A 45,165-nucleotide genomic window follows, 5' to 3' on the forward strand; every position below is an offset into this window, starting at 1 on the left:
CCGCCGCAGATTCCTGTGGTGTCGACGCTGACCGGCGGCCTGGTCGACCCCGAGCGGATCACGACCGCCGGCTACTGGGTGGAGCATGTGCGCCGGCCGGTCCGGTTCGCGGATGCCGTCCGCACCCTCGAAGCCCAAGGCGCCACCACCTTCGTCGAGATCGGCCCGGACGCCGTCCTGACCGCCCTGGCCCGGGAAACCTTCGAGGCCGACGCCGAGACCGCCCCCGAGGACACCTACCCACCCACGGTTCTGCCGTTGCTGCGGCGCGGCCGGTCCGAGGCCGGCACGCTCGTCCAGGGGCTCGGCCTGCTGCACGCCCGCGGCACCGCAGTGGACTGGCAAGCGTTCTACGGGGCCACCGGCGCGCGCCGCGTCGAGCTGCCCACGTACGCCTTCCGCAGCGAGCGCTACTGGCTGACCCCGACCGCCGGCGCCGCCGACGCCTCCGGCCTCGGGCTGACCCCGACCGGGCACCCGCTCCTGGGGACGGCGCTCCCGCTCGCGGGCGGCGACGGCTACGTGTTCACCAGCCGGCTGTCGGTGCGTACGCACCCCTGGCTGGAGCAGCACGGCGTGCTCGGCAACACCGTCCTGTCCGCCGCCTCGCTGGTCGAGACGGCCGTACGGGCCGGCGACGAGGCCGGGGCCGGCGTACTGGAGGAGTTGTCCCTGACCGCGCCGCTCGTCCTCTCCGTCCGGGGAGCCGTACAGCTCCAGGTCAGGGTCGGGGCGCCGGACGCCGACGGCGGACGGCCGCTGACCGTCCACGCCCGCCCCGAGGCCGGTGCGGCGCAGGGGGAGGGCCCGTGGGCCGTGTACGCGCACGGACGCCTGGGCGCCGGTGACGGGACCCCGCCGCGGGACCGCGAGGCCGGGGCCCGTACCGCCGGAACCGTCTCCGAGGTCCGGTTGCCCGCCGAACTCGCCGAGGACGCCCACCGGTTCGGGCTGCATCCCGCCCTCCTGGACGCGGTGCTGCTCGGTCACCCCTTCGGCGAGCGGGCGGGCGCGGTGACCGTGCCGGCCGAGTGGCGCGGCGTACGGCTGCACGCCACGGGCGCCACGGCCGTGCGGGCCGTCGTCACCGAGACCGGCGGGAGGACCGTCGCCGTCGAACTGACCGACGAGCACGGCCGGCCGGTCGCGACGGTCGAGGCCGTCACCTACCGGGACGTACCGGAGGAGCAGTTCGCTGCGCCCGCGGGCGGGGCGCAGGACGTCCTGCTGCGGCTGGAGTGGACGGCCGTCGGCGCCGACGGGCCCGCCGCGTTCGGGGAATCCGGAGGATCCGGGGAAGCCGCTGCCTGGGCGGTCTTGGGTGCCGACAGATACGACGACCTGGCCGCCGTCGGCAAGGCCGTCGAGGCCGGGGCGCCGATCGACACGGTGGTCGTGCCCTGGACCTCCCCGGCCGACCGCGACGCCTCCGCCGCCCTGGACGAGGCCACGGGCCGGGCCACGGCCCTGGTCCGGGACTGGCTGGCCGAGGAACGCCTCGCCGCGACCCGGCTCGTGGTGGTGACCCGCGGGGGCGCCCTCACCGGCCGGGCCGGCGCGCCGGGTGCGGCGGAGCCCGTCGACCCGGTGGCCGCGGCGGTCCGCGGGCTGCTGCGCTCCGTGCAGGCGGAGGAGGAGGCGGCCGGCCGCCTCCTCCTCGCGGACGCCGATCCCGTCGCGGCCGCCCCGTCCCCGCACCCGTCCGTCGAGCCCGGGCTCCTCACCGCCCTGCTCGCCTCCGGGGAGCCGGAGGCGGCGGTACGGGAGGGCAGGCTCCTCGTGCCGCGGCTGGTCCGCGTGACCGGTGCGGCCGCCGCGGCGCCCGCACCGGTCCTCGACGCCGAGGGCACCGTGCTCGTGACCGGAGGAACGCTGGGGAGGTTCCTGGCGCGGCACCTGGCCGCCCGGTACGGCGTGCGGCACCTGCTGTTCGTCGACCCGCAGGGCGCGGCCGGTCCCGGCGCGGCGGACCTTGCAGCCGAACTGGCCACGCTGGGTGCCGAGATGGCCTTCGCTGCCTGCGACCCGGCCGACCGCGAGGCGCTCGCCGCGGCCCTCGCCGGGATCGACGCGGAGCATCCGCTGACCGCGGTCGTCCACGCCGCCGGCGCCCACCCCGGCGCGCCGGACTCGGCCGGCCTGCGCCGCATGGCGGACGGGGCCCGGAACCTGCACGACCTCACCCGGGACACCCCGCTCGCCGTGTTCCTCACCTGCGGGTCCGCCGCGGGGACCGTACCGGAGCCGGGCAGCGGCCACCGGGCCGCGGCCGAGGCCTTCATGGACGCCCTGGCGGCGCAGCGCGCGGCCGACGGCCTGCCGGCCCTGTCGCTCGCCTGGGGCCCCTGGGAAGCACCGTCCGTCGAGGACGGAGCCGAAGCCGAAGCCGAAGCCGAAGCCGAAGCCGGAGCCGGAGCCGTAGCCGGGGCCGGGGCCGACGGCCCGGTCCGCGTCCGCGCCCGTGCCGGTTTCCGGCCCCTCGCCTCCGAGCGGGCGGCGCAGGCGTTCGACGCGGCGCTCGCCACGGCCGGGCCGCCGCAGTTGCTGGCCGCCCTGATCAGCCCGTCCGCGCTGCGGCGCGCCGAGGGAGGCGTCCCGCCGCTGCTGAGCGGTCTCGTACGGCACCCGGTGCGGCCCGTCCTGGACGCGGCCGGCCCGGACACCGCCGAGGGGACCGGCGCCGCAGCCGGAGCGCTCGTGCGCCTGCTGGCCGGACTCGACGAGGACGGGCGCCACCGGGCCGTACGCGAGCTGGTCCGCCGGGAGGTGGCGGCCGTCCTCGGCCACGGGGACCCCGCAGCCGTCGCGCTGGAACGTTCCTTCCAGGACGCGGGCTTCGACTCGATGACCGCCGTGGAGCTGCGCAACCGGCTCGGCGCGGCCACCGGGCTGAAACTGCCCGCCACCGTGGTCTTCGACCACCCTTCGCCGGCCGCGCTCATCAGGTTCGTCCTGAACCGCGCCGCCGCGGCGGCCGGTGGTCCGGCGGCGGACTCGGACCGGCCGTCCCTGCTCATCCAGCTGGACCGGCTGGAGGCGGCCGTGGCCGGACTGCGCCCGCAGGAGTCCGACCCGGACCCGGACCTGGACCTGACCGCCGTCGGCGCACGGCTGCGGACGCTCCTCGACCGGCTCGCCCCCGCCGCCGGCGCGCACGAGGCGGCACGCAAGCAGAGCCACGACACCGAGGACACCGCGAGCCGGATCGCCACCGCGTCGGCCGACGAGATCTTCGACTTCATCGACACACAGCTCGGCCGCGGGCCGGGCCGATGACGACCCACCGGAAGGAGAGCGGGCAGCGCATGTCCAAGGGGGAGCAGATGGCCAAGGACGGGGACGACATGTCCAGGGAAGAGAAGCTCGTCGCATACCTGAAGTGGGTCACCGCCGACCTGGAGAAGACCCGCCGGCGCGTCACCGAGCTGGAGGAGGGCGACCGGGAGCCCGTCGCGATCGTCGGCATGTCGTGCCGTTTCCCCGGCGCGGCGAACCCCGACGAACTGTGGCGGCTGGCCGTCGAGGAACGCGACGAGATCTCCGACTTCCCCACGGACCGCGGCTGGGACCTGGACGCCCTCTACGACCCGGACCCGGCCAAGCCCGGCAGCATCTACATACGCCAGGCCGGGTTCATCGAGTCGGCCACCCGCTTCGACGCCGCCTTCTTCGGGATCTCGCCCCGCGAGGCCCTCGCCATGGACCCCCAGCAGCGCGTCCTGCTGGAGACGGCGTGGGAGGCGCTGGAGCACGCGGGCATCGACCCGCTGTCCCTCAAGGGCAGCCGGACCGGCGTCTTCGCCGGCCTGGTGGAGCAGAGCTACCTGGACCTGGACAGCCCCGAGGAGTTCGAGGGCTACCAGATGACCAGCAAGCTCAGCAGCATGGCCTCCGGCCGGATCTCCTACGTCCTCGGCCTGGAGGGCCCGGCGGTGTCGGTCGACACCGCCTGCTCCTCCGCCCTCGTCTCGTTGCACCTGGCGGCCCAGTCGCTGCGCTCGGGCGAATCCACCCTCGCCCTGGCCGGAGCCTCGTACGTCTCCGCTCACCCCGGCGGCTACATCGACGGCTCCCGCCAGCGCGGCCTGGCCGTGGACGGCCGCTGCAAGCCGTTCTCCGCCGACGCCGACGGCATCGGCTGGTCCGAGGGCGCCGGCCTGCTCGTCCTGGAGCGGCTCTCCGACGCCGAGCGCAACGGCCACCGCGTCCTCGCCGTACTGCGGGGCAGCGCCGTCAACCAGGACGGCGCGTCCAACGGGCTGACCGCCCCCAACGGCCCCTCGCAGGAGCGCGTCATCCGACAGGCCCTGGCCAACGCCGGGCTCACCCCGGCGGAGGTGGACGCGGTCGAGGCCCACGGCACGGGCACCCGGCTGGGCGACCCCATCGAGGCACAGGCCCTGCTCGCCACCTACGGCCGGTCCCGGCCCGAGGGTCGGCCGCTGCTCGTCGGCTCCCTGAAGTCCAACATCGGCCACGCCCAGGCCGCCGCGGGCGTCGGCGGACTGGTGAAGACGGTGCAGGCCCTGCGGCACGGACTGCTGCCCCGGACCCTGCACCTGTCCGAGCCCACCCCGTTCGTGGACTGGTCGGAGGGCGACGTTGAACTGCTCACCGAGACCCGGCCGTGGCCGCAGACCGACGGCCCGCGCCGTGCGGCGGTCTCCGCCTTCGGGGCGAGCGGCACCAACGCCCACGTCATCCTGGAGCAGGCCCCGGCCCCGGAGCCCGCCGAGCGCCCCGGGCCGCAGCGGGCGGACGAGCCGTCGACGCCGCGGCCGTGGCTGCTGTCGGCCCGCTCCCTGCAGGCCCTGCGGGCCCAGGCGGCGCGGCTGGTGGACCACCTGCGCTCCGGCGGGCCGTACGCGGACGCCGCCCTGCACACCTCCGCGCACGCGGACGCGGAACCGGGCCCGGGCGCAGACCCGGACCCGGACCCGGAGCGGGCCCTGCTGGACGTCCCGTACTCCCTGGCCACCACCCGCGCCGCGCTGGAGCAGCGCGCCGTGGTCGTCGGCCGTGACCGCGCGGAGGTCCTCGCCGGACTGGACGCGCTGGCCGGCGGCGAGAGCGCCGACCACCTCGTCCAGGGCGTCGCGGGCGAGGCCGGCAAGACCGTGTTCGTCTTCCCGGGCCAGGGCAGCCAGTGGGCCGGCATGGCCGCCGGACTGCTGCAGACCTCGGAGGTCTTCGCAGCGCGCATCGCCGAGTGCGCCCAGGCCCTCGCCCCCTACGTGGACTGGTCGTTGCAGGACGTGCTGCGCGGCGCCGAGGGCGCACCGCCCCTGGACCGGCTGGACGTGGTCCAGCCCGCCCTGTTCGCCGTGCACGTCTCGCTCGCCGCGCTGTGGCGCTCGTACGGGCTCGAACCCGCGGCCGTCGTCGGGCACTCCCAGGGCGAGATCGCCGCGGCCTGCGTCGCGGGCGGGCTGACCCTGGACGACGCGGCCCGCGTGATCGCCCTGCGCAGCCGGATCGCCCTGACCCTCCAGGGGACCGGCGGGATGGGCGCCGTCGGGCTGCCGCGCGAGGAGGTCGAGGCGCGGCTGGAGAAGTGGGGCGGCAGGCTCTCCGTCGCCGTGGAGAACGGCCCCACCTCCGTCCTCGTCGCCGGGGAACGCGACGCCCTCGGGGAGTTCATCGCCGAATGCGCCGCCGACGGCGCCCGCACCAAGCGCTTCCCCACCGACTTCGCCTCCCACTCGCCCCAGGTCGAACGGGTCCGCGAGGAGATGCTGGCGGCGCTGGCCCCGGTACGGCCCCGGGCCGGCTCGGTCCCCTTCTTCTCGACCGTGACCGGCGACTGGATGGACACCGCCCGCCTCGACGCCGCCTACTGGTACGCCAACATGCGCCGCCCCGTGGAGTTCGCCCGGTCCGTACGCGCCCTCGCCGCACAGGACCACGGCACCTTCGTCGAGGTCAGCGCCCACCCGGTGCTCACCTCCTCGCTCCAGGAGAACCTCGGCGACGACGTCGTCGTCACCGGCACCCTGCGCCGCGACGAGGGCGGACTCGACCGCTTCCTCGCCTCCTGGGCGGCCGTGCAGGTGCGCGGAGCACGGATCGACCGGGCCGCCCCCTTCGCCGGCCGCGGCGCCCAGCGGGTCCAGCTGCCCACGTACGCCTTCCAGCACGAGCGCTTCTGGTACGCCTCCGGCTCCCGCGCGCGCGACGCGGCGGGCCTCGGCATGGCGGCGACCGGCCACCCGATGCTGGGCGCCGCCGTCACCCTGGCCGGAGCCGACGAGACCCTGTTCACCAGCCGGCTGTCGGCGCGCACCCACCCGTGGCTCGCCGAACACACCCTCGCCGGGGCCGCCGTGCTGCCGCCGTCGGTGCTGGTCGAGCTCGCGCTGCGGGCCGCCGACGACGTCGGCTGCACCGCCGTGGACGAACTGGACCTCCTCGCGCCGCTGGTCCTTCCCGAGCGGGGCGCGGTGCAGCTCCAGCTGAAGGTGGGACCCGCCGAGGACGGGCTGCGCCGTGCCTTCGCCGTGCACGCCCGCCCCGATGCGGGGGAGGCGGAGTGGACCGCGTACGCCACCGGAATCCTCAGCCTGCGGGGACCGGCGGCCGCCGAACCGCTGCTGCCGTGGCCGCCGGAGGGCGCGGCACCGCTGGACCCGGAGGAGGCGTACGCGGAACTCGCCGCCGCCGGCGCCGGCACGGCGTACGGGCCGCGGCTGCGCGGGCTGTCCGGCCTGTGGACCGCCGGCGGCCGCGCGGTGTACGCCGAGGTCGCGCTCGACGACGAGGCGGCGGGGGACGCGGCCCGCTTCGGCCTGCACCCGGCGCTGCTGGAGGGCGCCGTGCAGGCCGCGCTCCTCACCGGGCTCCCGGCGCTCCCCGAGGACGCCGGGTCCGGGGTCCGCCTCGCGACCCGGTGGGCCGGCATCCAGCTGCACGCCACCGGAGCAACCGCCGTTCGGGCCCGGCTGGTCGCGGCCGAAGACGGGGGGCTGTCGGTGGTGCTCGCCGACCGGACCGGCCGGCCGGTGGCGACCATCCGCTCCCTCACCTTCGCCGCGGTCGGCGCGGAGGCCCTCGAACGGGCCGGCAGCCGGACCGCCGAGGCCCTGTTCCACACCGACTGGACGCCGATCTCCCTCGACGAGCCGGCCGCCCCGCTCCACTGGGCCGCCATGGGCCCCGGCGGGTACGGTGACACCGGCGAGCTGGCCAAGGCCGTGGAGGCGGGCACCGCGGTGGACGCGGTCCGCTACGACGTCGGCGCCGACACCGCGGCCGACGTGGAGGTTGATGTCGAGGTCGAGGTCGGGGCCGATGCCGAGGCCGGAGCCGAAGCGGATGCCACCGGCCCCGCTGCCACAGGACCCGCCGCCGCCGCGCACCGGCGGACCCGGCAGGTGCTGGCCCTGGTGCAGGACTGGCTCGCCGACGAGCGCCTGGCCGGCATCCCCCTGGTCCTCACCACCCGCGGTGCGGTGCCCGCCGGCAGCCGGCCGGTGACCGACCCGGCCGCCACGGCCGTGTGGGGCCAGATCCGCTCCGCGCAGTCGGAGAACCCGGGCCGTTTCGTGCTCGTGGACCTGGACGAGGAGACGCCCTCGCAGTCCCTGGCCGCGCTGGTCCGCTCCGGCGAACCGCAGGCCGCCGTACGGGCCGGTCGCATCCTGCTGCCCCAGCTGCGCAGGCTGCCCACCGCCGCCCCCTCGCACGACCCGGCCCAGACTGCCCCGTCGCAGACAACAGCTCTCTCGGGCGCCACCGTCCCGGCTGCCCCGGCAGCCCGGCCTGCCCCCTCGGGCCGGTTCGCCCCCGGCGGCACCGTGCTCGTCACCGGCGGCACCGGCACGCTCGGCGCGCTGTTCGCCCGTCACCTGGTGACCGCGCACGGGGTGACCGACCTGCTGCTGACCAGCCGCCGCGGCCCCGACGCCCCGGGCGCCGAAGCCCTGGCGGCCGAACTCCGGGCCCTCGGCGCCCGCGTCACCGTGGCCGCGTGCGACGCCGCCGACCGCTCCGCGCTGGCCCGCGTCCTCGCGGCCGTACCCGAGGACCGGCCGCTGACCGGCGTCGTCCACGCGGCGGGCATCCTCGGCGACGGGCTGATCACCACCGTCACCCCGGACCGGCTGGAGGCGGTCCTGCGGCCGAAGATCGACGCCGCCTGGAACCTCCACGAACTGACCGAACCGGCCGAACCGGGCGGCGGCCCCGGCCTGTCGGCGTTCGTCCTGTTCTCCTCCCTCGCCGGTGCCATCGGCGGCGCGGGCCAGTCCAGTTACGCCGCCGCCAACACCTTCCTGGACGGACTCGCCGCCTACCGGGCGGCCCGGGGGCTGCCCGCCACCTCGGTCGCCTGGGGCCTGTGGGCGGACACCGCCACCACCGGCGAGCTGACCGCGGCCGACCTGGAGCGCATCGCGCGCGCCGGATACCCGCCCATAGCCACCGAGCAGGGGCTCGCGATGCTCGACGCCGCGCTCGCCTCCGACCGGCCGGCCGTGGTGGCCGCCCCGCTCGACCTGTCCGCCCTGCGCGACCAGGCCCGCCAGGCACCGGCCGTGATGCGCGCCCTGCTGCGGACGCCGGTCCGCCCCGCCGCCCGCAACTCCGGCGCGTCCGCGGACTCCTTCACCGCCGGCCTGGCCGGCCTACCGCAGGAGGAGCAGTTCGCCCGCGTCCTCGACACCGTGCGCGCCGAGGCCGGAGCGGTCCTCGGGCACGCCGACCCCGCCACCCTTCCCGTCGACCACCGCTTCACCGACCTCGGCTTCGACTCCCTCACGGGAGTGGAGTTCCGCAACCGGCTCGGCGCCCTCACCGGCCTGAGCCTGCCCACCACCCTGGTCTTCGACCACCCCACCCTCAACGCGCTCTCCGGCCACCTCCTGGCCGAGCTGACCGGGACCGGTCCGGGCGCCGGCCGCACGGACGGGCAGCCCTCCGTGGACTTCGCGGCGGAGATCCGGCTGGCCGACGACATCCGGCCCGCCGACGAGGTGTGCCGGGTGGCCGCGGACCCGCAGGAGGTGCTGCTGACCGGCGCCACCGGCTTCCTCGGCGCGTACCTCCTGCGCGACCTGATGCGGCAGACGTCCGCACGGGTCCACTGCCTGGTCCGCGGCCGTGACGCCGCCGACGCGCAGGCCAGGCTGCGGGCCAACCTCGACTGGTACGGCATCGGCGACCAGATCGACCCCGGCCGCCTCGACGTCGTCGTCGGCGACCTCGCCGAGCCTGCCCTCGGCCTGGGCGCCGACCGGTTCGACGGCCTGGCCCGCACCGTCGACGCCGTCTACCACGCCGGCGCCGCGGTCAACTGGGTCCAGCCGTACGCCACCGTACGGGCGGCCAACGTCGGCGGCACCGAGGAGATCCTGCGCCTCGCGGCCCGCCACCGCACCGTCCCCGTGCACTACGTGTCCACCCTCGGCGTCTACGTGGGCCGGGACACCGCAGGGGTGCCCCTGCGCACCACGGACCCCACCGGCCCCGGCGACACGCTGCCCACCGGCTACACCCAGAGCAAGTGGGTGGCCGAACAGCTCATCGGCCTCGCCCGCGACCGCGGCCTGCCCGTCTCCGTCTACCGGGTCGACCTCATCGCCGGCGACGCGGAGACCGGGGCCTGCCAGACGCGCGACTTCGTCTGGCTCAGCCTGAAGGGCATGCTCCAGGCCGGCGCCGTACCGGAGGAGATCCCCGTGGCCTTCCGGCTGATGCCGGTCGGATACACCAGCGCCGCCATCCTGGACATCTCCCGGCAGGACCGGGCCGCCTCGGGCACGTTCCACGTGTGCAGCCACAGCGGCCTGACCCTCGCCGCCATGGTCGAGGAGCTGCGCGGCTTCGGCTACGCCCTGCCCGTACGGGACCGGGACACCTGGCGCGAGCTGGTCACCGGCGACCCCGACAACGCGCTCCTGCCGCTCCTCGACGCCTTCGAGGTCATGGCGGACCGCCCCGACACCTTCTACCCGCCCGTCGACGACAGCGAGACGGCCGCGGCCCTGCAGCACAGCGGCATCACCTGCCCGCCCGCCGACCGCGCACTGTTCCGCAAGCACGTCGAGTTCTTCGTCCGGGCGGGCTGGTTCCCCCGCCCCGACGCGGCGTGACCGCCACGAGACCGCGAAAGGCCCCGCCATGCGTACCGACGCCCCGACCGGCGCTCCGACGAACGCTCCGACGAAAGCCCCGGCCAGCGCCCCGACCGGCGCCTGGATCCGGCGCTTCCACCCGGCCCCCGAGGCCGCGAAGCGGCTGGTCCTGATGCCCCACGCCGGAGGCTCCGCCAGCTTCTTCTTCCCCACCTCCCGGGCCCTCGCGCCCGCGGTCGACGTCCTCGCCGTGCAGTACCCCGGTCGGCAGGACCGCCGCGGCGAAGCCTGCGTCGACGACCTCGACACCCTGGCCGACCTGGTCACCGCCGAACTGCTGCCGTGGACCGACCGGCCGCTCGCCCTCTTCGGGCACAGCCTCGGCGCCGCGCTCGCCTTCGAGGTGGCCCGCAGGCTGGAGGAGCACGGCACCGTACCGCTGACCCTGTTCGTCTCCGGCCGCCGCTCGCCCGGCGACCGGCGCGGGGAGGCGGTGCACCTGCTCGACGACGACGCCCTGCTCGCCGCCGTGAAGGAGCTCGGCGGCACCGAACTCCCCCCACCGGACGAGGAGCTGCTCCGGCTGGCGCTGCCCTCGCTGCGCAGCGACTACAAGGCGGTGGAGACGTACGTACCGCGCCCGGGGCCCCCGCTGCGGACCCCGGTGGTCGCCCTGACCGGTGACAAGGACCCCAAGGTCACCCCCGCGGAGGCCGCCCGCTGGGCGCAGTACACCACCGCCCCCTTCACGGTGCGGGTCTTCGACGGCGGCCACTTCTACCTCGTCCGGCAGCCCGCCCGGGTGCTGGAGGTCCTGCGGGAGACCCTCGCCTGACGCGGCACCGCCCCGACCACCCCAGCCGACCCGCCCCACACATCGCGCCCCACACATCCCACCCCATCCACGCACCGCATCCTGCGAAAGGACCGTCCCGTGTCCGAACTGCTCCAGGCCGTCGTCGCCGGCGCCGCCCCCCAGGAACTGCTCGCCCTCGACCTGCCGTCGAGCTACAGGGCGGCCTACCTGGTCAAGGACGAGGTCGACATGTTCGAGGGCGTGCGCGACAAGGACGTCCGCAAGTCCCTGCACATCGGCGAGATGCCCATGCCCGAGCCGGCCCCCGACGAGTGCATCGTCGCCGTCATGTCGGCCGCCATCAACTTCAACACCGTCTGGTCGGCGATCTTCGAGCCGGTCCCCACCTTCGCCTTTCTGGAGAAGCTGGGCCGGCAGGGCCCCCACGGCGCCCGCCACGACCTGCCGCTGCACCAGCTCGGCTCGGACGCCTCCGGCGTGATCGTGCGCGTCGGCACCGGAGTGAAGAACTGGAAGGTCGGCGACAAGGTGGTGGTCTCGCCGTCCTACGTCGACGAGGAGGACCACACCTCCTACGACGACGGCATGCTGAGCGAGACCCAGCTCGCCTGGGGCTTCGAGACGAACTACGGCGCACTCGGCGAGTACTGCCTGGTCAAGGCCAACCAGCTGATCCGCAAGCCGCGCCACCTCAGCTGGGAGGAGGCCGCCTCCAGCACCCTGTGCGCCGCGACCGCCTACCGCATGCTGGTGGGCAGCCACGGCGCCCGCATGAAGCAGGGCGACGTCGTCCTCGTCTGGGGCGGCACCGGCGGCCTCGGCTCGTACGCCGTCCAGTTCGTCAAGAACGGCGGCGGCATCCCCGTCGCGGTGGTCGGCTCGGAGGAGAAGGCCCGGCTGGTCCGCGCCCAGGGCTGCGAGCACGTCATCAACCGCTCCGAACTGGACCTGCCCGAGGACGGCTTCCGCCACCCCAAGGCCGGCCGCGTCCTCGGCGAGGCCATCCGCTCGCTGGTCGGCGAGGACCCGCAGATCGTCTTCGAGTACCTGGGGGCCGAGACCTTCGGCACGTCCGTGTACGTCGCCAAGCGCGGCGGCCGGATCGTCACCTGCGGATCGTCGACCGGCTACAAGCACCAGTACGACAACCGGTTCCTGTGGATGCGGCTCAAGCAGATCATCGGCTCGCACGGCTTCAACTACCACGAGGCCGTCCAGACCAACCGGCTGATCGGCCTGGGGATGATCCACCCGACCCTGTCGAAGGTCTACCCCCTGGCCGAAGCCGCCGAGGCCACCCGGGCCGTGCAGACCAACCAGCACGTCGGCAAGGTCGCCGTCCTGTGCGCGGCCCCGTCCGAGAACATGGGCGTGGACGACCCCGAACTCCGCGCCCGGATCGGCGAGGAAGGCCTCGGCCTCTACCGCCGCTGGGCGCAGGGCGGGAAGACCGCGTCCTGACGACGCACCGAAGGCCCCGGCCCGGGCCCGCGCCCGGGCCGGGAGCCTCCCAGGTCCCTCACGAAGCACCGCTCGGGCCGCCACCCCGACAGTCCGGAACCAGCCGTTCCCGCGACACCGGGAGTTGGCGCGGACGCAACGCCGGAGCCCTAGGTTCCTCGGCGCTGCCCCCCGCTCCACCCCTGCCCCGGCCCGGTCGGGGCGTCCCCCTCTTCGAGGAGTGACCGTGGAACGACGTACCTTCCTGCGCGGCGCCGTCGTCGGCACCTCCGCCGCCGCCTTCGGCGGCACGCTGATGCGCGGAGCCGCCTACGCCGCCCCCGCCCAGCCCGGCCCCGGCCCGTACGGGGCGCTGGGCGCGGCCGACGCGAACGGCATCATGCTGCCCGCCGGCTTCACCAGCCGCGTGATCGCCCGCTCCGGCCTCACCGTCGCCGGCACCTCGTACACCTGGCACGACGCCCCCGACGGCGGCGCCTGTTTCGCGGACGGCACCGGCTGGATCTACGTCTCCAACTCCGAGATCAACCCCTCGGGCGGCGCCAGCGCGGTCCGCCTGAACTCCTCCGGAACCGTGACCGCCGCGTACCGGATCCTCTCCGGCACGCGCCAGAACTGCGCGGGCGGCAAGACCCCCTGGAACACCTGGCTCTCCTGCGAGGAGGTCAGCCTCGGCTTCGTCTACGAGACCGACCCGTGGGGCATCAACGCGGCCGTGCAGCGGCCCGCGCTCGGCAGGTTCAAGCACGAGGCGGCCGCCGCCGACCCGGTCCGCCAGGCCATCTACCTCACCGAGGACGAGACGAACGGCTGCTTCTACCGCTTCCTGCCCACCACCTGGGGCAACCTCGCCTCCGGCACCCTCCAGGTGATGGTCGCCGGCTCCGGCACCTCCGGATCCTTCAGCTGGCAGAACGTACCCGACCCCGACGGCTCGCCCACCGCCACCCGCAGCCAGGTCTCCGGCGCCAAGCACTTCAACGGCGGCGAGGGCTGCCACTACGCGGCCGACACCGTCTGGTTCACCACCAAGGGCGACAACCGCGTCTGGCAGCTCAACCTCGCGAGCAGCACGTACGAGCTGGCCTACGACGACTCGCTCGTGGTCGGCGGCAGCGCCCCGCTGACGGGCGTGGACAACGTGACCGGCTCCTCCTTCGGCGACCTCTACGTCGCCGAGGACGGCGGCAACATGGAGATCTGCCTGATCACCCCGGACGACGTGGTCGCGCCGTTCCTGCGGATCAACGGGCAGTCCTCCTCCGAGATCACCGGCCCGGCGTTCTCCCCGGCCGGCGACCGGCTGTACTTCTCCAGCCAGCGCGGCACCACCGGCAGCTCCTCGGGCGGCATCACGTACGAGGTGACGGGCCCCTTCCGCATCTGACCCACCGGCGTACGCGGGCCGCGGCGGCCCCGACGGGAGGTGTCCCGCCGGGGCCGCCCGGGCGGCGGGGCCAAAGCCAGGGGAGGTCAGAGCCAGGGGATCTCGTCCGCAGCGTAGCGGTAGGCCCGGAAGACCGAGTTCTGGGCGCCGCGGGAGGACTCCAGCCCGACCCCCGCCCCGAACGAGCCGAACTCGGGTACCACGTACTCCCACACCACATCGCCCCCGGCAGTCACCTCGAACAGCCGGCCGAAGCTGCCCTCGGCTATGAACGTGTTGCCGTTCGGCAGCCGCTGCGCGCTCGACATGTACGGGCTGTAGAAGTTCTGCGGCGGGTTGTCCTCGTACGCCCACACCTCCTTGCCCGTCACCGGCTCGACCTCCACCACCCGCGAGTACGGCACCGAGGTGGTGTCCCGGTAGGTGCCGTTGTCGAAGACGAGGATGTTGCCGTTGCCCAGCTCGTGCGGGTAGTGCTGCTGGGAGTGCACCTCGGGGCCGAGCCGCCAGCGCACCGAGCCGTCGGCGCGGTCCACGGCCACCGTGGTGGAGGCGCTGCGGAAGCCCACCACGACACCGCCGTCCGCGAGTTCGTTGACGGTGTTCGCCATCGGCCAGTGCTCACGGGCGAAATGCGGGTTCAGCGGCACCTCGGCCGGGTCGAGGTGCTCGATGGCGGCCCACCGCCACACCACCTCCCCGTTCCAGGTCAGTTCGTACACCACGTCCCCGTGGATCACGCCGCCCGCCGCCTCCGAGCCCGGGATGCCGCCCTGGATGCGGGCCGCGTCGGAGGGGTCGAGGGGCTCCACGCCGAGCAGCAGCAGGTTGCCGTTGCGCAGCAGGGAGGCGTCGTGGTGGTGGAAGGGGTGGCGGACCTCGCGCAGCACCGTGCCGTCCCGGGCGATCTCCTGGAAAATTCCGCCGTGGTAGACGTCCCAGATCGGGAACAGGGACGGGCCGGAGGTGTCCTTGCCCTGGTAGAAGAGGTTGCCGTTCGGCAGGAGCCGCGCGTGCCGGCCCGGCGGGTGCGGCGAGCTCCAGGAGTGCACGAGGCGGCCCTCGATGTCCACGAGCCGGACCTCGCCGGGCCCGGCGATCGGGGTGTAGAGGGTGTAGCCGCCGTAGCTGCGCTCCGGGTCGTGGGCGCGCAGTCCGACGCCGCGGCGGCGCAGGGTGTTCTGGTCGACGGTGCTCATGGTGATCTCCGTTCGGGGTTCAGTCGAGGGTGACGGCGGCCGGGTCCACGGCCTTCAGGGGAGCGGGGTTCAGGTGCCCGCGCAGGGCCGCGGCATCGGCGGGGCCGGGCAGCTGCTGGGCGGCTTTGGCCCAGCCGGCCACCTCCGCCAGCTGCGCGGTGAGCTCGGGCGTGAGCGAGGCCCCGTAGGCGTAGCGGGGCTGGAAGGCCTCCACGTAGCCGGCCTGGAGCGAGCCGTGGGCCTGCGCGAGGATCGCGCTACGGGCCCCGGCAGGGTCCGCGGCCATGTCGCGCTGGGCGCGCACCAGCGCGCGCAGCACGGCGGTGGTCGCCGCCTCGTCGGCGGACGGCCCGGCGACGAGGAGGGTGTGTGCGGTGTACCCGGTGAAGGGCACCTCGGCGTATCGCTCGCCGAGCGCGCTGCGGGCCGCGTCGTAGAAGCTCGGGAAGGTGACCCCGGCGTCGACGTCCCCTCGGGCCAGGGCCGCGGGCACCTGGCCGGGGGAGAGGTTGACCACGGTGACGTCGGAGGCGCCCAGCCCCGCCGAGCCGAGCATCCGCGACAGCGCGAACTCCACGTTGGTGCCCTGCGGAACGCCCACCTTCCGCCCCTTCAGCGCGGCGAAGCCCGTGACGCCGCGGTCGGTGCGGGTGAGCAGCCGCCAGTCGGAGAACCGGGACAGGTCGGCCACGATGCGGATGCTGCGCCCACCGAGCGCGGCGGTGACCGCGGGCAGGTCGCCCACCACCCCGAGCTGCGCCTGCCCGCCCAGCACGGCGTTCAGCGCGTCCCGCCCGGTGGCCAGGGAGGTCACCTTGGCCTGCAGGCCCTCGGCGGCCCACAGCCCCCGCTCCTGCGCGAGGTGGACGGGGGCGCCCCCCAGGTAGTCGCCGGCGGCGATCCCGACCGGCGCTGCCCGGCCGGCTCCCCCGGCTGCTCCGCCTCCCGTTGCGGAACCGGAGCCGGCGCAGCCGGCGGCGAGGGCGGTCAGCAGGGCCGCCACCAGGGCGACGGCGACCGCGCGGGGTCTGGACATCGTGAAGGATTCCTCTCTAGCCATGGACGGCCTCCGGCTCGGTCAGCCGGGTGGCGATCAGCTCCCGCAGCGCGGGGTCGGGCGGTCCCGCAGGCACCGGGTGGTCGGCCAGGACCCGGCCGGGGGCACCGCCGAGCACCACCACCCGCTCGGCCAGCGCCAGGGCCTCGTCGATGTCGTGGGTGACGAACAGCACGGTCAGCCCGGTACGCCGCCACAGCCGGCGCAGCAGCTCCTGCATCCGGGCCCGGGTCAGCGCGTCCAGCGCCCCGAACGGCTCGTCCAGCAGCAGCACTTCGGGCTCGGCGGCCAGCGCCCGGGCCAGCGCCACCCGCTGCTGCATCCCGCCGGACAGCTGGCCGGGGTACTTCTCGGCGCCGTCCGCCAGACCGACCTCGGCGAGCGCGGCCAGCGCCCGCCGGCGCCGCTCCGCCCGCGGCAGCCCCAGCCGCTTGAGGGCGAACTCGACGTTGCCTCGGGCCGTGCGCCAGGGGAACAGCGCGTAGTGCTGGAAGACCACGCCCCGGTCCGGCCCCGGACCGGTCACCGGCTCCCCGGCCACGGCGACCCGCCCGGCGACCGGCCGCACGAACCCGGCGACCGCACCCAGCAGCGTCGACTTGCCGCACCCGCTCGGCCCCAGCAGCGCCGTGAACGAGCCCGCGCCCAGCTCCAGGTCCACCCCCTCCAGCGCAGGGAACGCCCCGCCCCGCCCCCGCACCCCGGCCCCGCCGTGCGCGACCGTCAGGCCCTCGACCCGCACGCCCCGGCTCACAACTCGCTCCAGTGCGCGAAGCGGCGGCCCGCGGCGGCGAGGACGAGGTCCACGGCCACCCCGAGCAGACCGAGGACCAGCAGCCCCGCGAACATCCGGTCCACCCGCAGGAACTGCCCGTCCACCTGGAGCCGGTACGCCAACCCGCTGTCCGCACCGCCCAGTTCCGCGGCCACCAGCGCCAGCAGCGCCACCGAGGCCCCGTACCGCAGGGCGGCGAGCAGCGCCGGTGCGGCCGCGGGCAGCAGGACCTCGGTGAACCGCCGGTGCAGCGGCGCGCCCAGCGTGCGGGCCGCCCGCAGATGCGTCACCGGTACCCGCGACACCCCGTCATGGACGTACAGCCAGACGGCGAGCAGCACGGCGTACGCGATCAGCAGCCGCTTCGCGGTCTCCCCGATCCCGAACCAGGCCGTGGCCAGCGGGACGAGGGCGATCGCCGGGATCGGCCGCAGGAAGGAGACGACCGGGGTGACGGCGGCGGATAGCCACGGCAGGTACCCGGTGGCGAAGCCCAGCGCCGAGCCGGCCAGCGCCCCCAGGGCGAAGCCCTGCCCTGCCCGGCCCAGGCTGGCGCCGAGGTCCGCGGCGAGGGTTCCGCTGCGCGCCCCGTCGGCCAGGGCCGCCAGGGTCTCGCCCGGCGTGGGCAGCAGTCCGGGCGCCGCGACACCGGCGGGGCCCGCCGCGTACCAGGCGGCGAGCACGGCGGCGGCCGCGACGAGGGCCGGACCGACCCGGCCGAGGGCGGCCCGGCCGGGCGGGGAAGGGATGGCGTGCACGGGGAACTCCTCGTTTCGATAAGTGAGGTCAATAATTGACCACGCTTATGAACGGTGTGTTGCAGCAGTGCGAAAGCTGCAGCGGCCTTCCGGCCCGCCCACCTGCATCGGGTACGTTCACCTCCGTGTCTCGATCCGAACCCACCCCAGAAGCGGTCGAGGTCGGGCGGGTGATCCGCGCCTGCCGCAAGCGCAGCGGTGTCTCCATGCAGGTCCTGGCCTCCCGTTCCGGCCTCTCGCAGCCCTTCCTCAGCCAGCTGGAGCGCGGCCTCACCACCCCGAGCCTGAGCTCCATCTACCGCATCGCCGAGGCCCTCGGTGTCACCCCGGGAACCTTCCTGCGCCCGCCGGGCCGGCCGGGCGCCGTCAGCCACGAGAGCGACCCCCAGGTGATCCGGGTCAGCGAGGCCGCAGGCCAGGTCGCCCACGTCTTGATCCCCGGCGGCAGCAGCGGCCTGATGGAGGCGTACGAGCACCACTTCGAGCCGGGACGGGGAGAGCGGGGCTGGTTCCAGCACCCCGGGGAGGACTTCCTCTACGTGCTGGAGGGCGAGGTCGTCCTCGAGGTGGAGGGGGAGGAGCCCCTGACCTTGCGGGCGGGGCAGAGCGCCCACCACCGGGGCGACCTGCCGCACCGCTGCCGTCTCGCCGGCCCGGCCCCCGCCCGCACCCTGCTGGTCACCGCGAGCGGCTGAGCCGCCGCCGGGCTGTCTGGAACCGGCCCGGCTGGGTAGGCGCTGCTTGCCCTGGACGGGTGGTTCCCCGGAACGGAGGGGACCGGGAAGTCGGGAAGACGGGAGAGGTGAGACCCGTGACGGTCGACATGGCACAGCTGGTGGGATACAAGGTCGAGGCCTCCGACGGATCCATCGGGAAGATCGACAAGCACACCGACTACGTCGGGCGCCAGTACATCGTCGTGGACACCGGCCCGTGGATCTTCGGGCGGCACGTCATGGTCCCGGCGTCCCTGGTGACCGGGGTGGACGAGGAGAGCGAGACCGTCTACCTGGCCGCCACCCGGGAGCAGGTGAAGGACTCACCCGAGTTCGAGAGCGGCCAATACGACGACGTGGCGCTCATCCAGCTCATCGAGAAGCACTACGCGAACCCCCACATGTGAGCCCCACCCGGCCGCTCAGGCGAGGCCGGGGACGCCGGTGAGCCGGGAGGCCCACGCGGCCAGGTCGCCCGCTGCCTCGGCGGACGAGCCCGCCCACGCTATGTAGCCGTCGGGCCGGATCAGGAACAGCCCGCGGCCGTAGCTCTCGTAGGCGCCTATCCGGGCCGTGCGCAGGTGCGGCAGCGGCGGCAGCCGCTCCGGCAGGTCGGTATCGACGGCGAGCAGGGTGAAGTGCGGGCCTCGGAAGAGGTCGAACAGCCGCAGGCCGTCGCGGCGGCCGTCGGGCGCGCGGTCGCCCGCGGCCAGGGCCTCCTCCGGCAGGTCGGACCGGGTCTCGCAGGTGAGCGGCGACTCCCGCAGGTGGATGCCGAGCTGGCGGGTGGCGGCGCCGCGGCGGGCCTCGCCGCGGTGGATCCGCGTCGACAGGCCGAGCATGGCGGCCGCCTGCGGCAGGCGCTCCTCCTCGTACGTGTCGAGCAGGGCCTCCGGTGCACCGTCCCGCAGGACGGCAGCCAGCTTCCAGCCCAGGTTGTAGGCGTCCTGGATGCTGGTGTTGAGCCCCTGCCCGCCGGCCGGCGAGTGGATGTGGGCCGCGTCCCCGGCCAGGAACACCCGGCCCTCGCGGAACCGGTCGGCGAGGGCCGCGCTGACGGTGAAGTCCGAGGCCCAGCGCACCTCCAGGACCTCCTCCGCCGGTATGTGGGTGAGCTCCGCGACCAGCGATCGGACATCCTCCTCCGTCAGCTCGGGACGGGCCTGCGGATACTGGGCGACGAACTGGAACTCCCGGGTCTGCGGCAGCGGGCACGCCGCGGCGAAGCCCCGGCTGCCGTCCTCGGCCGGCGGGAAGATGTGCCAGTGGTCCCGGTCGAGGGAGTCGATGACCACATCGGCCACCACCATCGGCGTGGTGTCGATGCGCTCCCCGGACATCGTGATCCCGGCGAGTCGGCGCACCGTGGACCGGCCGCCGTCGGCCGCCACCGCGTACCGCGCCCGGACCGTCGTGCTCCCCCCGCCGCTCCGCGCGAGCACGGCCTCGACGTACTCCCCGCCCTGCGTGAGGCCGGTCAGCTCACAACCGAACCGCACCCCGCCGCCCAGCTCGCGCAGGCGCGCCAGCAGGATCTCCTGCGTACGCCACTGGGGCAGCATCCACGGTCCCGCGTACGGCTCCTGCTCGGTGGGCTCGGTCTCCTCGAACATCCGGTGCTCGCCCAGCCGGACCCCGTCCTTCCAGGCCATCCCGACCGGGGTGGCGCCGCCGTGGCGCAGGACCTCCTCCAGCACCCCCAGGTCGTCGAGGACCTCCAGGGTCCGCGGCTGGATTCCCTTGCCGCGGGAGCCCGCGAAGAGGCCCGGCGAGCGCTCCACCACCAGCGGCTGCACCCCGCGGCGCGCGAGGTCGCAGGCCAGCGCCAGGCCGGTCGGCCCCGCACCCACGATCAGCACGTCCCACACATCCGGCCCGTCCACCGCAGCCATCCCGGCCGCCGAAGCCGCCCCGTCCACCTCGTGTGCGTTCATCGCGTGCCCGTTCATGTCCGTCCCCAGTTCGTCCGGCGGCCGCCCTCGCGGCGGCGCGCTGCAATCCAGCCCTCCGACCTCTCCTTAACGTTGTTAAGCGAGGCCGTGACAAGAGAGTGCCCTTAACGTTGTTAAGCTGTCAAGCCCATCTGAAAGAATCGGGCGATGACCCCCGAGCCCGCGCCCCGGCCCCAGCCCGGCCGCACCCCGCCCCGTGTCCCGCCGCTCAGCCGTACGACCGTCGCCGAGGCCGCCCTGCGCCTGCTGAACGAGACGGGGCTGGAGAAGCTCACGCTCCGGGCCATCGCGGCCGAGCTGGACGTCAAGGCACCTGCGCTGTACTGGCACTTCAAGAACAAGCAGGAGCTCATCGACGAGATGGCCACCGAGATGTACCGGCGCATGGCGCGGGACGAGCCGCAACAGCCGGCGGGCTGGCGGGAGATGCTGCTCGCCGCGAACCGCGGGCTGCGCCGGGCCCTGCTCTCCTACCGCGACGGCGCCCGCGTCTTCAGCGGCTCCCGCTTCACCGGCGCCGACCACGCCGAACAGCAGGAAGCCCACCTCCGGGCGCTGCTGGAGGCGGGCTTCGAGCTGCCGCAGGCGGTGCGGACCCTCACCACGACCTTCATGTACACCCTCGGCTTCGTCACCGAGGAGCAGGGCGTCCACCCCGTGGCGGGCGAGCGCCGCGAGGGCTACGACGTCTCCGAGCGCAGCGAGCGGCTCGCCGACTACCCGGCCGCCGCGGCCGCCGGATCCCACCTCTTCGAGGACTACGACGCCCACTTCGAGGAGGGCCTCGAACTCATCCTCGCCGGGGTCGCCGCCCGCTACGGCATCAGCTGACCGGACGCAGGACCCGGGACCCAGGACCCAGGCAGGGGCCCGCACCCGGGCCCCTGGACCCGTCCCCCCGGACCGAGGATCCAGGACTCAGGACTCAGTCCCCGCCCTCCGCGTCCGGCAGCTGCTGCTCGGACCAGATGACCTTCCCGTCGGGCGTGTACCGGGCGCCCCACCGCCGGCTGAGCTGGGCCACGAGGAACAGCCCGCGGCCTCCCTCGTCGGTGGTGGCCGCGTAGTGCAGGCGGGGGGAGCTGCTGCTGCCGTCGAAGACCTCGCAGGTCAGCACCCGGTCGCGCAGCAGCCGGACCCGCACCGGCTCGGCACCGTGCCGGATGGCGTTGGTGATGAGCTCGCTGAGCACCAGTTCGGTGCCGAAGCCGAGCTCGGCCAGCCCCCACTCGTCCAGCTTCGCCACCGCCTCGGCCCGCAAGGTGGCGACGGCGCTCGGCTCGAACGGAACGTCCCATTCGGCGATGCAGTCCGCCGGCAGCACGGTGGTCCGGGCGACCAGCAGGGCCACGTCGTCTCGGGCGTGCTCGGGCGGCAGCTCCTCGAGGACGGCCCGCACGGTGTCCCCCGGGCTGCGGTCGGGGTGGGCGACGGCGGAGCGGAGCCGGTCGAGGCCCTCGTCGATGTCGCGGGAGCGGTCCTCGATCAGCCCGTCGGTGTACAGGACCAGCCGGGCGCCCTCGGGGAGGTCCAGCTCTGCCGCCTCGAAGGGGAAGCCGCCCAGCCCCAGCGGCGCCCCGGCGGGCAGTTCGGGGGTCTCCACGCGGCCGTCGGGGTGCACCACCAGCGGTGGGACGTGCCCGGCCCGGGCCACCGTGCACTGCCGGGTCACCGCGTCGTACACGGCGTACAGGCACGTGGCCCCGACGAGGCCGCCCTCGACGCCGCCGCCCTCCCCGCTCTGGTCGGTGTACTGGACGAGGTCGTCGAGGCGGGCGAGGAGCTCGTCGGGCGGCAGGTCGAGCGAGGAGAAGTTGAGGACCGCCGTCCGCAGCCGGCCCATCGCGGCCGCGGCGTGCAGCCCGTGCCCGACGACGTCACCCACGACGAGCGCGACCCGGCCGCCCGGCAGCGGGATCACGTCGAACCAGTCCCCGCCCACCCCGGACGTGGCGGGCAGGTAGAAGTGGGACACCTCCACGGCGCTCTGCTCGGGCAGGTCGCGCGGCAGCAGGCTGTGCTGCAGGGCCACGGCGACGGCGTGCTCGCGCGTGTAGCGGCGGGCGTTGTCGATGCTGACCCCGGCCCGGGCCACGAGCTCCTCGGCCAGGGAGAGGTCCTCCTCGTCGAAGGGCTCCGGCTTCTCGGACCGCCAGAAGTTGACGAGCCCGAGGACGACGCCGCGGGCCTTGAGCGGGGCGGTGATCAGGGAGTGGATCCCGTAGTCGATGACGGCCTGGGCCCGCGGCGGGTCCTGGACGTACCAGCCGGGGGTGTCGGCCAGGTACTCGATCAGCTCGGCCTTGCCGCTGCTGAGGCCGCGGGCCTGCGGGGTGGACGGCACGAAGTCGATCATCCGGCCGCGGGGGTAGAGCGGGATGTCGTCGCGGATGCCGCTCACGCCGGTGCGGCGCAGGTCCGCGACCGCGGCGGTGGGCTCGTCGCCGGCGAGCACGGGCTCCAGCAGGTCCACGGTGGCGAAGTCCGCGAAGCGCGGAACGGCCACGTCCGCGAGCTCCTGCGCCGTCTGCTCCACGTCGAGGGTGGTGCCCACGCCGACGCCGGCGTCGTACAGCAGGCGCAGCCGCCTGCGGGCGGCCTCCGCGCGGGTGGTCAGGACCCGCATCTCGGTGGAGTCCCGGATGGTGACGGCCATCCCCTCGGCCCTGCCGCCGCGCGGCCGGGTGGGCCGCTGGTTGATGACCAGCAGCCGTTCCCCGGCCTCCAGGACCTCGTCGGTGGCCTCGCGGCCGGAGAGCAGGAGGTCGGCCAGGTGCCCGTCGAGTTCCGCCAGCTGCCGGATGTGCCGGCCCTCGGCGTCGGGCGGCAGGTTGAGCAGACGTTTCGCCTCGTCGTTGGCGAGCAGCAGCTGCCCGCCCCCGTCGATGATCAGCACCCCTTCGCGTACGGAGTGCAGCACCGCGTCGTGGTGCTCGTACATCCGGGTCATCTCGAGCGGGCCGAGGCCCCGGGTCTGCCGGCGCAGCCGCCGGCTGATCAACGCGGCGCCGGCCGTGCCCAGGGCCAGGCCCGCCGCGCTGGTGGCGAGGATGACGGGGAGCTGCCGGTAGACCACGCCGGTGACGTTCTTGACCGTGAGGCCGGCCGACACCAGCGCCTCGACCCGCCCGCTGTTGCCGTTGGCGAAGACCGGGACGATGGCCTGGATCTCCTTGCCCAGGGGCCCCTGGACGCTCTCCGTGTGGACCTGGCCGGCCAGTGAGGGCTGGATGTTGCCGACGAAACGCTTGCCGATGCGGTCGGGCAGCGGGTGGGTGTAGCGGATGCCGTTGGTGTCCATCACGACGATGAAGTCGACCCCCGCCTCCTTGCGCGTCTCCTCGGTGAGGGGCTGCAGGATCTTGGAGGGGTCGGGGGCCTTCAGCGCCGCGTGCAGCCCGAGGGAGTGGGCGAAGGTCTCGGCGACCGCCACAGAACGGTTGCGGGCCTCCCGGTCCACGTCGTGGGTCGACTGGAGCACCAGGGCCAGGACCGCGCCGGCCGCGAGCAGCACCACGATCGCCACCTGAAGGACGAATACCTGTCTGGCGACGCTCCGCGGGCGCTTCCCGCTCAGTGACCGCACCGACGTCCCCGGCACGGGCTGCAAGGATGGGTCACGAACCATTTGTAGCACTGTCACCGGCTCTGGGCCGGGAGGGCCGGACGTGCTCTTTCGTGGGCGATTCGCCGGTGTCGGCCGGTTCGGCGCTCCGGGCGGCGGCTCAGCCGGCGGTTGCGGGGCCCGCGCCGTCCGTGCGCTGCGCGCGCCACTGCGCGAGGACCTCTTCGATGTCGAAGGGGGACAGGCGCAGGGGCGGTCCGGGCGGCGGCATGCGCAGCGCCGCCGCGATCTTCTCGTTGACGGCGTCGAGGAGCTCCCGGACACGGCGCTCGGAGCGGGCGGCGCGGACGGCCTCCAGCGTGTCCTCGGCCTCCTTGCGCAGGGCCAGGGAGGGCGGAAGTGCTGCGAACCCCTCGCGGTGCATCTTGTCCTTGATCCACCACATCTCGTCGTACGGCGTGTCGAGCGAGGCCAGCGGCTTGCCGAGCCCCTCCAACTGCTCGAACTCGCCGCGCTCGGCAGCCTCCCTGATCTGCCGGTCGACCCAGGACTCGAAGCTGACGCCCGGCGGCTTGCGCTCGGTCACGGTTCCTCCCCTCGGTGGCCTGTGGCACCAGCGTATCGCCCCCTAAATATCTTGACGTCGAGATTAATCTCCGGCAGGCTACCGCGAAGTATCTCGACGTCGAGATATTTCTACGGGGGAAACTCGGCACTCGGAGGCCTGGGATGGGGCAGCGGCACGCCGCACGGACCGGTACGAGCGCGAACGCCGGCGCGCGTGGCGGCAAGGAGGCCGGCGGCCTGCTGGCCCAGCTGCGGCGGCCGCCCGGCGGGCGGGACGCGCGGATCATGCTGTTCGGCCAGCTCGTGGACCGCACGGGCACGGGCGTCTGGGCCGCCTCCTCGGTCCTGTTCTTCACCTTCGTCGTCGGACTCGACGCCGGCCGTCTCGGCCTGCTGCTGGGCGCGGGCGCCGTGGCCGGCATCGCCGGCTCACCCCTGGCCGGCCACCTGGCCGACCGCTTCGAGCTCCGCCCGCTGCTGATCACCTGCCACCTGCTGCGCCTCGTCGCCCTCTGCGCCCTGCTCGTGCTCACCCGCTTCGAGGTGCTGCTGCTCGTCGTCGCCCTCACCACCCTGGGCGACCGCGCGGCCAAGACCCTGGAGATGCTGTTCGCCACCCGCGTGGCGGGCGAGCGCCGCGCCACCTACCAGGCACTGTCGCGCAGCGCCGCCAACGCGGGCTACGCGCTCGGCGCCGGCATCGCAGCCCTCGGCCTCGCCGTCGGCACCCGCACCGCCTACGAGGCCCTCATCCTGGCCAACGCCCTCTCCTTCCTCGCCGCCGCGGTCCTGGTGGGGCGCACCCGCGAACCGCACGGCCACGGCCGCGTCGCCGCCCACTCCGGCGCCCCGCAGGGCAGCGTCCCCGAGGGCAGCGGCGCGTCGCAGACCGCACCCGGCGCACCGAGCGGGCAGAACCCGTGGCGCGACCGCGGCTACCTCCGCTTCGTCCTCCTCGACATCCCGATGACCCTGGACGACTCCCTCCTCAACGTCGGACTCCCGCTGTGGCTCGTCCACCACACGGACGCCCCGCACGCCGTGGTCCCCGCCTTCCTCGTGATCAACACGGTGCTCGTCGTCGTCCTCCAGCTGACCGTCTCGGCCAGGGTCGAGACGCCCCGCCAGGCCGCGGCCGCCGTCGGCTGGTACGGCCTGGCCATGCTGGCCACCTGCACCCTCCTCGCCCTCACCCCGGCCCACGGCGCCTGGGCCGCCACCGCCGCCCTCCTCGCCGCCGCCGTGCTGGTCACCGCAGCGGAGCTCGTCCGCTCGGTCACCTCCTGGGAACTGGCCGTCTCCCTCGCGCCCCGGGAAGCGCGCGCCTCGTACCTGGGCGTGGCGGGCATCTCCTCCGCCGCGCAGAAGGCCGCCGGGCCGCTGCTGCTGACCGGCGCGGTGATGACCGCCGGGCCCGCCGGCTGGCTCGCGCTGGGAGCCGCGGTCGCCGGACTGGCCGTCGTACAGCGCCGGGCCAGCATGCGGCGGCTGGATGCCGTCCGGCCCGCACCGGCCGGGCCCCACGTCCCGACCGCGTCGGGTGCCGCGCCCGCCGCCTGACCCCGGCCCGGCGCACTTCGGTCCCGGCACCGCTTCCCCGCCCCAGATTCCCCAGTCGACGGGACACGTTCCCCTATCGACGGGGAACGGCGGATACCTAGCCTCGCTCCTGCCAGTCGGCGAAGGGGATCACCGGGGAGCGAGGGGGAAGTGTGATGGGTCGGGAGGTCGGTGTTCTGGCGATCGGTGCGGGTCCGGCGAATTTGGCGCTTGCGGTGGCCATTGAGGAGTCGGGTGCGGACGGGTTGGCGGACGGGACGTTGTTGTTGGAGCAGGGTCCGGACATCAAGTGGCAGCGTGATCTGTTGATGCCGTGGGCGCGGAGTCAGGTGTCGTTTTTGAAGGACCTGGTGACGTTGCGGAATCCGACGAGTCGGTTCTCGTTCCTGAATTTTCTGCATGAGCGGGGCCGGTTGGACGAGTTCGTGAATCTGGGGACGTTTCATCCGTTCCGGTGGGAGTTTTCGGATTATCTGCAGTGGGTGGCGTCTTCGTTGGAGCGGGTGGGGATCCGCTATGGGGCGCGGGTGGTGCGGGTGGATCCGGTGGCGGGTTCGGATGGTGCGGTGGCGGGGTGGGAGGTGCTGCTGTCGGACGGGGATCGGGTGCGGTGTCGGGTTGTGGGGTTGGGGGGTGGCCGTTATGCGCGGGTGCCGGGGGTGTGTGCGGGGCTGGCGTCGGATCGGGTGATTCACAGTGCGCAGTACCGTTCGCGGATTGCGCGGGTGGGTCGGGACGAGGCGTTGCGGGTTGTGGTGGTGGGGGGTGCGCAGAGTGCGGCGGAGATGTTTTTCGCGGTGCACGAGAATTTGCCGAGGAGTCGGGTGACGATGGTGGTGCGGTCGATCGGGCTGCAGAACTACCAGACGTCGAAGTTCGTGAACGAGTTGTTCTTCCCGTCGTTCGTGGATGATTTCTACGGGGCTGCGCCGCAGGTGCGGGCGCAGGTGTTGGACGAGATGCGGTTCACGAATTATGCGGGGTTGGCGCCGCCGTTTTTGGACGAGTTGTACATGATGTTGTATCGGCAGCGGATGCTGGGGGAGGAGCGTTCGGAGGTCCGGGCGATGACCGAGGTGGTCTCGGCGCGGATGGAGGGCGAGGAGGTCGTCCTCGATCTGAGGGACCGTCTGAGCGGGAAGACCGAACCGCTGCGGTGCGACCTGGTCTTGCTCGGGACGGGTTTCGATCCGCGCAAGCCGGAACTGGTGCGTGACCTCGCGGCCCGGCTGGGCCTGGACGAGGAGGTCCAGGTCGGTCGGAACTACCGGGTGGAGCTGGGGGAGTCGGCCTGGGGAGCGGTCTACCTGCAGGGCGTGAACGAGGAGACCCACGGGATCGCGGACTCCCTGATCAGCGTGCTGGCCAACCGCTCGAAGGACATCCTCGACGACCTCCTCGCCCGCCGCGCCACCACCCAAGCCAGGAGCGCCACCACCCAGGCGAACCCCACCACCGAAGCCAGGAGCGCCTGATGGCCAAGACGCTGGTGATCGCACCCGGCCCCACCGCCAACGGCGACCTGCACCTGGGCCACCTCGCCGGCCCCTTCCTCGCCGCCGACGTCTGCGCCCGCTACGCGCGCGCCGCCGGCCAGGACGTCCTCTTCGCCAGCGGAGTGCACTTCACGCAGAACTACATCGTCACCACCGCCCGCAGACTCGGCGCCCAGCCCGAGGAGTTACGCACCCGCTCCGCCGCGCAGGTCGAGGAGACGCTGGCCGCCGTGGGCATCCGCCCCGACGGGTTCGTCCGGTTCGGTGACCGCTACGTCAAAACCGTCCGGCACTTCTTCGAGCGCCTCCACAGCCGGGGCGCCCTGCGCCTCAAGGCCATCGGCTTCCCTTACGCGCCGCGCACCGGCGAGTTCCTCACCGACGCCTACGTCCGCGGCGGCTGCCCCGTCTGCCTCGCCGACGGCTGCGCCGGTCTCTGCGAGAACTGCGGGCACTGGATCGCCTCCGGCGACCTGATAGACCCCCGCTCGACCCTGCACCCCGACGACCCGGTCGAGCTGCGCGAGCAGCAGGTCCTGGTCCTGCCGCTGGAAGAGCACCGCGCCGCGCTCACCGCCTACTTCGCGCGCAAGAGCGCGACCATGCGGCCCCGCCTGGCCCAGATGGTCGAGGAGATCCTCGCCCGCCCGCTCCCGGACTACCCGATCACCCTGCCGATCTCCTGGGGCATCCCCGCCCCCTTCCCCGAGGTCTCCGGCCAGGTGCTCTACGCCGACGCCGAGACCATCGCCTGGAGCATGCACGGCACCGCGCTGGCCGCCGAGCAGCGCGGCGGGGTCCTGGCCGCCGACGACGAACTGTGGTTCGCCGAGGCCCGGCCGCGGGTGGTGTACTTCTTCGGGTCCGACGCCGGCTTCGCCTTCGCGGTCGTCGGGGCCGCCATGCTGGAGGCCCTCGGCGGATACGCCCTGCCCGACCACTTCGTCACGAACGAGTTCTACGAGCTCGACCACGACAAGTTCTCCACCAGCCGCGGCCACGTCGTCACCGGCCGGCAGCTCGCCGCCGAGGTCCCCCGCGACCTCATCCGCTACTACCTCGCCGCGACCGGCCCGGACTTCCAGCGGACCAACTTCACCCGGGAGGCACTGGAACGGGTGACCCGCGAGCGGCTCGTGCAGCCGTGGAACCGGGTCGCCGACAAGGTGGGCGCCTGGGCCGAGCGGGGGCAGGGACCACTGCCCGTCTCCGAACAGTCCAGAGCGGCCGCGGCCCGCATGCTGGAACGATTCGCCGCTGCCTGCGACGTGCGCCGGTTCAGCCTCACTGCGGTCGCCTTCACCCTGACCGAGCAACTCGCCCGCCTCGACGGCCGGGACGTCGCACCGGCCGACGCCGGCGACTTCTGCCACGAGGTCGACGTCTTCCTGCGCTGTGCGGCGCCCGTCCTCATCGACCTCGCCGAGCAGGCCGCCCTGCCCGACCCCGCCATCCCCGCACGGCCGACCGCCACGCAGTTCACCCCCGTACGCCTGCCACGGCTGGCGGAGCGCGGGCAGTGAGCGCGGCGATCGCCACCCGCCGGGTGGTGGTCGTCGGAGCGGGCGTCACCGGACTGCTGACCGCGGTGGAGTGCGCCCTCGCCGGCCACCGCGTCACGGTGCTCGACCGCGGCCCGGTCCCGAATCCGGAATCGAGCTCCTTCGACCAGCACCGGGTCATCCGCAACTTCAGCCCGAACGACCCCGCGGAAACCCGGCGCAGAGCCGCCGCCCACCACCGCTGGCTGGAACTGGAGGCCCTGTTGGGCACCCGGATCCTCCGCCGCGTGGGGGTGGTGACCGCCTGGCCCCGCGAAGAGCTGCCGGCGGTGGCCGCCGCCGCGGCCGAGGCCGGTGTCGCCGTCGAACGGGTGGCCCCCGAACGGCTGCCGCACCTGGAGTTCCCCGCCGACTCCGCGGGCCTGTGGGAGGCCGGCGCCGGCGTCCTGCTCGCGGAACGCGTCCTGCACGCCGCCGCCCGCTGGCTGCACCGGCACCCCGCGGTGACGCTGCGCCCGTACACCCCGGTGACCGGCGTCGAGACGGACTCGGCGAAGGTCGAGCTGGCCGGCGGGGAGACCCTCGGCGGCGACCTGGTGCTCGTCGCGGCCGGCCCGTGGGCGCGCGACCTCGTCGAGCACCCGGTCGTCCTGCACCGCCAGACCGTGATGTACCTGCGGCCGCCCGACAACGCCGCCCGCTGGTGGGACAACGCGCCCGCCGCGGGCGGCCTCGGCCCGGACGGACGCGGCTGGGTGGTACCGCCCGGCGAGGGAACCCTGCTCAAGATCAGCTCTGATGCGGTCTGCCGCACCGTGGCCACCACCGCGGACTGCGAGGACGAGAGCCAACTGCCCTGGTCGGAACTGCTGGCCCAGACGGCCCCCGTGACCCATCTGCACCGCTACACCGTCGAGGCGGTCACCGCGTGCCACTACGCGAGCGACGCCGAGACCGGCGGCGCGCAGCTCGCCCGCGTCGGCCCCGCCGTCTGGTCCCGCCCGGCCTGCGGCGGCTCCGGATTCAGTCAGGCCCCGCTCGTCGCGGGCGTGATCGTCGAGGCCCTGAAGGAGGGACCGGTATGACGAAGGAGAAGGGGAGGCAGAAGGCGGGGGAGGACGCGCCGATCGGCGTGCTGGAGGCGCTCAAGGCCACACCCGCACCGGTCCAGTACCTCCTCGGGGGCGTCCTGGTCAACCAGCTCGGCGCCTTCGTCCAGACCTTCCTCGTGCTGTACCTCACCCACCGCGGCGTGTCGGTGGCCGTGGCCGGCCTGTCGCTCGTCGCCTACAGCATCGGCTCCGTCTTCGGCACCATGCTCGGCGGGGAGATCACCCAGCGGTTCGGCCCGCGCACCGCGATCACGGCCGCCATGGCCGCCTCGGCCCCGCTCGTGGCGGCGGTCTCGTGGCTGAGCGGACTCACGCAGCTCTGGCCGCTGCTCGTGGCGGTCGGCCTCGCGGGCCTGTTCACGCAGGCCTACCGGCCGGCCGCGGCCGTCCTGCTCAGCGACCTGATGCCCGACCGCTACCAGGTCATGGCCTTCTCGATGATGCGGATCGCGCTCAACATCGGCGCCGCACTGGCACCGCTGATCGCCGCCGGACTCATCCTCGTCGACTGGGACCTCCTCTTCTGGGTCGACGGGGCGACCGCACTGCTGTACTCGCTGCTCGCCTTCGCCCTGCTGCCCAAGAAGCTCGGCCAGGACGACACCGAGACGGCCGCGGACACCGGCGACGGCGCCAAGGCCGCCGCCGCATCACCGCCGCCCGCCCCGAGCAGCAGCGCCGCGTACGCCGCGATGGTCCGCGACCGGAAGTACCTCCTGTACCTGGCCGCGGTCCTGCTCGGCTCGCTCACGTATGCACAGGGCCATATCGCGCTGCCCCTCGAACTCGTCGAGGACGGCTACCCGACCGGCTTCTACAGCACGGTGCTCACGGTGTCGTCCGTCGTGCTGATCAGCTGCGAGCTCAAGATCACCGCCTATCTGAGCCGGCTGCCCAAGCACGTCCGCGTCATCACCGGCCACCTGGTCGAGGCCGCCGGGCTCGCCGTCTACGGACTGTCCTCGCGCTCCGGCGCGTTCACCATCGCCGCCGCGGTCCTCGCCGTCTGCGGCATCATGATCGCCGCTCCGAGCATGTTCGCCCACCCGGCGACGTTCCCCGCCACGGTCAAGGCCCGCTACATCGGCACCATGCAGGCCGTGGGCGGCGCGGCCTCTGCGGTCGCCCCGCTGTTCGGCGTCTACGCCTGGACCCGGCTCGGCAGCAGCTTCTGGCTGTTGTGCGGCGTCCTCACCGCCGTCGCCGGATTCCTCGCCCTCGCGGGTGTGAAGGCGCCGCCCGAACCGGAGCCCGCCCCAGCAGCCGAAGATCCCGGCCCGACCACCCAGGGCGAGCCCGAAGCCGTCGGAGGCACCTCATGACCGCAGCACCGGACACCCCCCGGCACACACCGCCGGCCACACCGCCCACCGCACCGCCGCCCGGGCCGGTCCTCGTCGTGGGGTTCGTCGGCGTCACCATGGGCCTCATCGCCGCGTTCCAGCCGGACGACTCCGTGATCTACGTCGAGGAGCCGGACGTCATCCGCAAACGGCGGGTGCACGACCAGATCGACGGCGTCCCGTTCGTGCGCGGCCTGATCGCCTGGGAGTACCACCTCGAGGGCAAGGCCGACGAGTTCCACAACGCCCACCCCGACCTCGCCCCGTCCGCGGTCATCCCGGCCATCGAGTACGCCACCCCCTTCGCCGCCCGGCTCGCCGAACGCTACGGCCTGCCCGGCGCCGGCCTCGGCGCCGCCCGGATCCTGCGCGACAAGGCGCTCCTGAGGCAGGTCGGCGCCGCCGCCGGGATCGCCAATCCGGCCGTGGCCGCCGTCTCGGGCCCGGACGGGGTCCTGGAGTTCCTGCGCGGCCGGTCCGGTCCCGTCGTCCTCAAGCCGGCCAACCGCCAGGCCTCCGTCGGCACCCGGGTCATCCACGGCCCGGCCGAGGTCGCGCAGGCATGGGTCGACTGCCTCGTCCAAGACGAGGGCGTCTTCGTACCCGACCGGCCCATGGACCTCTCCATGCTGGTCGAGCAGTACGTCGACGGCCCCGAGTACAGCGTGGAACTGCTCGTCCGCGACGGCCGCACCCTCTTCGCCAACGTCACCGGCAAAGAGCTCTTCCCCGGGCCCCACCCCGTGGAACGGGCCCACACCGTGCCGGCCGACATCCCCGCACAGCGCGCGGAGCTGCTCGTCGCGCAGACCGAGCACGTCGTGCGGGCCGTGGACTTCCGCACCGGCACGATCCACTGCGAATGGATCGTCTCCGGCGGCGTCCCGTACCTGGTGGAATGCGCGGGCCGGCTCGCCGGCGGCGGCATCCTCGACACCATCCAGCTCGCCTACCCCGTGGAGCTCCTGCGGAGCTACTACGCGCTGATGAAGGGCGAGGAGCCGCCGGGCGAACTGCCCCGGCACGCCAAGGGCGCAGCGGCCGTACGGTTCCTGGCCGCCGGACCGGGACGCGTCACGGCCGTGCACGGCGTAGAGGACGCGCGCGAGGCGGACGGAGTGTTCCTCGCCGCGGTCACCGTCGAACCCGGCGACCTGCTCACGGGCCTGCGGCACTCCTGGGACCGCACCGGCATCGTCATGGCCACCGCGGACAGCCCCGCCGAAGCACGGCGCCGCGCCGAAAGGGCGGCGGAACTCATCCGGATCGACATCGAGGGGGAAGTGTGATGGGTCGGGAGGTCGGTGTTCTGGCGATCGGTGCGGGTCCGGCGAATTTGGCGCTTGCGGTGGCCATTGAGGAGTCGGGTGCGGACGGGTTGGCGGACGGGACGTTGTTGTTGGAGCAGGGTCCGGACATCAAGTGGCAGCGTGATCTGTTGATGCCGTGGGCGCGGAGTCAGGTGTCGTTTTTGAAGGACCTGGTGACGTTGCGGAATCCGACGAGTCGGTTCTCGTTTCTGAATTTTCTGCATGAGCGGGGCCGGTTGGACGAGTTCGTGAATCTGGGGACGTTTCATCCGTTCCGGTGGGAGTTTTCGGATTATCTGCAGTGGGTGGCGTCTTCGTTGGAGCGGGTGGGGATCCGCTATGGGGCGCGGGTGGTGCGGGTGGATCCGGTGGCGGGTTCGGATGGTGCGGTGGCGGGGTGGGAGGTGCTGCTGTCGGACGGGGATCGGGTGCGGTGTCGGGTTCGGGGGGTGGGGGGTGGGCGTGATGCGCGGGTGCCGGGGGTGTTTGCGGGGCTGGCGTCGGATCGGGTGATTCACAGTGCGCAGTACCGTTCGCGGATTGCGCGGGTGGGTCGGGACGAGGCGTTGCGGGTTGTGGTGGTGGGGGGTGCGCAGAGTGCGGCGGAGATGTTTTTCGCGGTGCACGAGAATTTGCCGAGGAGTCGGGTGACGATGGTGGTGCGGTCGATCGGGCTGCAGAACTACCAGACGTCGAAGTTCGTGAACGAGTTGTTCTTCCCGTCGTTCGTGGATGATTTCTACGGGGCTGCGCCGCAGGTGCGGGCGCAGGTGTTGGACGAGATGCGGTTCACGAATTATGCGGGGTTGGCGCCGCCGTTTTTGGACGAGTTGTACATGATGTTGTATCGGCAGCGGATGCTGGGGGAGGAGCGTTCGGAGGTCCGGGCGATGACCGAGGTGGTCTCGGCGCGGATGGAGGGCGAGGAGGTCGTCCTCGATCTGAGGGACCGTCTGAGCGGGAAGACCGAACCGCTGCGGTGCGACCTGGTCTTGCTCGGGACGGGTTTCGATCCGCGCAAGCCGGAACTGGTGCGTGACCTCGCGGCCCGGCTGGGCCTGGACGAGGAGGTCCAGGTCGGTCGGAACTACCGGGTGGAGCTGGGGGAGTCGGCCTGGGGAGCGGTCTACCTGCAGGGCGTGAACGAGGAGACCCACGGGATCGCGGACTCCCTGATCAGCGTGCTGGCCAACCGCTCGAAGGACATTCTCGACGACCTCCTCGCCCGCCGCGCCACCACCCAAGCCAGGAGCGCCCGATGACGCAGGAATCCCGCCCCGGCACGCTGCTCGTCATCGGCAGCGGACTGAAGGTGTACCGCGAGTACCTCATCGCACCGATCCGCCGGCGCGCCCTCGCCGCCGGACTGGAGACGGTGCTGGTCAACAACCTCAAACCCACCTGGCAGCGCGAGTACTTCGACGAGATCGCCGTCGCCAACGTCTTCGACACCGAGGCGCTGAACGCAGCCGCCCGCGAGGTGGCCGCCCGCCGCCGCATCGTCGGCCTCATGTGCTGGGACGAGCCCCTCGTGCTCGACGCCGGCCTGCTCGCCGCCGAGTTCGGCGTGCCGGGGCTGTCCGTGCCCGGCGTACGCGGCTGCCGCGACAAGCAGCGCACCCGCGCGGAGCTCACCGCGGCGGGCCTGCACCAGCCCGGCTTCGCCCTGACCACCACCGTGGCGGAGGCCAAGGCCGCCGCCGCACGCATCGGCTACCCCGTGGTCCTCAAACCCCGGGCCATGGGCGCCAGCATCGGTGTCGTCTTCGCCGCCGACGAGGCCGAACTGGAGACGGCGTTCCGCATCGCCCTGTCCGCGAGCGAGGTCGACCCGGGACCGTACCGCGCGAGCGCCATCGTCGAGGGGTACGCGCCCGGCCCGGAGATCAGCGTCGACGGCGCCGTCCACAAGGGCGAGTACCTCCCGATGTTCGTGGCCCGCAAGCACAGCAGCGACGAGCCGTACTTCGAGGAGGTCGGGCACGTGGTCGACGCGGCCGATCCGCTGATGCAGGACCGGGAGTTGATGGACACCCTGGCCCGGGCCCACCGCGCCCTCGGCATCGAGGACGGCATCACCCACAGCGAGATCCGGCTCACCGACCGCGGGCCGCTGGTCATCGAGATCAACGGCCGGCTCGGCGGCGACCTGATCCCCTTCCTCGGCAGGACCGCGACCGGCATCGAACCCGGCGCGGTGCTCTTCGACGTCGCCACCGGGCAGCGCCCCGACACCCGCCCCACCCGGCGGGCCGTCGCCGGCATCCGCTTCGGCTACCCGGAGCGCGACTGCCTGCTGAAGAAGGTGACCGTGCCGGCCGAGGCGCCGGGCCTGGTCGCCGCGGCACCCATGGCGGAGCCCGGCACCGTGCTGCGGCTGCCGCCCGGCGGATACCTGGCACGCCACTCCTTCGTGGTGTGCGAGGCCGCCGACACCCGCACCTGCTCGGAGCGCCTCGATGCAGCGGCGGCCCTGGTCGAACTCGATACGGAGCCGATCGGCCCGCCGCGGGCGGACGCTCCGTTCGCCATGCCGGCCGGCCTGCTCGACGTGGACGACTGACCGGCACCAGCCATCACCACGAGGGGGAACACATGACCACCTGGACTCCGAGCGCCGCGGCGCCCGAGACCGCCGAAGAGATCCTGGCCCGCGCCAAGGCACTGGCCCCGCTGCTGCGGGAGCGCGCACCGGAGATCGAGCAGACGGGCCACCTGCCCGCGGACGTCGTGGACATGCTGCGCGACACCGGCGTCTTCCGGATGAGCTTCGGCCGCGACTTCGGCGGCCCCGAGCTGACCTCGATGCAGCAGACCGAGGTCGTCGAGGCACTGGCCTACGGGGACGCCTCCGCCGGCTGGTGCGCGGCGATCGGCTCCATGAGCGGGGCGATCAGCAACTTCCTGGAGCCGGCGACCGCCAAGGAGGTCTTCGCGGACCTCGACACGATCACCGCCGGCCTCATCTTCCCCACCGGCCACGCCGAGCGGGTCCCCGGCGGATTCCGGCTCACGGGCCGCTGGTCCTTCGGCAGTGGGATCCACCACAGCGGCTGGGTGACCTCGGGGGCCTTCATCTACCAGGACGGCAAGCCCTGGGCGAGCCCGGACGGCAGCAACTCCCATGCATCGCGCCAGTTCCTGGTCCCCCGCGACCGGGTCGAGCTGATCGACAACTGGGACACCACGGGCCTGCGGGGCAGTGGCAGCTGCGACTACACGATCACCGACGTGTTCGTCCCGGAGGAGCACACCTACACGTTCTTCAACGTGAAGGGCCGGCCGGGTCCGCTCGCCCAGCCGGACTCCTTCATGCGCAACCTGTGCGGAGTGCCGCTCGGAGTGGCCCGCGCCGCCCTGGACCACACCAGGCAGACGGTGCAGAAGCGCGTCGACCGGATGACGAACACGGCCTGGTCGGACATCTTCCGGGTCCAGGTGACCATCGCCGAGTGCGAGGCGGACTTCCACGCCACCCGCAGCGGCGTGTACGCGAGCGCGCAACGCCAGTGGGAGGCCCTGGCCGGCGGCGGCACCCCGGACGACCTCACCCCGGACGAGCGGGCCTCGTACTCGCTGGCCTGGGTGCACGCCTTCCGGACCTCGCGCTCGATCGTCAACCGGCTCTACGACCTACTGCAGACCTGGTCGATCAACCGGACGTCGCCGATGGACCGCTGGATGCGCGACACCGCCACCATGCGCCAGCACGTTGCCGCCTCCGACCTGCTCCTGGAGTCGGGCGGCGCCTACCTGCTGGGCCGCCCGCCCAAGTTCCGCATGAGCCTCGGCCTGGTCAAGTAGGGGCGCGACCCGCCCGCCAGGCCGTTCACACGCCCACCACGGGGGAGGAGATCCGATGGGCCGAGGTCTCGTACTACTGGTCAACCCCAACAAGGTGCACCCGCCGATCGCACCGTACGCACTCGACGTGCTCACCACCGCGCTGGAAGCCGCCGACTTCGAGGTGGAGGTGCTCGACCTCACCTTCCACCGGGAGGACTGGAAGACCTGCCTCACCGAGTACTTCGCACAGCGCGGCCCCCTGCTCGTCGGGGTCACGGTCCGCAACACCGACACCGTGTACGCCTTCGAGCAACGCCCGTTCATCGGGGAGCACAAGGAGATCATCACCGAGATCAGGCGGCTGACCGAGGCGCCGATCGTCGGCGGCGGCATCGGATTCTCCTCGATGCCGTTCGCCCTGGTCGACTACTTCGGCATCGACTTCGGGGTGAAGGGACCCGGTGAGCAGATCATCTGCGACCTCGCCGACGCCCTGGTCACCGGACGCGACCCCGGCACGGTGCCGGGCCTCATCCGCAACACCCCGCAGGGCGTGATCCGGGTCCCGCCGCCGGTCCTCGTGCCGGCGCCGCGGCGGCCGACACCCCTGCTGCCCGGCGGCCAGTTCGAGGACCGGGTCTGGCAGGTGCAGCGGTCCGGGACGTACGTCCGCCGCTCGGGGGCGCCGCACAAGGTGGACAACCTGCTGTACTACCGGCGCGGCGGACTCGCCGGGATCCTCACCAAGAACGGCTGCACCTACCGCTGCTCGCACTGCGTCGAGCCGGACGCCAAGGGCACGAGCTTCGGCCGGCGCGACGTGGCCGCCGTCGTCGACGAGATGGAGTCCCTCGCCGCGCAGGGGATCCTCGACCAGCACACCACCGACAGCGAGTTCAACCTCTCCATATCCCACGCGAAGAACGTGCTGCGCGAGATCGTCCGGCGCAAGCACGCCGATGCCGGCAACCCGCTGAACGAGCTGCGGCTGTGGGTGTACTGCCAGCCCTCTCCGTTCGACGAGGAGTTCGCCGAGCTCCTCGCGGCCGCCGGCTGCAAGGGCGTGAACGTGGGCTCCGACCACGTACGCGAGGACATGCTGCGCGGCTGGAAGGTGACGGGGAAGGGCACCACCTACTACACCTTCGCCGACACCGAGAAACTGGTCCGGCTGTGCCACGCCCACGGCATGCTGACCATGGTCGAGGCCCTGTTCGGCATGCCCGGCGAGACGGCGCAGACCATCCGCGAGTGCGTCGAGGCCTTCATGGCGCTGGACGCCACGGTCACCGGGTTCTCGCTCGGGCTGCGGCTGTTCCCGTACACGCCGATGGGCATCGCCCTGGCCGAGCAGTGCGACGGGGTGCGGACGGTGTCCGGACTGCAGTCGAACACGGCCACCGAACCCATCGTCCTCAAACCGCTGGCCCAGTGCTCCGGGCCCGTGGAGTACGAACGCCAGTTCATGTTCGACGCGGCGGGCAACTTCCGCCTGGTCTGCTACTTTTCGCCGGACCTGCTGGAGGACGCGGAGACGCTCGCCGACCCTTCGGGGCGGTGGAGCCGGTCGGTGGAGCTGCTCTGGGAGCTCGTCGACCCTTCCGACCACCACCGGGTGATGCTGCCCACGCTGTCGGGGTCCAGCGAGCACGACAACAACTATGCCGACAACCCCTTCCTGACCAGTCTGAGCGGACTCGGGTACACCGGTGCATTCTGGTCGCATTGGCGCGATCGAGAGGCGATTTTGCGCCAGGCGCGCGACACCGGAGTGCTCGGCCCGGCCGGCACCTGATGCGCCGTGAATCAAAATGTTTGAAACGTATGAAGTGCGCCGCGAAAGTTCGAATGTCGATGCCGCCTTGAACATACCTGTCGCGCCACTTCGGTATCCCCCCTGACCATTGCGGTGCGCCTGGCCTCTGCACCATTCTGGTACCGGCCGGCCGGCATGGGCCGCCGTAGGGGAAACCATCCGGGGGGTAGGAAACAATGAATCAGATAGCGCACGTCAAGGGGTTACTCTGGCCACTCTCGTCACACGCCGAGCCGTATAGAGGTCTGGCCGGCCGACGCCCCGAAGGGGGCGGGGTACTCGTCGGCAGGCCCGTCGCCACGGCAACCGCCACCACCGCCGCCGTCACCGTCGTACTGGCCGACTCGCAGCCCGCGATTCGCCACGGCGTCCGCTCCGTCCTGGAGCGGTCCGGGGGGATATCCGTCGTCGGCGAAGCCGCCACGACGGACGAGGTGATCGCGGAAACGTCCCGCTGCAGGCCCCATGTCCTGGTCCTCGACCCGGGCATGGACGAGTCCTCCGGAATGCGGGTGATAGCGCAGGTATTGCGTCTGAGGCCGGAAACGGGCGTGCTCGTGTTCAGCTCCGTCGACGACGACAAGGTGATCACCTCCGCCCTGCAGGCGGGGGCCCGCGGCTACCTCTTCAAGCGGGCGGACGCCGACCGGATCGTCCGTGGCATCCAGGCCGTGGCGGCCGGCGAGGCCATCGTCGACAAATCGATCGCCAATCGGCTCGGCACACTGATCTGCCCGGCGACCGGGCAGTACTACTATCCCTTCCCCCAGCTCACCAACCGCGAGCGCGACGTCCTGGAACGCATCGCGGCGGGGAAGTCGAATGCGGCCATCGCCCGCGAACTCGTCCTGGCCTCCAAGACCGTGAGCAACCGGGTCTCCGTGATATTCGCCAAACTCGGCGTGGCCGACCGCTCGCAGGCCATCGTCCTCGCCCGCGACGCGGGCCTCGGCCAGGGCTGAACCGCAATTCCCTGCCGGCACCGCCGGGCGCCCCATTCCCTTTCGACAGGGGAACGCTTCCCCTGTCGAAAGGGAAAGTCCCGCTCCTAACCTGATCGACGTCACCGCCGCCGCAAGGAAATGACACCGATCGGAGCGGAACGTTGACCGACAGGAAAAACACCGGAAAGAACACCGGAAAGAACACAGCGGAAAACGTCGGCAGAACCGGCGGGGAAACCGGACGCGGAAAGGACGCCGACGCCGACGTCACCGTCCGCAGGGGCGAGCCCGACCGCCTCGTCCGCGACCACGGCCTGGACCTCGGGATGCTGATGCCCTGGCCCGGACTCAACGCCCCGTTCCGCGGCGCCTGGTGCGTCCTGCGCCCGGGCGATGTGACCGAGGCGCACACCCACCGCGAACGCGAGCTGTTCATCGTCATGGCCGGCCGCGCCGACATGGTCTGCAACGGCCGCCGCCACGCACTCCAGGCCGGCGACCTCGCCCTCATGCGCGGCGGCATCGAGCACCACATCGTCAACGAACACGACGAGGACTTCTCCTACTACGCGATCTGGTGGGGCCGCGACATGTCCGCCGAATTTCTCGCCGAGACCGCCGAACCGGATCCGGCATCGTGATCGACTACGACGGCCGGAGGTTCCGCAAACCCCACGGCGACGCCCGTACCGTCGCCGTCTACCACCAGCAGGGCGACCTGGTCTGGGCAGAGGTCGCCGGCGGCGCGGTGCGGCGCGGCTGGACCGTCGGCACCTGCGCACCGGACGGCACCCTCTCCATGGGCTACACCCTCGTGTTCGCGACCGGCGAGGTGGTCTGCGGACGCACGGTCAACACGCCAGAGGTCGCCGAAGACGGCCGCCTGCGGCTCCGCGAGGTCTGGGAGCGCTACGGCCCGCACGCCGCGACCGGGATCTCCTACATAGAAGAGGTGCATTGACATCCTCCCCGTGTCGCGCCGGTTCTTCGGCGTCGCCCGTCGGGCCATCTGTCGCTGGTAGCGGGCGAGCTTCGCGGCGGCCGTCTTCCCGTGTTGGGCGTGCGGGAGGTCGTGGGCGTCGGAGGTGGTGGTCGCGGTTTGCGTCACGCCCCGGTCGATGCCTATCGCCCGGCTGGTGGCAGCCAGGGGCACGGTTTCGGTGGCGGCGACGAAGGAGGCGTACCAATGGCCCGGGCTGTCGCGGTACACCCGCACCGACGACGGAGCAGAGGGCAGGTCACGGGACCACACCACCGTCAGCACGATCCCGCCGGCCAGGTGCGGTCGGCCGTCCTTGATGCGGAATCCTCACCGAAGCACCCTCGCGCAGCCATCCCATGGACCGCCGGGCCCCGGTCGGCATCCTGTCGAGCTGCGCCGGACCACAGGTGGTCTTCTCCACGGCGGTCTTGTTCAGACCGTGGACCTTGCGGGAGAGCGCCACGCACTCGTTCCACACCCACCTGCACCGCGCCCACTCCGCTTCCAGGAGCGAGAGCGCGGTGGACGACACGCCCAGCCGGTACGTGTACCGGGCGTGCCCGGCCACGCTCTCGGCCGCCGCTGCTGTAACCGTCACGTTCCACAACGTAACCGCCCCACTGACAACGGATGAGAGTGCAGGTCAGAACAGATGCGGAGAGAACTCAGCCGCTTCGCGGCTCCGTGCCAAGGATCCATTCCTTCCCGGCCCGACGGTCGGGACATGCTGGGAGACATCAGGTGAACGGCGCATCCGAGGCGGACTGGCAGCGACTGGAGAAGCTCGCCCGGGGCCGCGTGCTGCGTCCCGGCGCAGCCGGGTTCCACGCGTCCAGCGCCGCGTTCAACAAGCGGTACCGCTCCACCACGCCCGGCGGCGTCCTCCGCGCGGCCGACACCGACGACATCCGCACCGCCCTGGCCTGGGCCCGCGACACCGGCACCGCCCTCGTCGCGCGCAGCGGCGGCCACAGCTACGCCGGATACTCCGTGGGCACCGGCCTCGTCGTCGACCTCGGCGCACTGAACCGAGTGACCGCCGACGGCTCCACCGGGCTCGTCACCGCGGCAGGCGGCGCGCGCATGGCCGATGTGTACGCCGCGATACGGCCCCACGAGATGGCGTTCGCCCTCGGCAACGGCGCCTCGGTCGGCATCGCCGGCCTCACCCTCGGCGGCGGCACCTCCTCCACCTCCCGCACCCTCGGACTCACCGCGGACGCCCTCGTCGGCACCACCCTGATGACCGCCGACGGCGAGGTGGTGACCTGCGACGCCGACCACCACCCGGACCTGTTCTGGGCCTGCCGCGGCGGCGGTGGCGGCAACTTCGGCATCAACCTGTCCTTCACCTTCCGCGCCACCGCCGTCGCGGACGTCTCCACCTGCCTGCTGCTGTGGGAAGGCAAGGACGCACCCGAGGTGTTCGCCGCCCTGCAGGACCTCGCCCTACGGGCCCCCGACGCCTTGTCGCTGCGGCTCGGCGTCAGCGCCGCCGACGGCTCGGACCCGGTGGTCTCGGCCGTCGGCCTGCACCTCGGCCCCGCGGGCGAACTGCGCGAACTCCTCGCCCCGGCCCTCGCCGCGACCCGCCCCGTCCGCCACGACATCGCCGACCGCACCTTCTGGGCGGCCAAGGACTACCTGCTGCACGAGACGTCCGCCGGCGCGTTCGCCGTACGCACCGGCTTCACCGCGCAGCCGCTGCCCCCCGAGGCCCTGACCGCCGTACTCGCCCGGCTCGCCCGCCGGCCCGGCGGCGACAACCCCGACGGCAGCGGCCTCGCCCTGTACACCTGGGGCGGAGCGATCGGCCGGGTGGACCCCGCCGCCACCGCGTTCGTCCACCGCGACGCCTTCGCCCTGGTCACCATGGACACCTCCTGGGGCGAGCACGACAGCCCGCGGACCGTGGAGGCGAACCTGCGCTGGCTGGCCGAGCTGCGGGAGGAGCTCGCACCCCACCTGACCGGGGCGGCGTACCAGAACTTCATCGACCCGGACCTGCCGGACTGGCGCACCGCGTACTACGGTACGAACTACCCCCGCCTGGTGGAGATCAAGAAACGGGTCGACCCGGACGGCTTCTTCACCTTCGGTCAGGCCATCGGCACCTGAGGGCGGGGCTCGCCCGGGTGCCGTCGAGCCGGTGAATTTTCTCGCCCGTGCCGGGTAGACGGGCGGGGAACGGACAAGAAGCAGGGCAGGAGACGAGGCACCATGGTGCGGCGGTTCTCGTTCCGGGAGACCGCGACGGAGGCCGGGCCCACCGGCGGCGCCGGGGGAGAAGCCGTGACCGAGCAGATCCGCAGACTGGCCCTCGACGGCCAGAGCGCCGGAGTCGTGACGCGCTGCCGCGAGTTCGCCCGCCGTGCGCTCACGGACTGGCACTGGATCGCCGAACCCGACGGCGCCCCCCACGCCGCGGTCCCGCACATGCCCCACATGCCCCTGCCGGACTCCCCGGAAGCGGCCGAGGACGTCCTGCTGATGGTCTCCGAAATGGTCAGCAACGCCTGCCTGCACGCGGGCGGCCCCCGCGAGTTCGTCCTGCGCCTCGCCCCCGGCGGGCTGCGCATGGAGGTCGGCGACGGGAGCCCCGAGCCCCCCCGTCGCCGAACCGCCTCCGATCCCGCGCTCCCGGGCGGGCACGGCCTGCTGGTCCTGGAGCGGCTCGCCCGCAACTGGGGCTGGGAGCCCTACGGCGACGGGCGCACCGGCAAGAAGGTGTGGGCCGAGGTCCCCTCACCACTCGCCCGGCCGCACGGCCCCGGTTGAGCCGAACGGCCCTGGGAGCCCTGAGCCCGCCGGGCCCGGGCCCCCTGGCCCTAATCCTGACAAGCGTGCGGCTCCTGCGGCTCCTCCGTGGGAGGATCCTCCAGCAGGCTCGCCCGCAGGCTGGCCAGGGTCCGGCTGAGCAGCCGAGACACGTGCATCTGGGACAGCCCGAGCCGGTCGCCGATCTCCGACTGGGTCAGCTCGCCCCCGAAGCGCAGCGACAGCAGGGTCCGCTCGCGCGGGGGCAGCGCCGCCAGCGCCGGCTTGAGGGCCTCCAGGCACTCGATGCGGTCGTAGGCCGCCTCGTCCTCGCCGAGCGAGGGCCGCTCGGCGTACGCGTGCCGGTCGCCGTCCTCGCGCGCCGGCGCGTCCAGCGAGCGCGCGGAGTAGGCGTGCGCCGCCTTCTGCCCCTCGGCAAGCTCCTCTGCCGTGAGGTGCAGGTGCTCGGCCAGCTCGGTGTCCGTGGGCTCGCGACCGAGGTCCTGCTCCAGGGCGTCGTGCGCCTTCGCGGCGTCGATCCGCAGCTCCTGGAGCCGCCGGGGCACCCGGACGGCCCAGCTGGTGTCACGGAAGAACCGTTTGATCTCACCGACGATCGTCGGCAGCGCGAAGGTGGTGAATTCCACTCCCCGGTCGGGGTCGAACCGGTTGATGGCCTTGATCAGGCCGATCGTCCCGACCTGGACGATGTCCTCCATCGGCTCGCTGCGGCCGCGGAAGCGCCGGGCCGCGTACTTCACCAGGCTGAGGTTCAGCTCGACGAGCGTGTTGCGCACGTACGAGTACGCGGCTCCGCCCTCGTCCAGCTCGCGCAGCCGGCGGAAAAGGGTCTCCGACAGAGCGCGGGCCTCGCCGGTGCTCACACTCAGCGTGTCCTGCGGGATCCCCTCGGTGACCTCGGTGTACCTCATGTCGGCTCCTCCGACGGATGGTCGCGCCGCACGGGCGTACGGCGCGGCCGTCTCGTGAGCTTTCCAGGGATATACCCGGACAGGCGGCCCGCGAAGCGAACCTCCTGCCCATGAAGCGAACCACGGCTGCCGCTCGCCCGCGCGCCCGGTCAAGCCCCCCGGTCAGGGCCCCGGAGCCGTACGCCGCAGGGCCTGCCGCACCGACCAGACCACCGACACCAGCGGTACGGCCACCACCGCGCCCAGCACCCCGGCCGCGATGGCCCCCGCGACCACGGACAGCGCCACCACCACCGGGTGCAGCTGCACCGCCCAGCTCATCAGCAGCGGGTGCAGCAGATGCCCCTCGATCTGCCCGATCACGACGATGAGCACGACCACCAGACCCGCGACCAGCGGCCCCTTGGCCGCCAGCGCGACGATCACCGCCACCGCCAGCGCCACCGGCGACCCGATGAGCGGGATGAAGGCGGCGAAGAACTCCAGCAGCGCCAGCGGCACCGCGAGCGGCACCCCCAGTGCGTACAGCGCGATGCCCACGAGCAGGGCGTTCGTCGCGGCCACGAGCACGATGCCGCGGGTGTAGCCGGTGAACGTCCGCCACGCGGCCCTGCCGGCGATCGCCAGCCGCGGCTGCGCGCTCCGCGGAAACTGCGCACACACCCACGTCCACTGCCGGTCGCCCGAGGCGATGAAGAAGACCGAGCAGAACAGCGCCAGCACCAGCACCGTCAGCGCCCGCACCACCTGCCCCGCGCCGGTCACCGCGGTGTTGACCAGGTCCGCGCGATGGGACGACAGGTACGCGCCGATGCGGTCGCGCAACCCGGTCAGTGCATGCGGATCCAGCCGCAGAGGCGCCCGCTCCAGCAGGGGCTGGAGCCGGTTCAGCCCCTCCCGGAACTCCGCCACCAGGGAGTCCCACTCCGCGGCCACCGTCTCGCCGACGAACGCCAGCGCGCCCAGCAGCAGCACGATCGAGCCGATGAGCGCGACCGCCACCGCGAGCGGCCGCGGCAGCCCCCGGTCCAGCAGATCGGCCACCGGCCGCAGCAGGGCGGACAGCACCAGCCCGACGAAAACGGCCACGCCCACCTCGTGGAACCGGCCCAGCACGATGAACACCGTGTACACGACCGCGCCGATCACCAGCAGCCGCCAGGCGTACTCCGCGGCCGTGCGCAGCAGCGGCGACACCGATGCCGCGTACGGCCGCGACGGCGGCCCGCCGCCGCCCGGCCGGCGCCCGTAGGCCCGGGCCCGGATCCGGGCCGCCGCCCGGGGGGCCCGGGCCTTCGGGT

At 73.2% G+C, this 45,165-nt stretch carries 32 protein-coding genes and 1 pseudogene; 23 read left to right on the forward strand and 10 right to left on the reverse strand.

The features are described from left to right. Positions 1-18 precede the first annotated feature (18 nt). The 5 genes from AB0F11_RS28360 to AB0F11_RS28380 all read left to right on the forward strand — a co-directional run bounded on the left by AB0F11_RS28360 (position 19) and on the right by AB0F11_RS28380 (position 13,735). Positions 19-3,276 carry a KR domain-containing protein gene (locus tag AB0F11_RS28360; RefSeq protein ID WP_362179457.1) on the forward strand — a complete coding sequence of 1,086 codons (3,258 nt, stop codon included), beginning with the start codon at positions 19-21 and terminating at the stop codon, positions 3,274-3,276. 29 nt (positions 3,277-3,305) lie between these two features. Further along, the gene (locus AB0F11_RS28365; RefSeq protein ID WP_362179460.1) at positions 3,306-10,088 is read left to right on the forward strand and encodes a thioester reductase domain-containing protein; all 6,783 of its coding nucleotides are present in this window, start codon (positions 3,306-3,308) and stop codon (positions 10,086-10,088) included. 28 nt (positions 10,089-10,116) lie between these two features. After that, the gene (locus AB0F11_RS28370; RefSeq protein WP_362179463.1) at positions 10,117-10,905 is read left to right on the forward strand and encodes an alpha/beta fold hydrolase; all 789 of its coding nucleotides are present in this window, start codon (positions 10,117-10,119) and stop codon (positions 10,903-10,905) included. A 99-nt stretch (positions 10,906-11,004) separates the two neighbouring features. After that, complete coding sequence (ccrA, locus tag AB0F11_RS28375; protein WP_362179466.1) at positions 11,005-12,348, forward strand: crotonyl-CoA carboxylase/reductase; 1,344 nt, start codon at positions 11,005-11,007, stop codon at positions 12,346-12,348. Between the two features lie 226 nt (positions 12,349-12,574). After that, the gene (locus AB0F11_RS28380; protein ID WP_362179469.1) at positions 12,575-13,735 is read left to right on the forward strand and encodes an alkaline phosphatase PhoX; all 1,161 of its coding nucleotides are present in this window, start codon (positions 12,575-12,577) and stop codon (positions 13,733-13,735) included. Positions 13,736-13,821: 86 nt separating this feature from the next. On the opposite strand, the gene AB0F11_RS28385 is transcribed toward AB0F11_RS28380, so the two are convergent. The 4 genes from AB0F11_RS28385 to AB0F11_RS28400 are packed head-to-tail and all read right to left on the reverse strand — an operon-like array spanning position 13,822 to position 17,524. Beyond that, entirely contained in the window at positions 13,822-14,934 is a 1,113-nt protein-coding gene (locus AB0F11_RS28385; protein ID WP_362179472.1) for an aryl-sulfate sulfotransferase, read from the reverse strand. Between the two features lie 19 nt (positions 14,935-14,953). Then, positions 14,954-15,970, reverse strand: coding sequence for an NrtA/SsuA/CpmA family ABC transporter substrate-binding protein (locus AB0F11_RS28390; RefSeq protein ID WP_362179474.1), 1,017 nt, complete (start codon positions 15,968-15,970; stop codon positions 14,954-14,956). A gap of 16 nt (positions 15,971-15,986) precedes the next feature. Next, positions 15,987-16,745: an ABC transporter ATP-binding protein gene (locus AB0F11_RS28395; protein WP_362179476.1), complete on the reverse strand. Its 759-nt coding sequence runs from the start codon at positions 16,743-16,745 to the stop codon at positions 15,987-15,989. Then, positions 16,742-17,524 (reverse strand): ABC transporter permease subunit, encoded by a 783-nt coding sequence (locus AB0F11_RS28400; RefSeq protein ID WP_362179478.1) that lies wholly within the window; start codon positions 17,522-17,524, stop codon positions 16,742-16,744. Before AB0F11_RS28400 ends, AB0F11_RS28395 begins: the two co-directional genes overlap by 4 nt. 125 nt (positions 17,525-17,649) lie before the next feature. On the opposite strand from AB0F11_RS28400, the gene AB0F11_RS28405 reads away from it, so the two are divergent. Beyond that, the gene (locus AB0F11_RS28405) at positions 17,650-18,219 is read left to right on the forward strand and encodes an XRE family transcriptional regulator (RefSeq protein ID WP_362179481.1); all 570 of its coding nucleotides are present in this window, start codon (positions 17,650-17,652) and stop codon (positions 18,217-18,219) included. Positions 18,220-18,335: 116 nt separating this feature from the next. Next, the gene (locus AB0F11_RS28410; RefSeq protein ID WP_362179484.1) at positions 18,336-18,647 is read left to right on the forward strand and encodes a PRC-barrel domain containing protein; all 312 of its coding nucleotides are present in this window, start codon (positions 18,336-18,338) and stop codon (positions 18,645-18,647) included. A 15-nt stretch (positions 18,648-18,662) separates the two neighbouring features. Here the strand turns inward: AB0F11_RS28410 and AB0F11_RS28415 are convergent, their stop codons facing one another. Next, positions 18,663-20,132, reverse strand: coding sequence for an FAD-dependent monooxygenase (locus tag AB0F11_RS28415; protein ID WP_362179539.1), 1,470 nt, complete (start codon positions 20,130-20,132; stop codon positions 18,663-18,665). A gap of 207 nt (positions 20,133-20,339) precedes the next feature. Here AB0F11_RS28415 and AB0F11_RS28420 point away from each other — a divergent pair, with 207 nt between their 5' ends. After that, the gene (locus AB0F11_RS28420) at positions 20,340-21,023 is read left to right on the forward strand and encodes a TetR/AcrR family transcriptional regulator (RefSeq protein ID WP_362179486.1); all 684 of its coding nucleotides are present in this window, start codon (positions 20,340-20,342) and stop codon (positions 21,021-21,023) included. 94 nt (positions 21,024-21,117) lie between these two features. Here AB0F11_RS28420 and AB0F11_RS28425 read toward each other — a convergent pair whose 3' ends face one another. Both AB0F11_RS28425 and AB0F11_RS28430 read right to left on the reverse strand, forming a co-directional pair. Beyond that, on the reverse strand, positions 21,118-23,820 hold the full coding sequence (locus AB0F11_RS28425) for a SpoIIE family protein phosphatase (protein ID WP_362179489.1): 2,703 nt from the start codon (positions 23,818-23,820) through the stop codon (positions 21,118-21,120). Between the two features lie 97 nt (positions 23,821-23,917). Beyond that, on the reverse strand, positions 23,918-24,343 hold the full coding sequence (locus AB0F11_RS28430; RefSeq protein ID WP_362179492.1) for a DUF1992 domain-containing protein: 426 nt from the start codon (positions 24,341-24,343) through the stop codon (positions 23,918-23,920). A gap of 143 nt (positions 24,344-24,486) precedes the next feature. Between AB0F11_RS28430 and AB0F11_RS28435 the strand changes: the two genes are divergently transcribed. From AB0F11_RS28435 to AB0F11_RS28495, 13 genes are all read left to right on the forward strand, one after another. Continuing rightward, on the forward strand, positions 24,487-25,884 hold the full coding sequence (locus AB0F11_RS28435; protein ID WP_362179495.1) for an MFS transporter: 1,398 nt from the start codon (positions 24,487-24,489) through the stop codon (positions 25,882-25,884). 155 nt (positions 25,885-26,039) lie between these two features. Then, positions 26,040-27,359, forward strand: coding sequence for a SidA/IucD/PvdA family monooxygenase (locus AB0F11_RS28440; protein WP_362179498.1), 1,320 nt, complete (start codon positions 26,040-26,042; stop codon positions 27,357-27,359). Further along, a complete protein-coding gene (locus tag AB0F11_RS28445; RefSeq protein ID WP_362179501.1) occupies positions 27,359-28,903 on the forward strand; it encodes a class I tRNA ligase family protein in 1,545 nt (514 codons plus the stop codon). The genes AB0F11_RS28440 and AB0F11_RS28445 overlap by 1 nt, the downstream gene beginning before the upstream one ends. Next, positions 28,900-29,967 carry an FAD-binding oxidoreductase gene (locus AB0F11_RS28450; protein ID WP_362179504.1) on the forward strand — a complete coding sequence of 356 codons (1,068 nt, stop codon included), beginning with the start codon at positions 28,900-28,902 and terminating at the stop codon, positions 29,965-29,967. The genes AB0F11_RS28445 and AB0F11_RS28450 overlap by 4 nt, the downstream gene beginning before the upstream one ends. Next, positions 29,964-31,316 (forward strand): MFS transporter, encoded by a 1,353-nt coding sequence (locus AB0F11_RS28455; RefSeq protein ID WP_362179507.1) that lies wholly within the window; start codon positions 29,964-29,966, stop codon positions 31,314-31,316. Before AB0F11_RS28450 ends, AB0F11_RS28455 begins: the two co-directional genes overlap by 4 nt. Beyond that, positions 31,313-32,626, forward strand: a complete 1,314-nt coding sequence (locus AB0F11_RS28460) for an ATP-grasp domain-containing protein (protein ID WP_362179510.1) — start codon at positions 31,313-31,315, stop codon at positions 32,624-32,626. The genes AB0F11_RS28455 and AB0F11_RS28460 overlap by 4 nt, the downstream gene beginning before the upstream one ends. After that, positions 32,626-33,909, forward strand: coding sequence for a SidA/IucD/PvdA family monooxygenase (locus AB0F11_RS28465; protein WP_362179513.1), 1,284 nt, complete (start codon positions 32,626-32,628; stop codon positions 33,907-33,909). The genes AB0F11_RS28460 and AB0F11_RS28465 overlap by 1 nt, the downstream gene beginning before the upstream one ends. Beyond that, positions 33,906-35,210: an ATP-grasp domain-containing protein gene (locus AB0F11_RS28470; RefSeq protein WP_362179515.1), complete on the forward strand. Its 1,305-nt coding sequence runs from the start codon at positions 33,906-33,908 to the stop codon at positions 35,208-35,210. Before AB0F11_RS28465 ends, AB0F11_RS28470 begins: the two co-directional genes overlap by 4 nt. Before the next feature lie 32 nt (positions 35,211-35,242). Beyond that, the gene (locus tag AB0F11_RS28475) at positions 35,243-36,451 is read left to right on the forward strand and encodes an acyl-CoA dehydrogenase family protein (protein ID WP_362179518.1); all 1,209 of its coding nucleotides are present in this window, start codon (positions 35,243-35,245) and stop codon (positions 36,449-36,451) included. A 55-nt stretch (positions 36,452-36,506) separates the two neighbouring features. After that, complete coding sequence (tsrT, locus tag AB0F11_RS28480) at positions 36,507-38,228, forward strand: tryptophan 2-C-methyltransferase (RefSeq protein WP_362179521.1); 1,722 nt, start codon at positions 36,507-36,509, stop codon at positions 38,226-38,228. Positions 38,229-38,425: 197 nt separating this feature from the next. Further along, a complete protein-coding gene (locus tag AB0F11_RS28485; protein ID WP_362179524.1) occupies positions 38,426-39,211 on the forward strand; it encodes a response regulator transcription factor in 786 nt (261 codons plus the stop codon). Between the two features lie 143 nt (positions 39,212-39,354). Beyond that, complete coding sequence (locus tag AB0F11_RS28490) at positions 39,355-39,834, forward strand: cupin domain-containing protein (RefSeq protein ID WP_362179527.1); 480 nt, start codon at positions 39,355-39,357, stop codon at positions 39,832-39,834. Next, on the forward strand, positions 39,828-40,154 hold the full coding sequence (locus tag AB0F11_RS28495; protein WP_362179542.1) for a hypothetical protein: 327 nt from the start codon (positions 39,828-39,830) through the stop codon (positions 40,152-40,154). Before AB0F11_RS28490 ends, AB0F11_RS28495 begins: the two co-directional genes overlap by 7 nt. Positions 40,155-40,190: 36 nt before the next feature. On the opposite strand, the pseudogene AB0F11_RS28500 reads toward AB0F11_RS28495, so the two are convergent. Beyond that, positions 40,191-40,683 (reverse strand): annotated as a pseudogene (locus AB0F11_RS28500) (transposase); the annotation flags it as partial. Between the two features lie 233 nt (positions 40,684-40,916). Here AB0F11_RS28500 and AB0F11_RS28505 point away from each other — a divergent pair. Both AB0F11_RS28505 and AB0F11_RS28510 read left to right on the forward strand, forming a co-directional pair. After that, positions 40,917-42,293: an FAD-binding oxidoreductase gene (locus AB0F11_RS28505; protein ID WP_362179530.1), complete on the forward strand. Its 1,377-nt coding sequence runs from the start codon at positions 40,917-40,919 to the stop codon at positions 42,291-42,293. A gap of 102 nt (positions 42,294-42,395) precedes the next feature. Continuing rightward, complete coding sequence (locus tag AB0F11_RS28510; protein ID WP_362179533.1) at positions 42,396-42,953, forward strand: ATP-binding protein; 558 nt, start codon at positions 42,396-42,398, stop codon at positions 42,951-42,953. Positions 42,954-43,003: 50 nt separating this feature from the next. Here the strand turns inward: AB0F11_RS28510 and AB0F11_RS28515 are convergent, their stop codons facing one another. Continuing rightward, a complete protein-coding gene (locus tag AB0F11_RS28515; protein WP_362179536.1) occupies positions 43,004-43,864 on the reverse strand; it encodes a SigB/SigF/SigG family RNA polymerase sigma factor in 861 nt (286 codons plus the stop codon). Between the two features lie 162 nt (positions 43,865-44,026). Further along, the gene (locus tag AB0F11_RS28520; protein ID WP_362179544.1) at positions 44,027-45,061 is read right to left on the reverse strand and encodes an AI-2E family transporter; all 1,035 of its coding nucleotides are present in this window, start codon (positions 45,059-45,061) and stop codon (positions 44,027-44,029) included. Positions 45,062-45,165 lie beyond the last annotated feature (104 nt).

Source organism: Streptomyces sp. NPDC032472 (assembly GCF_040636955.1).
In the GTDB taxonomy this organism is placed as follows: domain Bacteria; phylum Actinomycetota; class Actinomycetes; order Streptomycetales; family Streptomycetaceae; genus Streptomyces.

Coding starts and splice junctions, on each gene's coding strand:
- AB0F11_RS28470 (WP_362179515.1), top strand. CDS start 33,906: ATGACGCAGGAATCCCGCCCCGGCACGCTGCTCGTCATCGGCAGCGGA.
- AB0F11_RS28365 (WP_362179460.1), top strand. CDS start 3,306: ATGTCCAAGGGGGAGCAGATGGCCAAGGACGGGGACGACATGTCCAGG.
- AB0F11_RS28440 (WP_362179498.1), top strand. CDS start 26,040: ATGGGTCGGGAGGTCGGTGTTCTGGCGATCGGTGCGGGTCCGGCGAAT.
- AB0F11_RS28465 (WP_362179513.1), top strand. CDS start 32,626: ATGGGTCGGGAGGTCGGTGTTCTGGCGATCGGTGCGGGTCCGGCGAAT.
- AB0F11_RS28475 (WP_362179518.1), top strand. CDS start 35,243: ATGACCACCTGGACTCCGAGCGCCGCGGCGCCCGAGACCGCCGAAGAG.
- tsrT (WP_362179521.1), top strand. CDS start 36,507: ATGGGCCGAGGTCTCGTACTACTGGTCAACCCCAACAAGGTGCACCCG.
- AB0F11_RS28385 (WP_362179472.1), bottom strand. CDS start 14,934: ATGAGCACCGTCGACCAGAACACCCTGCGCCGCCGCGGCGTCGGACTG.
- AB0F11_RS28435 (WP_362179495.1), top strand. CDS start 24,487: ATGGGGCAGCGGCACGCCGCACGGACCGGTACGAGCGCGAACGCCGGC.
- AB0F11_RS28445 (WP_362179501.1), top strand. CDS start 27,359: ATGGCCAAGACGCTGGTGATCGCACCCGGCCCCACCGCCAACGGCGAC.
- AB0F11_RS28425 (WP_362179489.1), bottom strand. CDS start 23,820: ATGGTTCGTGACCCATCCTTGCAGCCCGTGCCGGGGACGTCGGTGCGG.
- AB0F11_RS28390 (WP_362179474.1), bottom strand. CDS start 15,970: ATGTCCAGACCCCGCGCGGTCGCCGTCGCCCTGGTGGCGGCCCTGCTG.
- AB0F11_RS28485 (WP_362179524.1), top strand. CDS start 38,426: ATGAATCAGATAGCGCACGTCAAGGGGTTACTCTGGCCACTCTCGTCA.
- AB0F11_RS28515 (WP_362179536.1), bottom strand. CDS start 43,864: ATGAGGTACACCGAGGTCACCGAGGGGATCCCGCAGGACACGCTGAGT.
- AB0F11_RS28415 (WP_362179539.1), bottom strand. CDS start 20,132: ATGGCTGCGGTGGACGGGCCGGATGTGTGGGACGTGCTGATCGTGGGT.
- AB0F11_RS28370 (WP_362179463.1), top strand. CDS start 10,117: ATGCGTACCGACGCCCCGACCGGCGCTCCGACGAACGCTCCGACGAAA.
- AB0F11_RS28460 (WP_362179510.1), top strand. CDS start 31,313: ATGACCGCAGCACCGGACACCCCCCGGCACACACCGCCGGCCACACCG.
- AB0F11_RS28510 (WP_362179533.1), top strand. CDS start 42,396: ATGGTGCGGCGGTTCTCGTTCCGGGAGACCGCGACGGAGGCCGGGCCC.
- AB0F11_RS28455 (WP_362179507.1), top strand. CDS start 29,964: ATGACGAAGGAGAAGGGGAGGCAGAAGGCGGGGGAGGACGCGCCGATC.
- AB0F11_RS28420 (WP_362179486.1), top strand. CDS start 20,340: ATGACCCCCGAGCCCGCGCCCCGGCCCCAGCCCGGCCGCACCCCGCCC.